We start from the raw sequence: 55,605 nt of genomic DNA on the forward strand, positions 1-55,605 counted from the left end.
TACTCTGAAGAACTTAGGAATGGAATAACCTATGCTGCTGGTTTACCTGCGCCCGCCTTGTTTTTGTACTCTGAAGAACTTAGTAATGGAATAACTTAATTTCTCATTTAGAATAGGTGTAGGTTTTTGAGTAATACTTATGTGTATGATAGTAATTAAGTAAATTGATATGCTATTCTATTTTATAGAGTATTAGAATTTAGGAGGAATTTGCATGAACAGCAAGATTAACGTGCCTGTTAGTATAGGTTTTGATATTGGAATTTCATCAGTTGGATTGGCGGTAATCGACGCAAAAAATGGAAGCGTTTTAGAGGCTGTATCTGACATTTTCTCTGAAGGATCTAGTGAGGATAATAAGGACAGAAGATCCGCTAGACATTCTAGACGATCAAGCGGTAGAAAAAATACACGGCTTAGAGATAGTCAACGCCTATTGCAAAATATCGGCTTTATTAAAGGTGACAATGTCAAGTTGGCTTTTCGAGAAATAGCTTATGCAAATCAAAAAGTCTATGAACTAAGGGTTAAGGGTCTGACTGAATGCCTGACAAAAGATGAAATTAGTGCAGTTATTCAGCACATGATTAAGAGAAGAGGTGTGAGTTACGATTTAAAAGATTATGAAGACGAAGAAGAAAGTAAGAAAACTTCCAACTATAAAGCAAGTGTTGCTATTAACCAACAGCTATTAAAGACATATACGCCAGGACAGATTCAATTAGATAGGTTACATAAATTCGGTAAAGTCCGAGGAATGGTAGAAAGTGATGGTAATGTAACATTACGTAACATCTTTACAACTACTGCTTATGCTTTGGAGTTAGAGAAAATTCTTCGTACACAACAAAAGTATCATCCAGAATTGACGGATGATATAATTGATAAATTTTTGAAAATACTGAAAAGGAAGAGAGATTACACCAAAGGACCAGGTTCAAAAAAATCACTAACAAACTACGGAATATATAAGACAGATGGTCGTGTATTAGATAACTTATATGAAGAGTTAATAGGGAAAGATAAGTATTTTCCAACTGAACAAAGAGCAGCCTCTAATACATACACAGCACAATACTTCAATATGCTAAATGACCTTAATAACTTAAGGATATTAAATAGTGAGGATGGAAAATTAACTTTCAATCAAAAGAAAAACATAGTAGATGAAATTTTAAACAGTGATGCTGCAAGATTAGATGCTTTCAAAGTGATAATGAAGGTTACTAAGGCAAATAAGAATGAAATAACGGGTTATCGAATTGATGCCAAGAGCAGACCACTGTTGCATAGCATGAAGATTTATCGTCGAGTAAAAAGGGAAATGGCATCACTAGGGATCTCCACAGATCAGTGGAGTGATAAAGTCAACATCAATGGGGAAGAACGTATCTTTTGGGACGATTTGGCTTACATTATCTCTCTTAACGATGAAAGTGGTGAATTAAGGAGAAGAATAATAAGGGAACTGAAATATAACTATGAGTTCGTAGATAATAAGCTAGTTGACGCAATCGTAGACAATAAAAAATTGTTTGCTGTGGATAGTGGAAATAAGTGGCATAATTTTTCATTAAAAACAATGAAGTTGTTAATCCCAGAATTAGAAAATACGTCTAAAGAGCAAATGACAATATTGACAGATTTACATCTTACTAAAAAAGATAAAATTGATTATCGATTAAAAAATAAAATAGATGTCGACCACATCCTTAAGGACATATATGATCCAGTTGTTAAGAGATCAGTTCGTCACGCTATTAAGATGTTTAATGTCATCGTAAAAAAATATACGAATATTGAATATGTAGTTATAGAATTACCACGTGATCGCAACTCAACCGAAAAGAAGAAGAGTATACAAAAGTTTCAAAAAGATAGCTTCAATGAGAAAGATTTAGCAATGAAAGCATTTGCTGATAAGTTAGGTAAGAGTACTAAGGAGTTAGATGTTTTCTTCCATAAAAACAGAAAATTAGCGACTAAAGTCAGGCTTTGGTATCAACAAGAGGGGAGATGCCTCTACAGTGGCGAAACAATTCCGGCAATTGAATTGTTAAATAATTCGGAAGCTTATGAAATTGACCATATTATTCCGATCTCAGTTTCCTTTGACGATAGCCTTAATAATAAAACTTTATGTCTTGGAGAAATGAATCAGAGAAAAGGAAACAGAATACCATGGGCAATGTTCAATGATGGATTTGGACAGGGATATACTCAAATGTGTCACATGTTAAAAAATAATAAACGCCTATCTAAACAAAAAAAGCATAACTTAGAAACGCGAATCGATATAAATGACCTGGAAACTAGAAAGAGATTTATTGCAAGAAATTTAGTGGATACCAGATGGGCTTCGCGGGTAGTATTTAATGAATTACAGGACTTTGTTAAAGCTAAGGGATTAGCTACAAAAGTAAGTGTAGTTCGGGGAAAATTTACTGCGAGATTACGTAGAGAATGGCAAATCTATAAAACTAGGGATACTTATTATCATCATGCTAAGGATGCAGCAATTATTGCTGTAACGCCATATTTGGATATTTGGAAAAAGAATAATTATAAGATGGTGCCTAAGCAAGTAGGGGAAGGAATGGTCGACATCGATACAGGTGAGATTATTTCTGAAAACAAGTTTAACAGTTATATGTATAGGGAACCATTTACTGGTTTTGTTAAAAATGTAAGAAGAATGGACCGGGTTATTAAAATTAAACATACGGCAGACATGAAAATGAATCGTAAACTGTCAGACGCAACTATTTATTCGGTTAGGGATGTAAAGTTATCTAGTGATAGAAAAAATGAACCTTACAGATTAGGTAAATTAAACATTTATAACTTAAAGGACTATAAAACATTAAAAAAATTGATAACTAAAACGCCTGATAAAATACTAATGTATCATCATGATCCGAAGACTTTTGCTATTCTACAAGAAATTATGGATATTTATCCAGATAAGATAGATAAAAAGGATGTTAGTCCCTTCGAATTATATCGGCGGGAGAATGGAAAAGTTAGGAAATACGCTAAGAAAAATAACGGTCCTGAAATAACTGAAATTAAGTATTATGATAAAAAAGTCAACAGTTGCATTGATATAACACCTGAAGATGCTAAAAATAAGCGTAGCGTATTATTGAGTTTAAAACCATGGCGGAGTGACGTATATTTCAATCATACGAAAAATAATTATGAAGTAATTGGATTGAAGTATAATGACATTTCTGAAGTGAATGATCTAAAGGGAATTAAAAGGGAACACTATAATCAATTATTGAGAAAGCAAGTTGGTAATGACAAAGTAGAATTTTGTTTTTCACTATATAGAAATTCAATAATTAAAGTTATTAATGATAGAGAAGATATTGAATTACGCTTTGGATCCAGTAAAACTCAAAGAAATAAGGTGATTTTAAAGCCAATTGATAGGGCACTGTTTAATAGCTACGAGGCAGTTAAGATTTATAGAAAGGCAAGCAACGCTGGGATTATAGAACGGAGTTTTAGCAAACCTGGATATGTAATATTGAAAGCTAATATTGATGAGTTGGGAAATAGACATTATTTAAGAAAAGAAGAGGGTCCTAAAGATATCTTGTAGTATTGAATAGTGATTATTGTAAAAATAAGTTAATAGAGATCACTTCCCTATCCATCGTGGATGGGGATTTTTTATAAACTAGTCTGTTTAAAGCAAAAATTACTCTTTAGAAGCAACCAAATAAGAACGTTCTGGTTTGTTAAATGACACACGACATATAAGTAGCTATGCGTCCGTCAAAAATTAAAACAGTGATTTGTTGCGGTTTATGAGTGGCACATATTTTTTATATATCGTGTCAGGGAGAAAGAAGAGTCCCAGGTGAAAATTTTAACGGCAAAAAATTGATTTTTATGAACGAAGTACAGAAAATTTCCCTGATTACTGCCATGTGATCAGGTACACTTAGTGCACTTTAAACTAAAGGAGCAAAGCTATGATTGTTTGGACTATCCAACCATACAGTGTCTATCAGCAGTTACAACAGCAGCAAATATTTTCTTGCGATCCGCGCCAGTCACAAAATCTGCAGGACGAAGAATTTAGGGTGGCTTATTCGTGGATGATTAAGCAAATGATAAAACAAATAGGTCTCCCACCAACAGGAGTGACACACCCGATCTGGGCGTGGTATCGGTGGGATTTTTAGCATAAGCATCCTGATTTTCGAACGATGCATGATTATGACGATCAAGTGTGCTTGGAGTTAGAGATGCCAGATGAGCAGGCCCTCTTGAGCGATTTTGATGACTGGCATACCGTGTTGAACGATTTTTATAATCCCTTTGTAACTAATGAAGAAGAGTTCGAAGCCGAATTTGCATGGTTCGAGAATCTTCCCTTAAAGAAACAAGAGCAGGTAAAGCGTAAATCATGGCAGCGCATCTTTGATGTGACCCCTCATAGAGGCGAGTGGACTCAAAATGGTGCCTTTGTTCAGGCTTGTTTTTGGCAACTTCATATGCGGCAAGTTCGGAAAGTTTGGCGGATGAAAAGAGGGAAAAAAGTGGCTTTGATGACGTCAAGTTCATTTTGAGCTTATCAAACTTATTCAACACAGTTGCTATAATTTCGTAAGTGAAAAGCATATAATGTAGGTGAAACACTTGTAATTGAAAGAGGGCAAGTCACTATGCTTTCGCGCAATAATCATTATTTACGGCAACAAAGACAGGCTCATACTAAACCACGGTACGGGCTACGCAAGCTTAGTTTTGGTGTGACATCAGTTTTGATAGGAGTGACGCTCTTTTAGGGAGTAGGCCATCCGGCCCACGCAGCGGAGATACCGACTGGGACAACTGCTAGTAGTACTAGCACTATGGCCCATACTCCAGTCACTCCCACGGCAACAAGTAGTTCGAATTCTAAGAACCTAGTAACATCTGGTGCTACTTCTTCTAGTTAGGCTACTACGAATGCAAGTAGTGGCAGCACTAGTAGGGTAGGGCGACAGCGACCACTAGTACGACTACGCAGAAAGCAACCGCATCTACTGAAAGCATGGCTGCTAATGACACGACAACTGGGACAACAGCTGTGGCAACCGCCACTCCTGACAACCAGCAAGAAGTTACGGTAACACCGCGGCAAGCATTCTGGATTGGACATGCTTCCACAGATCCAACAGCTTATGTAAGTAACTATGCGAACTTGCACAATGTTGCTAGCGTTACCTGGCAGGATCCTAGTGTTTTTACTAATCTCAAACCTGGGAATGCAAAGGCAACCTTAGTTATCACTTACCAGGATGGGACCACTACCACCAAAGATATTAGTTTTGCGGCTTATCAGGATAGTGTGATTTTGAAGTATGTTGATGCCAACACCGGTCAGGCGTTCAATGTTAACTATGGGGAAACTATCCAAGCAGGCTTTGACGAACTTGATTGGGGATATGTTCCAACTAACGGGGAATTTCATGTTGCTAATGTCTACCCATATTGGGGTGGAGTCGCTGCTTCGCCTGATAATTTTATCCCGATTCAACATGGTTATGGCTTGTTAAAGATCACCAAGGGGAGTATTGATGGTCCGGCTGTGTCTTATCAGGATATTAAATTTGCTGAAGAACCTGATACTTACTACATTCAGTATGCTCGTTTCAAGGACATAGTAGTCACCGGGGGGGACGAAAAAGGCAATGTTCTTTATCGGTATACTCTCCCGACAACTTATGCCTTGCCAGCCGGATTGAACCCGTATTACGAGTGGAAAGGAGACCAATATACTACCCAGGCACTAGATGTGCCCCACTATACCTTAGATACTACCAGTTGCCCACCAATGCTAGTGGTGACCTTAACGGGGCACCTGACAAGCTTCAAAATGGAACGGACACCACTACTAATGTGACTTACGTATACCATTTTGATGGAACTGCAACTGATTCAGGTGGTGATGATGAAAAGATCACGACACCTAAGGTTATTGCACATAATGTTAGTGCCAATGTTAACCTTAGTGGTGGTAGAACCAATGGTAGTTTTGACTTTACAGAGGTAATCAATGGAATCATTGCTGCTGCTAAGCAACGGGACTTAGTTTACTTGGGTAACGTTGGACGCGAGGCAGGGCACACACCATATACGAACAGAAGTATTGTAGTTGCTCGTGCTCACTATGGTAAGTACTTCATTACAGTGAAGATTGATGGCAAGGAAAGCAAAACTTATAGTGTAAATGGCGTTACGGGTCCTAGCTATGATTTGACCAATGTTATTACTCAGATTAAGGCAATGTATCCTGATTACACCTTTAGTGGAACACAGGGTGACATTAGCGACAATCAAACAATTTTTGACCACACGGTTGTTATGAATTTTGTCAGTCACCACACCGTGCCAATCCAGTATGTGGACGATGATAATAATGGAAAAACAGTCGGGGATGGAAATTCAATTAGTGGTGACACCGGACAAACAGTGATCCCAACGTACACTATCCCCGATGGATACGACTATGTCAGTGGTAGGCAGGATAATTACACCTTTGCAGCTACCAACAATCCAGCGATCATTATCCATCTCCGTCACCAACATAAAGAAGTAACAGAAAATAAAACTATTACGGAAACAATCCATTATGTTTATCCTAATGGTCAGACTGCTCAACCGGACCGGGTAACAACAGTGACCTTGAGTCGGAAAGACGATCAGGACATAGTGACAGAGACGATCACTTGGGCAGCATGGAGTACTGGGAAGTTTGATACTGTGGTTACGCCAACAATTACGGGCTACACTCCCGATTTAGCTGCGATTGACTCGATTGTGGTTGATGTAACAACTGGCGATATTATCAAGACGGTTACTTATACCGAGGATCCTGTGCCGACTCCGCAAGTTCCGGTTAAGTCCATTGATGAGTTACAAGATCCACCTGTGGCACCGTTTCCTTCCTTGTCTCCTGTTGCTGAGGCGAAGAAGCCTAATGTAAAAGTACAACACCGAGTGTTAGCTCCGATAACTGAAAAACAACGGTTGCCACAGACAGGGGATGAACAAGCATCGCTTGAATTTGGAATTGGTATAGCTCTGATTATGAGTGCTTTAGGTTTGAGTGGAATTGAAAAGAATCGTAATAAGCAAGAGTAATTGACTAATTAAGATATTAAAGTCGGATAACGGTATTATTTCTTGGGAAATAATGCCGCTATTTATTTTTAGAAGCTGGTAGGGATTAACCATGAATTAGAAAGAGCAAAAGAAAATATAATATAAAGCAAAACCAGGTGCCATGGTTCATGCCGTGGCACCTGGTTTATAGGTATTAGCATTAGTTAAAACTTGCGCGCCAATGATGACTCTTAATGGATTTGGTTTGGCGCTTACCACTGTGAGCCCAGTAGTCTAGAATAGCAGCAATACATAGGCAGAAAGGTTCATCTTCCTCATGGGTAATGGTAAATTCAAGGTCAGTCCCACTCGTACCAGCAACTTCTGTAATCTGCATGATGAGTTCACGGCCATGGAAAACACGGTAGTTGAAGGTCATTAAGTTACCAATTACCAACCAGTTAAGTTGTTTAACAAAAAGCATATCCCGTCCAACACCATAATGACGGCGTAAGGAACCAATTTGGCGGTTACCTTGATATAATTCAAATTTGGGAAAGACACCTAAAGAACGTTGCTTAATCTCTGCGGCGAGACGTCCGTCAATATGGTAGAGAGACAGCACTCCTTGACGTGAACCCCAGGCTCCCATCAAAGTATAGATGACGTTATTATTGCTGTCCTTCACCACGGTAGTTCCCTGTAATGAAAACTGTCTCCGGCGTGCATAAAGTTGGCGCATAGCGTCACCTCCTCTTCATCCGTGGCTATTAGTCGAGTGTCAGCGCTTTTTCAATGGCCTTGGCTACTCCGTCAGCAGTATTAATATCTGTAATGTAGTTAGCTAGTTTTTTAACTTCAGTTGAGCCATTCCCCATTGCAAAACTGACCCCGGCTACTTTGAGCATGGGAACATCATTGTTGTTGTCGCCAACTGCCATCACGTTATCCAACGGGATATTGAGACTATCGGCAAATGTAGCTAGGGCGTGCCCCTTATTGGCATCTTTGATATTGACCTCAATGTTGTTAGATGATGATGAGGTGATGGATAAAGGTCCAAATGTTAACATTTCTTGCTTGATTGGATCCAAAACTTGGGGGCCATCAGCACTGAAACCAACAATTTTGAGAATAGAGAGATGCGGGTCGGCCAAGAGATCAAAGTAGCTATCTGTGTACTGGATGTTCATGATTTCCATCCGTGCAGAAGCCAGGGAAACAGCTAGTTTGAAAGGCGTGTCTACGTTGACGTTAGCTAGCAGTTGAGCGAAGTTTTCGATCCGACTGGCTTTATTATCAGAATAGGTTCCCCTAGAGGTCACCACTTCGCAATAAAGATGGTTTTTCTTAAAACTCCGAATAACCCGGGCAGCTAGTTCTTTTGGAATCGGAGTAGCTGAGAGTTGCTTACCTGCTTCATCAAAAACCTGGGCCCCGTTGATGGTAATCATAGGACAAGTGATCCCAGCTTCCTGAAGGAGAGGCCAAGCTTCTTTACGCTCCCGCCCAGTTGCAACTACGAAGTGGACCCCTTGAGCTTGGGCTTTTTTGATAGCAGCCGCATTTTGGGGTGAAATGGTCATCTTATCATTTAATAAAGTTCCGTCCATATCCGATGCAATAATCTGAATCATACTAACGCCTCGCTTCTTTTCTCTGAATTAATGCTTACCTTCATTCTACCACAAATAATAGTTGGTCTTTTCTTTCCTGGATTGTATTGATGATAACAGTTTGGCGGTCCATACTAATGTGCTAAAATCATAGCACGGCATGTGGTAGAATGAGGAGCGAGGTGGTAGCTTGAAAGAATTAATCCATAACGACTGGCAGGAAGTTTTAGGGCCAGAATTTGCTAAAGCATATTATGCAAAATTACATGATTTTTTGAAGAGTGAGTACCAACATTATTTGATTCATCCTGACATGTATCATATTTTTGAAGCGTTTGAACTGACACCTTTTTCCCAGGTAAAAGTAGTTATTTTAGGTCAGGATCCGTACCATGAACCCCACCAGGCACATGGGCTAAGTTTTTCTGTTTTACCAGGGGTCAAGATCCCACCATCACTGGTCAATATCTATCAAGAACTGGAAAATGATCTGGGGATCAAACCGGTTAACCATGGCTACCTAGAAAAATGGGCTCGCCAAGGGGTCTTAATGCTCAATTCGGTCCTTACAGTGCGCAATGGTCAGGCTTTTTCGCATCGGGGGAAAGGTTGGGAGCAGTTGACTGACCGAGCAATCCAACTTTTATCCGAGCGTCCTGATCCCGTAGTTTTTATTCTGTGGGGACGGGCCGCCCGCAATAAGATTAGCTTGATTGATACCCAACGCAACGTTGTGATTGAATCAGCTCATCCGAGTCCCTTGTCGGCGTACCGCGGTTTCTTTGGCTCACGTCCATTTTCTAAAACTAACGCTGCGTTAGTGGCAATGGGGAAAGAACCAATTGACTGGCAGTTACCGGAGCATGTGGACTTGCCAGTGGGGTAATAAACATTAATGATATTTTTATTCAAGGAGATAAAACAATGAAACTTTTTGATACTTTAAAAGCGAAGATTAAACCAGTGCAGCCACGGATCGTATTTCCGGAAGGAACAGAACCCCGGGTGTTAGCGGCTGCTTTGCGCTTGGCAGACGACGGTTTGGTCCGTCCGATGTTGTTGGGCAACAAGGCTGCAATTACTGCTGCGGCAGAAAAATTGGCTCTACCAGGTTTAGAGCAAAGTGAGATTATTGATCCACAGACTTATCCAGAAGAAGCTTATCAAGCAATGGTAACGGCTTTTGTTGAGCGACGGAAGGGCAAGAATACGCCTGCTGAAGCAGAGAAAATTTTACGGGATGAAACCTACTTTGGGACGATGCTGGTGTACATGGGGCAAGCTGATGGCTTAGTTTCTGGTGCTGTTCATTCCACTGGTGATACTGTTCGTCCGGCTTTGCAGATCATCAAGACGCAGCCAGGGGCAAGTCGGATTAGCTCTTCGTTCTTGATGATGCGTAACGATGAACAAGAAAAATACATCATGGGGGATGCGGCGATTAACGTTGATCCCAATGCCCAGGAACTAGCTGAAATAGCCCTCCAAAGTGCTGCAACTGCAAAGTTGTTTGGAATGGAGCCCCGCGTGGCAATGCTGAGTTTTTCAACCAAAGGTTCAGCGCAAGCACCAATGGTAACCAAGGTTCAAGAAGCAACCAAATTAGCTCAAGAAATGGATCCTGAACTACAACTCGACGGTGAATTACAGTTTGATGCTGCCTTTGTTCCAAGTGTGGGCGAACGGAAGGCACCAGGTTCAACGGTTGCAGGACACGCTAATGTATTTATTTTCCCCGAATTACAGTCGGGTAACATTGGTTATAAGATTGCTCAGCGCTTAGGGGGATTTGAAGCCATTGGACCAATTTTGCAGGGGATGGCTAAACCAGTATCTGATCTTTCCCGAGGAGCAAGTACAGAGGATGTCTACAAGGTAGCAATTTTGACGGCTGCTCAGTCATTGATGTAGATATAAAGGGAGCGTGACGAATGGAATATACGACTACGGATGCAGCAAGTACCCAAGCAGTAGGAGCTGCGTTAGCCCCCTTACTTCAAGCTGGTGATGTGATCTTGCTGGATGGAGACTTAGGTGCGGGCAAGACGACTTTTACAAAGGGAGTAGCAGCTGGTTTAGGGATTCACCGCAATGTTAAGAGCCCAACGTTTAACTTGATCAAGGAATATCATCAAGGACGGTTACCGTTGTACCATATGGATGTCTACCGGCTTGAAGGGGTTGGCGGTGCTGATTTGGGATTGCAGGAATACTTTAACGGATCAGGGGTTTCTTTAGTTGAATGGTCACAGTTTGTTGCTGAAGATCTCCCCCAGGATTTTTTGATGATTCGTCTCCAAAAAGATGACGATGATTTTGACCGGCGCAAGATCATTTTTACTCCACATGGGGATAGGTATGCTACTCTGGTAGACCAGTTAGCACAACAATTGCATACGAATTAAAAAAGAGGTTGGAAAACTTTGTTTTTCCAACCTCTCAGTCGTTTATGTGTGGTGTAGCTACTAGGCAGGCTTGATAAAGTTTTGAATGATCTGAGGATCAAAGTGTTGGGCCTGATAGAGCAGGATGGCAGCACAAGCATGACAGTCGTCCAGGGCATTGTGGTGGTTAGTAAGCTCGATGCTTAATTGCTTTGTGATCGTAGGCAGTTTGTGGTTGGGTAAGTCAGGGAAAAAGAATTTACTAGTCTTGACGGTATCCAAGGTAAGAAAATGCGGTTCAGGAATATTGTAGAGGTTAGTCGTGGCTTTAAGGACACTGACATCAAAGGGAGCATTGTGGGCAACGATTAAATTATCTGGTGTAAATAGTCCCTGAATGTGGGGCCACAATTCTACAAATGATGGTGCCTTAGCAACATCAGTGGCAGTGATCCCGTGAACGCGGGTATTGCGCCAGAAAAAATCCCCCTGGGGTTTGATTAGTGAATAAAATTGATCGACAATTTGACTATTGCGGACAATTGTTAATGCAATAGAACAGGGGCTATTGCGCTTAGGGTTAGCAGTTTCAAAGTCTAAGGCAACAAAGTTCATGGCGTTCTTCCTTTCTGACAATATTGTTTATATAATAACATGGAAACAATAACTAAAGAACTGTAAAGATTTAAGCGCAAGCAGACATAGATGTGATAAGATAACGGTACTGTGCTAAAATTGATCATGCATAAGATCGATATGATGAGGAATTAAGTAATAATGAAGCAAGCTGAAGTAATTTACAATGAGTTAATTAAAACAATTGATATCAAACAAGACGAATTATTGTCGAAATATACTAATACTAAAACGGGTGGACCAGCTGATTACTTGGCTTTTCCTAAGAGTGTAGCAGAAGTTAAGCAACTATTAGCAATGGCGAACGAGGCGGATTTACCACTGACGATCCTGGGAAATGCCAGCAATTTAATCGTCCGTGATGGTGGGATTCGTGGTTTAGTTTTGATTTTGACGGAGATGAACCAGATTACGGTCCAAGGAGATATTGTTACTGCCCAAGCAGGAGCATCTCTAATTGCGACTACCGAACGAGCTTACCGTGCTGGACTGACCGGTTTGGAATTTGCGGCCGGTATTCCGGGGAGTGTCGGAGGTGCCGTCTTTATGAATGCTGGGGCTTACGGTGGTGAGATCAAAGAGGTGGCCGCAACTGTAACTGCCTTGACACCAGCAGGCAAAGTAGTAACTTATCGAAATGAAGAACTTGATTTTGGGTACCGGCATTCGCGGATTCAAGAAGAAAATGACATCGTTTTGGCAGCTACTTTTAAGTTAAGTCCTGGTTGTAAAGAAGATATTCGGGCGGAAATGGATCGGTTGAACTTCTTGCGGGCATCTAAACAACCGTTGGAATATCCTTCTTGCGGGAGCGTTTTTAAACGACCAGTGGGACATTATACCGGAAAATTGATCCATGATGCTGGGTTGCAGGGCTTTCAAATTGGCGGGGCCCAAGTGTCGACTAAGCATGCAGGCTTTATCGTGAATGTAGCTGGAGCTACGGGCCAAGACTATATTGACGTTATTCACCATATCCAAGCGGTGATCAAAGAAAAATTTGATGTTGATTTGGAAACCGAAGTTCGCATTATTGGGAGCGATAAATAATAAAAGGCGTGTTCTGAAGTGAGCACGCCTTTTATTATTAATTGAATTGTTGTAACGAATGCCGATAAATTTCCATACAAATCCAAACAGCCATTTGGATAATAAAGAAACTTACGATGAAAATTAATGCCTTTAGATCCCACATTTGCGCAATTTTTTGGAGAGCCCATTGTGGTTCAAAAATCAGATAAATAGAATGGAGGCGAAGAAAACGTCCGATGAAGACCCCGATGGCAGAGAAAAAATTAAAAATAGCTACCAAGCTGTAACAAAACAGACGACTAGGCTGGTGTAAACGGATGGCAACGAGATGGGCAACATAATCAAGGCTCCACATCCCCATTAGGGTACAGCCGAGGGCTGCTAAAACCAGGTCAGCAAAGTTTTTCCATAGATCAAAGTGGAACATCATCAAATTAGTCTGCGGGTCGTATGGATTGACTCGGGCAAGGTGGTAGAGATCAGTTAACAAGTACGGTGCATTAGGATAAAAGAGTGCCCATACCAAAAAGAACAGCCAGAATACCCAGCGGTTTTGTTTGCTATGCATGTGCATAGCTAACTCAATAGGAATATATGCCAGAAAAGTATTGAGCAATAAGAAGCTATAAAACGAGTTGACCCGATAAACAAAAAAGTAAATGTAAATCATATAAACAACAAAGATCGTTCTTACTAACCATTGACTAGTCTGCTTCATAAATACCACCTCATTAGCAAGACTTATTATGATCATTGTAGCAGAATTTTTAGATTAGTTACCATAATTAGCTTGGTCTTAGCGGGATTTTTAAGATTGTCATATAGGCTGTCATGTTCCGTGCTATAATGATGAAAGATAAAATTGGAGGGAAGGTCATGGCTATTGATTGGAACAGCATTTTAAATTGGCATACCCTAGTCAATTTAGTGGACATCATGGTCGTGTGGTACGTCATTTACAAACTGATGATGCTCCTACGCGGGACTAAAGCTGTCCAACTCTTTAAGGGTGTTGTGGTTATTTTAGTAATCAAATTGATTGCCTGGTATTTTAACTTAGAAACGGTTTCGTGGATTATGGACCAGATAATCAACTGGGGGATTATTGCAATCATCGTTATTTTCCAGCCTGAAATTCGGCGTGGGTTGGAACATCTCGGACGAGGCTCACTTTTTGTTAAATCCCGCCGGGGGAATGCCGTTGAAGTTCATATGGTTGACGCCTTGGACCAGGCAATTCAATATATGTCGAAGCGGCGGATCGGGGCTTTGATCACCATTCAAATTAATACGGGCTTAGATGAATATATCGAAACTGGAATTCGGTTAGATGCTGATATTTCAGGTGCGCTGTTGATTAATACTTTCATTCCGAATACACCATTACATGACGGGGCGGTTATTATCAAGGATAACAAGATTGCGGTTGCAGCTGCATACCTACCTTTATCCGAAAGTAACTTGATTCCCAAAGAATTGGGAACTAGGCACCGAGCAGCCGTCGGAATTAGTGAAGTGACGGATGCGTTGACAATTGTGGTTTCGGAAGAAACTGGGGGAGTTACGATTACCAAGAATAGCGAATTACTACGGGATTTGACCCGGAATGATTATCTTAAACTCCTCAAAAATGAGCTTATTCCTAAAGAGGATGAGCGGAATAGTAACGGTTTGACCCGCTTTATTGAAGGGGTATTCAAAGGAGGGCGCAGACGATGAAACACCGTATGAGTATTTTTAACACCCGGCTCTTTTATCGGATTGTTGCCTTGATTTTCGCGATCTTGCTATTTGTATATGTTAATTTCGGTCACTTGAGTTCGACCAGAGATGCTAACAATACCGGGACGGGAACCGATGGGATGCTGATGTCAACTAAATCAGTTACATTGACGACAGATCTCAAAGTCAATCTCGATAGCGACAAATATTTTGTTAGTGACTATCCAGAAAAAGTTAAGGTCAAGATTACTGGGCCAGCTGCTATGGTCAAGACAGTTCAAAACACCCGTAATTTTGATGTCTATGCTGACTTGAATGACTTAGGGATTGGGAGACATACGGTTAAGTTGAAGACTTCTGGTTTAAACCAGGAACTCAATGTTAAAGTGATTCCTGAAGAAGTAACTTTTAATATTCGTAAACGCAAGTCGGTTACTCTGCCAATCCAAGTTCGCTACGATGATGATCAGATCGCTAAGGGGTATGCAGTCAGCAAGGCATACGCTAATACGCAAGTAGCTCAGGTGACTGGGGCAGTTAGTGATGTGAACCGGATTGACAGCATTGTTGCCGATGTAGCCTTGCCAAGTGGGCTCAAAGATAACTACTCACGGAGCGTCATGCTGCGGGCCTTAGACGCGAATGGTAAGACCTTAAACGTCAACATTGCGCCTGAAACTGCACGAGTAACGGTACAGGTTTATCGCGCAACTAGCACCAAGGAAGTAAATATTAAACTGGTTACTAGTGGCCAGGGAATTGCTGGTAAACAATATGACTTAACTTCAGCGACGACAAAGGTTACACTACATGGAACCAAAGCGGCCCTGCAAAAGATTGATGTACTTGAGGTGCCTGTTTCAATCAATGGTATTAGTCATACAGTTACGCAGACAGTTCAGCTGGATCCAAGAAAAGATGGGATAACGACAGTTGAACCTGGGAGCATTTCTGTTAAAATTAGTGTCAGTGATAGTGGTAGCGATACCGTGGCAGCTACAACTTCTGCCGATAAAGCCAATAGTGGCACCAAAGATAGTGGCAGTAGTTCAGCAACAGAAGATACAACGAGTGGTACATCTGGTAGCACTAGTAATGATAATTGAATTTTAAGGAGTAAATGAGTTATGAAGTATTTTGGTACAGATGGTGTCAGAGGGATTGCCAATAAGACGTTAACACCGGAATTGGCCTTTCGTTTAGGTCGGTGTGGGGGTTATGTTTTGACTCAGCACGCTAAGGATGATAAGCGTGCACCTCGTGTTTTAGTAGCCCGTGATACCCGGATTTCTGGACAAATGTTAGAACAAGCACTAATTTCAGGCTTACTTTCTGTGGGGATTGAAGTCTTTTCATTAGGGGTGATTACGACTCCTAGTGTGGCTTATCTGGTTCGGTTGCAAGATGCTGATGCCGGAATTATGATTTCAGCTTCCCACAACCCTGCTGAAGACAACGGAATCAAGTTTTTCGGGGGCGATGGCTATAAGCTGTCAGATGACCAAGAAGAAGAAATTGAAGCCCTCTTGGAAAAGGAAACCGATGACTTACCACGGCCACAAGCTGAAGGTTTAGGGGTTCTCAATGATTATCGTGAAGGGGCTCTTAAATATACACAATTCTTAGAACAAACGATTCCTGATGATTTAGAAGGCATGCGGATCGCGGTTGATGGGGCCAACGGTTCTACGTCTGCCTTAGTTTCACGTTTGTTTGCTGACCTCAATGCTGACTTTGAAACAATGGCGGTTAACCCTGACGGTTTGAATATCAATAAAGGGGTTGGTTCAACCCACCCAGAAGCACTGGCTAAATTTGTCTTAGAAACTGAAGCCCAAGTTGGGGTGGCGTTTGATGGTGATGGTGACCGGTGCATTGCCGTGGATGAAAAGGGCAATATCATCGATGGTGACAAGATTATGTACATCTGTGGGAAGTACATGAGTGAACGTGGACGTCTGAAAAAGGATACAATTGTAACAACTGTGATGTCCAACCTAGGCTTGTACAAAGCCATGGAAGAGCATGGATTACACTCGGTTAAGACTAAAGTAGGTGACCGGTATGTTGTGGAAGAAATGCGTAAGAGTGGTTACAACGTTGGGGGCGAACAATCTGGTCACGTGGTCTTTTTAGACTTCAATACAACTGGAGATGGGATGCTGACAGCATTACAATTGCTCAATGTTATCAAGCAAACTGGCAAGCCACTTTCAGAACTAGCAGCTGAAGTGCCAACATATCCTCAGGAATTAATCAATGTTAAGGTGACCGACAAGAAGGCTGCTTTGGATAATCAAGCGATCAAAGATGTTATTGCTGATGTCGAAAAGCGGATGGCCGGTGAAGGTCGGGTCTTGGTACGTCCTAGTGGGACACAAGACTTGCTTCGGGTCATGGCGGAAGCTAAAACTCCAGAATTGGTTCATGATTATGTCAGTGAAATTGTAGCCGTTGTTGAACGCGAAATGGGCGTTAATTAAGTTCATTTAGAATGATTATTGGACTGGGTGAGAACAAAGTTTTCATCCAGTCTTTTTGTATACAATGAAAATAAAACTAGACCAATAATCTAGACCAATCTTTAAAAAGGTTGACACAGATATCTATAAATTGTATATTATTGGGGTCGCAAGCGGGTGATTATCGCTTGTATTGAACTAGACCAATTTTGGATATGGTTAATATATAGAAAAGGAAACGATAAGATATGTGTGGAATTGTAGGAGTTACAGGTAGAGAAGATACTGTGGAAATTTTACTCCATGGTTTAGAAAAGCTAGAATACCGGGGCTATGATTCAGCAGGAATCTATGTTAGTGATGAACAAGGCGCTGACTACTTAATTAAAGAAAAAGGTAAAATTGCCGATTTGCGGGCAGAAATTGGCCCTGAAGTGCACGGGTTAGCCGGGATCGGACACACGCGGTGGGCTACTCATGGGATTCCTAATAAGGATAATGCCCATCCTCATTTTTCAGCGGATAAGCGCTTCTATCTGGTTCACAACGGGGTAATCGGTAACTTCAAACAGTTGCGTGAAGAATACCTCCACGATGTTGACTTTAAGAGTGAAACAGATACTGAAGTCGTTGTTCAATTGATCGGTTACTTAGCTAAAAAGGACCATCTTGACGCCAAGGCTGCTTTCAAGAAAGCAATCAGCCTGCTTGATGATTCTTCATCATATGCTTTTGTCTTGATGGATCGGGAAGAACCAGGCAAAATCTTTGTGGCTAAAAAGAAGAGCCCACTCTTGATTGGGATTGGTGAAGGCTTTAATGTGGTCTGCAGTGATGCAATGGCAATGCTTAACGTAACCCATGACTTTATTGAACTAGAAGACGGGGATGTAGTTGAAATCACTGCTTCTAAAATCAAGATCGAAGACGAAAATGGTAAGTCAGTAGAACGTAACCAATTCCATGTGGATGAAGACGCTTCTGCTTCTGACAAGGGTGCTTATGAATTCTATATGTTGAAAGAAATTGATGAGCAACCAGCAGTAATGCATAAGTTACAGGCTGAATATTTTGATGAAGCAGGAAACGTGCAGATTGACGAAAAGTTACTGGCAGAAATGACCGCGGCTGATCGTTTATACATCGTAGCTGCTGGGACTAGTTATCATGCTGGGTTAGTTGGTAAGGAATTATTCGAAAAGATTACCCGGATCCCAACAGAAGTTCACGTTGCTTCAGAATTCGCTTATAATCCACCATTGCTGGCTCCTAAACCATTCTTTATCTTTTTAACGCAAAGTGGGGAAACAGCAGACAGCCGGGAAGTTTTAAAGCAAGTTAATAAGTGGGGCTACCCAAGTTTGACCATCACTAATGTGCCAAACTCCACTCTTTCACGCGAAGCTAGCCATACATTATTATTGTATGCTGGTCCAGAAATTGCCGTAGCTTCAACTAAGGCTTATACAGCACAGATTGCTGTGGAAGCAATCTTGACTAAGGCTTTAGCTGAATACCAGGAATTAGAAACGGCCACTAGTTTTGATGTTAAGAGCGAACTGACTAAAGTGGCTAATGCTATGCAAACAGCTGTTGACCAAAAGCATCAAGTGGAAAAGTTGGCTGCCGACTACTTAGCTACGACTAGAAATGCCTTCTATATTGGTCGGGCAATTGACTATGATGTGGCCATTGAAGCTGCTTTGAAGTTGAAGGAAGTTTCTTATGTGCAAACAGAAGGCTTTGCTTCAGGGGAATTAAAGCATGGGACAATTGCGTTGATTGAAGAAGGTACTCCGGTGATTGCAATTATCACAAATAAAGCAACTGCTGCTCATACTCGGAGTAATGTCCAAGAAGTGATTGCTCGGGGAGCTAATGTAATTACCATTGTAGCGGGTGAATTAGCCCAACCAGGTGATCAAATTGTTTTAGAAGATGTGCACCCATTGTTGACACCACTAGTTTCTATCGTTCCAGCACAGTTGCTGGCATACTATACAAGTAAGAACCGAGGCTATGATGTAGATAAGCCCCGTAACTTGGCCAAGAGTGTTACAGTTGAATAAGCAAAAAAGGAAGTTGAGTTATCAGCTTCCTTTTTTGCTTATTCAACTATTCGTAACGTTCACGTAAGATGTTAATCTCAAAGTTTAGGACCCGTAAACAGAGATAGCAGATGGAACTGTCTAAGAAAAAGATGACTAATAAATATACAGGAATAATATACCAGTAGCCAGTTTGGAGCATTAGGGTCATCAAAGGGCTGAAAACAGATTTATGTTTAAATAATAACTTGATTGCATAAATAATAGTGGCAAAGATCCCTACGCAGAGACTGAACTTGAATTGTTTTTTGTTAATCATAAAAACTGCTCCCTAGTGAATAATCATACATTTATTGTACCAGGAATTATTTCAGGAGAATAATATAAATTTATGTTTATTACATTGACAGCGCTTTCTTTAAGGGGTATAGTATAAAGCGTAGGAGGGATAGCCGTGATGGTTACTCTCTTTACGAATCAATTCTCTTTCTCTCTTATGCCAACCACTGTACTTGTACAGTGGTTTTCTTTTTGGGATGATTTTGGTTTGTTATCAAAATAGGTATAATAGATGCAGATAAATGCTGAGGAGAGGTTAGATAATGCAGAGTGAAAAGAAACTAAAGAGTCATGAAATTTTGACCCTAATTGAGGAAATAACCCTTAACGATGGAGAAAAGTACTATGAAGTTTCGAATATGGTTCAAAATGGGCGGGCTGAGCTAGCAGCTGCCCGCGGATACATCAAGCAAGTTCGGATCCTCCAGTTGAATATTCCCCGATCACAAAATGTGATAACATATGAGCGGTATATTAATGAAAACTTTTTCATGCCGGATGAAAATCTGGATCATTTTGAACGCTGGAAACGGACGTCGGAAATGGATGAAATCGTTGAAAAGATTCTTCGCGAAAATCATATTGCTTAATAAACCTGATAAAAGCGGATAAATTTAGTTGTTTGTAAGCATCTTTTGTAAATTATTCTCTATTTTCAAAATAATTGTGGTAGAATGAACATGTACTCATTAGAGTAAGTTTAGATGTGAATTTTTTTAGGAGGCTGTTTTATGTCAGTATTCGTAAACGGTAATGCTATTTACCAAGCTGCTCGTGAAGGTCACTACGCAGTTGGTGCATTCAACACTAACAACTTGGAATGGACTCAAGCTATTCTTCAAGCTGCCCAAGAAACTAACACACCTGTATTGATCCAAGTATCAATGGGTGCTGCTAAGTACATGGGTGACTACAAGTTTGTTAAGACTTTAGTTGAAGAACAAATCCGCATCATGGGGATCACTGTTCCAGTTATCATGCACTTAGACCACGGTAACTACGAAGCAGCTAAGGCATGTATCGAAGCAGGCTATTCTTCAGTTATGTTCGACGGCCACGACTTGCCATTCGAAGAAAACTTGGAAAAGACTGCAGAAATCGTTAAGTTAGCACATGCTAAGGGCATTTCTGTTGAAGCCGAAGTTGGTTCAATCGGTGGTGAAGAAGACGGTGTTGTTGGTGAAGGTGAATTAGCTAGCGTTGAAGAAGCTAAGCAAATCGCTGCTTTAGGCGTTGACTACTTGGCTTGCGGTATCGGTAACATCCACGGCCAATACCCAGAAAACTGGAAGGGTCTGCACTTTGACCGCTTACAAGAAATCGCTGAAGCAATCGACACTCCATTAGTATTGCACGGTGGTTCTGGTATTCCACAAGAACAAATCGAAAAGGCAATCAAGCTTGGTATTTCCAAGGTTAACATCAACACTGAAAACCAATTGGCATTTGCTGCAGCAACTCGTAAGTACATCGAAGCTGGCAAGGACCAAGAAGGCAAGGGGTACGATCCACGTAAGTTACTTGCACCAGGTAAGCAAGCAATCGTTGATACTGTCAAGGAAATTATTGGCTGGTTAGGTACACCATCAGTTAAATAATTATTGCTAGCAGTTGCTAAAAGAGTCGTTTTTAAACGACTCTTTTTTAATTTGCTCTTGTAATTATCAATGATTAATTTATAATTTGTAGTAGATTATATTTTTTATAAATTAAGGAGCGGGATGTATGGGCAAAGAGAAAAGCACTTTAGCAGAAAAAATTAATGTTCTTCGAGCTGCTGTGATGGGAGCCAATGATGGCATTATCTCTGTTGCCGGAATTGTTTTAGGGGTTGCCGGAGCCAGTATCAGTAAATGGGGAATCTTGATCTCTGGTCTTGCTGGCATGTTAGCTGGATCAATTTCGATGGCGATGGGAGAATATGTGTCGGTACACTCGCAACGTGATGCACAAATTGCAGCTGTTGCGCGAGAGCAACATGCACTAGATACAGATTTTTCCGGCCAAGAACAATTTTTAAAAGATAAATTGTTACAAACGGGGATCAGTTCTCATTTGGCGGAGGCGGCAGTGGCAGAGATGTTAGCCAAGACGCCTCTGAAAACAATTGTACGCGAGAAATATGGTTTTGACTTAGAAAAGAAAATCAGTGCTTATGCAGCTGCATTAGCATCAATGATCGCATTTCCAACTGGGGCGGCCCTGCCATTATTGGCCATTTTGATTATTCCAACTACATATCGGATTTTAGGAACGATGGTAGCAGTGGTTATTGCTCTAATTTTGACTGGTTATTTTGCCGCTGTTTTGAGCCATTCCAGTAAGTTACACGGGACGATCCGCAACGTGGTATCAGGAATGTTAACGATGTTTGTGACCTACTTTTTGGGTAGAATGTTCTAGCAGCTAGGAGGATTAACATGAAAAAAGATGCGGAAAAGACAATGGAAGAAGAGATGAACGCGCTTCGGGCGGGAGTGCTTGGCTCAAATGACGGAATCTTGTCCGTGGTGGGAGTGCTATTCTCAGTCGCAGCTGCAACAACTGATAGATTTACGATTCTGCTGGCAGGCTTATCTGCTTTGGTAGCGTGTGCCTTATCAATGGCAGCTGGGGAATATGCTTCGGTTAGTGTGCAGCGTGATACTGAAAAAGTGGCGGTGGCTGAAGAAAGACTCCGTTTGCAGAATGATCCTACTCAAGAACATAGGGAACTGGTTGAATATTATGTGGACAAAGGAGTTAGTCACCATACGGCAGTAGCAATTGCTGATGAGTTATTGGCAAGTGATCGCGCCTTAGCAGTAATGGTCAACGTTAGAAATGGGTTTGAGTTAGACCAGTATTTAAGCCCGTGGGCTGCTGCTTTCTCATCACTGTTCTCAGCAGCGCTGGGCGGAATTTTTCCCCTGGCAGCAATGCTTTATGCTCCGGCAAATTTACGGTGGCAAACAACTATCTTGGCTGTGGTAGTATCAGTAGCTTTGACCGGGTTAATCAGTGCTAAGTTGGGAAAAGCCAATATGTTCCGCGCTATGCTCAGAAATATTGTGATCGGGATTATCACGATGGCAATTCACTATTACGTTGGCCAATTAATATAGAAAAATATGAGTAGGAATAACTTTTGCTCGTATTTGTGGTTTGGACTTGCAGTTATTTTTCTGATATCTGTGAGCTATTTAATGAATAAAAACGAGGCTAGAAGAAAGTTTTGCTTTCTTCTAGCCTCGTTTTGCATATACGGCTATCCTTGGGGAAGGTCGCTGATAAGCTTCTCACCAATTTTTTTGTATAAAACAGCTTGGATCGCGAATTGTTCTACAACGGGAATGGAGTCCTTAGGAGAAATGTTGCTGATGTCATCATCGACAATAGTGATCGTTGAAAGGAGCTCATTAAAATAATTAGCAAAGTGATCATATGCAATTGCACTGCCGTACTTAGCCTTGGTAAATTGAAGACCTGTTCGGACCGTATCAAGAGCATATACTGTTTTGAGCAAACTGATCACTAGCAATTCCGCCATATGTTCAGCTTGGTATTTCTTTTTGAGGGGTTTAGACATAATCTTCTTTTTTACATAGCTATTAACCATCGAGGGGGTGATTTTATTTCCAGTCAAAGGCTCAATATAACGATTGCTGAGACTGACTAATTGATCCATATACAAATTAAAATCTGGGAATTCGTGCCACAATGGCAATTGATGTTTCTTAAGTTCAGTCAAGATAGTTGTAATATTGGTTTCAGGCATGATCTTTACCTCCGATATTCTTAGTTAATATTATACCACCTTAATTGAGAGTAAAAGTTTATTATATTAAAGTTCCCTTGAACTAGATTTAAAAACTAGATATAATAAACTTAAAAAATAAAGAGGGAGATAGGATGCTAACAAAACGCGAGCAAATTATCAATGAAGTTTGGAGTGCCATTACCCATGGAGTAGGAGTGGCATTGGCGATTGCTGCTTTAGTACTTTTGGAAATTAAAGCGGCTGGCAATCATGCGCCCCTGCAAGCAACTGTTTTTGCTGTTTATGGGGTAACGTTAATTTTATTGTTTTTATTTTCAACGCTATTTCACAGCTTGTACTTTACGCGGGCAGCACGATTTTTTCAGATCCTGGATCATTGTAGCATCTACTTATTAATTGTTGGAACCTATACACCGTATTGTTTGCTTGCTATCCCGGGGCTGAAAGGGATCGTCATTTTGATCATGATTTGGAGCTTGGGGATTGGTGGTGCTCTTTACCATATTATTGGTAACAACCGGTCACAAGCAATCGAAACATTAATTTATATTGGAATGGGGTGGCTGTGCCTATGTGGTGGACGCCAGTTGTTCCAATCTTTGGGAATGACTGGATTATTGTTACTAGTTAGTGGGGGTATCTTGTATACAGTTGGTGCTTGGATATATAGTCGCAAGTGGGGGCGGTATAGTCATGTGTTGTGGCACTTATTTGTACTAGCAGGGGCTACTAGCATGTTTTTTTCATTATACTTGTATATTTAGGGAATAATTCATTATATTTGATATTCATTGCTTTTAATGATACATTTCAGTTGGGGTGTAAGGATAATATTCGAAAGGAGTGTGTTACTATGCCTACAGTTAATGCCAGCATTACCAGGGATGAAGCATTGAATAACTTTGTTGATAACTTTGATATTATTAATGCTCTAGCTGACCGCAACCGCCAACGAATTATTATTCTGCTTTTCCACCATATGGATGATGGAATGACAGTGACAGAAATCACACGGCAAATGTCAATTACACAGCCGGCAGTGTCGCACCATTTAAAAATTCTTCGCGAAGCTAATTTGGTTTCGTTTAAGAAAAATGGACTGCAAAGTTTCTATTACCTGACTTTAGAGCAGCCATTATCGCGTTTAGAAAAAGTTATTCACGATCTACATCAGGAAGTAGCTGTAGAATGATTATCACTACTAGAGATACTAAAGTCCCCGCATTGGTTAGCGGGGATTTTTTTAGTATAATAAATTTAAAGAAATGAGGTGGAATGATGGCACGAAAATTCTATGCAGTTGCTCGTGGGCGGAAGCCAGGAATATATCTGACCTGGTCTGAATGCCAAGCGATGGTTAGTGGTTTTCCTAAAGCTAGCTATAAGAGTTTTAGCAGTAGAGCTGCAGCAGAAGCCTGGCTTAATGGCGCTTCGCCAGAGAGACCGACGCCATCTAAGAAGCAACCGGCAGTGCTAGCTAAGCGACCCGGAGAGGTGTTCGTATATACTGATGGTGGTTCACGGAACCATGGAAACGTAAAGGGGCAGCACGTCAAGGCAGATGATAAGGCTGCCTGGGCATACCTGATCATTCTCCCTGATGGTCAGCATGTTAGTGATACTGGGGGCGAATATGGGAGCACCAATAATCGGATGGAGATTATGGCACTGGTAGCTGCCCTGACTAGGTTATTAGAATTGGGGCAAAAAGATGCCCCGATCACCTTGGTGTTAGATTCACGCTATGTGCTAAACGCTATTGAAAAGGGCTGGCTACAAAGTTGGCAACGACGCGGTTGGCGCAAGAGCGATGGTACGCCAGTTCTAAACCAGCCTTTGTGGGAAATTGTCAGTCAGCTATTGCCACAATTTACCCACTTGCAGTGGTCATGGACTAAAGGACATGCAAATAATAGTGGAAATGTTTTTGTTGATCAGTTACTGAACAAGACGATGGACCAAATGGCATCTTATTGAGATAAGTGCCGATAAAAAGGAATGATTTTAGTATGAAGCGAACACATCGTAAACAGACACGGAGTAACATATGGGTATTACTGGTAGCATTAGTGATTATTGTTATCGGCATCGGGGGTTTTGTGATGAACCGCCACCAACGTACACATTTCAACCGTAGCGTCAAGATCAATGGGATCGACGTTGGGGGGCTGACTGCAGATGAGGCATTGGCACGTTTGAAAAAGGTACAGTGGAGTAATCAAGTCTACGTAGGTCAGACCCTCATAGTGACTGGGAAAACGACAAGTGCGCATATTTCACAGGCAGATTTACCAGCACTAGAGAAAATTATGCAGCAACAATATAGCTTCTTTCCCCATAAGGTAAACCATAATTACCACCTCCAACCACAACAAAAGAATAGTTACCGGGAGAATGTTTTACGCCAAGCTCTACAAACAAAATTGGAGCAACTAAATCAAAAACGAAATCCGGCCCAAGATGCATATGCTCAATTAGTAAATAATAAAGTGACGGTTGTTCCTGCGCGAAAGGGTAACCAGTATAACGTTGCTAAGATCATGCAGGAGTATGATCACCAACTATATCAAGCAACGATTAGACTTAAAAAGAAAATCGTGCAACCTGTAACGGCAACAAGTGCAACTGTTAAAAGGCAACAACGTAAGCTGGATAGATTGGTCGATCGCCAAGTTGAATATACAGTTGTGGATAAGAAGCATACTATCACAGTGGCGGATGCATTTAGCAAGGTTACTTATCATGATGGTAAGTATGATTATGATGATGCCCCGCTACGTAAGCTCATTACCAAGATTAATAATGAGCAGGGAACTCTGCATAAACGCTATGATTTCACTACTCCAGGTGGAAGCACTATAACCGTTCAAAATGAGTCCTATGGGTGGGAGTTGAGCACCACTAAGGCACGTAAGACCCTTTCTCAAGCACTACTAACCGGGAAAAAGCAAGTAGACGGTCGGCAAGATATTTATGGTTTAGGATATAATACTGGTGGCTTGGGCTATGGTTTAGATAATAATGGACTGGGTAAGACCTATGCAGTGATTTCGATTGCTGAACAACGTGCTTGGCTGTACCGGGATGGGCAGATGGTGCAGAGTTTCCGAGTAGTAACGGGAAATCAGGCAACGCATGAGGATACGCCAACAGGAGTGTACTACATTATGTATAAGCAATCGCCGTCAGTTCTGCGGGGTTATGCTGCTAACCGTGGAAAGTATGAGCAGAAAGTAAGTTACTGGGCACAGTTTACAGACAGTGGTTGCGGTTTTCATGATGCTGGTTGGCGGAAAGATTGGTCACCTAAAGCATATTTGAATTATGGTTCAGGTGGTTGTGCCAATACCCAACCAGCTGAGATGGCTAAGGCTTATGGAAATTTAGTTCAGAATGAACCAGTTATTGTATACTGAGTAAATTTTTTGGTGCTATTAATTATCTATGCTATAATTAGTAGTATTACGGGGATGTTATGGATTCGACAGGTATAGGTCGAGCCTAAATTGCGTTTGGTAGGTTGCGACTACCTTAAAACGCTCAGTTAAATATAACTGCAAAAAATAATAACTACTCTTACGCAGTAGCTGCCTAAAAACAGCTTAGCGTAAATCCACCCACGATCGTCCATATTGTGGTGCTGGGTTTTATACTAAGTGGACTACGTTTGCTTACTTCCACCTGCAGTAGCAAAAAGAGATCATCAGGATAGTTAGTAGTGTTAGCCGGGTTGTGTGGCGGAGCTGCTAGCGAAATTTAAATAACATGACTATGAACGTAGAGGTTTAGGTGGCGATATGCTTGGACGCGGGTTCGACTCCCGCCATCTCCATACAACTTCCTTATTTTATAGGCGTTTCAGCGGTATTATGCCACCAAAATGTCACCGAGGTACTGAATTACTTCTTTTTAGGGGTAGTTCAGTATCTTTTTTTGTATCTAATTCATCTAAGATTTGCTCGATATGACTATCAGACTTGGATTTTAATTCTTCAAGCATATAAGCATATTTTCTGGTTGTAGTTGTGATGTCAGAATGACCGAGGCGCTTAGAAATAGCATAAATATCAACGTTGTTATATAACAGCATTGCTACATGAGAGTGCCTGATGCTGTGAAAGTGATATGACTTTTTTTGGATATTGCATTCTTTTAAAAGCTCACGGAGTTTCTTATTGACAGCCTCTGAAGTAGGAACAGTGCCAAATTTGTTTTCAAAAACTAGTTCTTTATTGTTTGACTGCAACGATTTTAGGATATCTAGCAAACCTTGGTTAACTCTGATTATTCTCTTAGAGCTGGCATTTTTAGTGTCTTTAAAGGTACGAGTATGGTAATTCCAAGACTTATTTACAGTTATCGTTTTCCAGTTAAAATTAATGTCATTCCAGGTTAGTGCGGCTATCTCTGACAGCCTGAAACCAGTATAAAAAGCCGTTAAAATCATGTACCGACTTGTATAGCTAGGATCCATTTTTTCCTTGCATTTATCAATAACAGCGTTGATTTCATTCATATTTAAATAGTCAACAACCATGGTTCGGTCTGCATTCCATGAAAGTTCGATATTATGTGTAAAATCCCTGGGGATAAGATTGTCATACATAGCTGAGGAAACAACCGATTTAATAATTGAATGGACTTTCTTAACTGTCACTTTTGCATGCGTTTCTCCAAATTTATTTATAAATATCTGGTAGTCACGCCTGGTAACTTTATCGATTTTTTTGTTTCCAAAATATTCTTCTAGATTTTTGTAAATTGAGTCATAAAGCCTAGCGGTTACGACAGCTATTTTATTCTTCTTATATATTTCAAACCACTCTTTGAAGTATGCTGCGAAAGAGATGTTTTTTGCTGAGATCGTCCCGTTATCTTTCTGTTCTTCAATCGTCCTTGCCCACCGTTTGGCCTCAGGCTTAGTAGAGAAACCAGCTTTAGTTTTGTAGTGACGCTTGCCGTCATCGTCATACCATGAAATTCGCGCTTGCCATTTTCCATTCAATTTACGATAGCTTGCCATTTTATCATTTCCTTAGAATATACGTTCGATTCAATGCATTAATACAACCCCCGAAAAACGGGGGATGGACTAGTAAATATCTGATTTTTTATGACATCAGGACGTTGGTCATGGTTTCACTCCTCTGATAGATACTTACGACGGCTAGTAATTAATTGTTCCAAGTCGTTTAAATCATCTAGGGTAGCCTTGTTTCTGATGAAGCTCCTAGCAGTGCCCCTAGCTGATAAATAGGAGCGATGCGCTCTATTTTTTTCATTCCATTTCTTAGTCGCTTTTTTCTGAGATAAACTTTCAACCATTATAAAAATAACCACCTTAACAATTTAATTATGATAGCCAGTAAGATAGCTACACCAGCCCATGCATAGTATTTCTTTTCTTTTCTAGTCATAGTATAATGTATGGCAAAGAGGTAAGGCTTTACGTCTTACCTCAATTAAATTAATGCTTTAGAAGAATTTTGATAGCATCGTCGATTGCTTTTATCAGCTCTGTTGCAGGTACTGCCCAGGCACCTATCATTGCGTATTTAGCAATTTTTTCAGATGTTTCAGGATTCTTCTTTTTATTTTTCTTTGCCATACTTTTCATCTCCTTTCTATATTTATATTATAGTTCATGAACTAGTAAAAGTCAACATATTTAGAAAGCTTTTTAGAGAGTAGGGTGGATAGCTGAATATAGTTGTATGGTATAATAAAAAGCAGATGTTGGGTTGCTTGCTACCACATCTGCTTTAAGGTCTGAATTAATCATCGAAGATTAATGTTTTCGCTTATAGCGATTTTTAATCTCGTCTGAAATTAAGTCAGATATAACACTTGCTAGGATGGTTAAGCCTAGCGTTATTAAATTAGGTATCAAGGTTTCACCTCGATTCTGGTACAAGTTAATCTTTATGTACCAGAATTGATTGTACATGATAGCAAAAAAATATTCTATAGGCATCAATTGACAATATCGATGTGGTATATGTATAATTCAGTTGGTATCAAGGTTTATATCTCGATTGAAGATTGGTTATCTTCATAAGAATGCGGTTGGTTACCGTATTGATTGTCTATACCGTCCCTTTCTGTTCTCGTCGACAGAAAGGCTTTTTTATTTGTAACGATTCGATAATTCCGAACAGTTGACTATTGCATTTTATGCAACAGTCATAAAAAAACGCCTTCCATTCCACACTAGGTAGAACAAAAGGCGTTTTCCGCAACAGTCCCCGTAGGGATCCTGATGCTAGCTCCATACATAGTCTACCATAATATGGTAAGATAGATACATGACAATCCCTTCATAACCGAATTGACGGCGGGTAAGTCCCGAATGTGAAGGTTTTTATTTTATATTTGCTACTTGTGAAGGATTAACGCTGGGTTCCCGAATGGGAGTAGTGCAGTGCACTGCATTAGAATTCCTATGCGCCTGGGGTGGCAGATAGCTTATAAGCACTAAAAAGTTCTATGGGACGCCATAGAGCTTTTTTATTTTCTCTGGAAAATACACACCGCTACAAAACGTTGGTATAGTAGGGCTGGTTTATTTTCTCTGAAAATACACTAGATAACCACCACCCCGATGACCTTAAAACTGTCATCAGGCTTAACTATGATGTCAGTGTACTTCTTATTTAAAGAGATCAGACGGCAACTATCTCTGTCGCCATCGAAAGCAATCTTTTTTACATAAGCGTTCCCATTCAATTCAGCAATCACAATTTGGTTGTCCCGTACTTCTTCAGTACCCTCAACCCGTTTAACGTAGATAATCTGCTCATCAGCAAACATAGGCTCCATAGAGTCGCCGTTGACCCGAACAGCGAAATCATAGACAGGGGGCTGTTCAGAAACGGCTACATGGTTATGTTGTTCTTCGTCAAGCCATTCACCAGTCCCAGCAGAAACAGCGCCCAGAACGTCAACAGTATATGTACGTTGCATTTCATTAATAGAGTGGATGTTTTCCTCACGCCACTGATCTTTAAGCTGAGTATCGGCGTAATCAACGACCTTGCGTTTGCGGGGGAGTGTGAGGCGGGAGAATTTACTATCCAATCTAATCTTTAAGCCTTCATCGTTTTGTTCACTTATTTCTTTAAATCGTGGATCAACGTCAGATTTCAAAACGTTGAAAAAGTCAGCCAATTTTTGCACATTCCGAGGGGAAGGCAATGCTATACCGTTAAAATATCCAGTTAGAGTACTTGCTGGAATACCAGTTTGGCGAGTAATATCTACTTTCTTTTTCCCAGATAATTGCAATAATTCATTAAGAGTAGCAGCGATTATTTTTTTATATTCTTTATCTTGAGGCGTCAGTTCTGTTCGAGCCATTATAATTACCTCCTTATTTATATAACCAATATTATCATAATTCGGTTTAATTTGAAAAAAATATGGAAAAAGCATTGACTTTCGGTTTAATACGAAATATAATAATACATGTAAGGTTGATTGATACCTTGTAAATCTAAGAAAGGAGAATAGGAGCTTTGAAAAAAGGTCAAAAAAAAGACCAAGAAAAAAGTTCTAAGCGTGAAACGATAATCTTCTGGATTGCGGTCGGGAATTTTATCTTAACGCTAATAGATAAACTGATTTCTTGGTTTAACTAAAACTTAGGGGCTTAGGCCCCGGGTTTTAGTATACCTTGAATGGCTCGTGATAGACAATGAAAAAGATAGACAAACAAGACATAATCATTGCGTTGCTAGTGGCAACATTCTTATTGAATTTGATAGACATAGTATTTTTTAAGTAAGAGGGTGATGTGAAGTGCCAAAGATTTCTGTAAGAGCAGCGAGAGTCAATGCGGGTATGACATTGAGAGAAGCGGCAAAGTTGTTAGGTATTAGTTATCAAACCTTATCTGATTATGAAAATAACGAAGATTTAATCCGATTGGGTACAATCAAAAAAATGAGTGAAGTTTACGGGATCCCCGTAGACTACATTTTTTTGAAATAAAATTTCGGATTAAACTAAAATAAAAATAAGAAATTATTTTTTGAGTTTTTATTTCGGATTAAAAAGAAAAAGGAGGCTACATAATGAATAATTTGGTGATCATGCACGACCAACAAGCTGTAACAACTAGCTTGATTTTGGCGGAAGCATTTGGAAAACAACATAAACATGTTTTAGAGGCAATTAGTTCAAAAATTAACTCAGCCGAAAATTCGGCTCAGTACAAAAAGATGTTTGCAGAAGCAACATATACAGATAAAAGTGGTAAACAAAATAAAATGTACTATCTCAATCGTGATGGATTTACATTCATAGCAATGGGATTTACAGGACGTAAAGCAGATGAATTTAAACTCAAATACATTGACGCTTTTAATCGAATGGAAGGACAGATTAAACAACAGCCACAATACAAGTTACCACAGACATTCAGTGAAGCGCTAATTGAGTTGGCTAAGGAAGTCAAGAAAAACGAAGAACTACAACCAAAGGCAGATAAATATGACCGTTACCTCAGTTATAAAGGACTGATTACTATTACCGAGATTGCCAAGGAATACGGCATGAGTGGGAGAGAGTTAAACCAGTTTTTGCATGAAAAGGGGATCATCTTTAAAAAAGGTAGTCAGTGGTTTGTCTATCAGAAATATGCAGAGCTGGGATTAGCAAGTTACGAAATTTTTATGCCAGGAGATCGGGAAGTAAGACGTTCGTTGAAATGGACAACTAAGGGCGAACAGTTTATCAGAGATTTATTGGAAGCAGAAGGGATCATGCCAGTGCTTGAAAGACCAAGTCAGATGACATTCCAAGAAGCAGAAGTAGAGTATGACGGCGAGTATTACACCGCCAGCAACATTGCTTACTACCTGGGATTAGGTCAGGAGTGGATCCTAAAAATTGGCGAAATTGCCAATCGGTTGCACATCAAGCCAAGATTCACCGACAGCAATGCATATTGTCACAAGATGTTAGATGAAAATGGGTTTATCCGCTGGGAGTATACCATGCGGGGAGCTGCGATGATTGAACAAGAGATTAACAAAATTATGGCACTGAGTGAGGGGGCTACAAAGTGATGGATAAAGATAGAACTATTGAAGAATTTAAAGAGATGACCGACGAAATTAATGATCCGATGGATGAAGTGGCACGGATCATTATTGAGACAGATGAAAAGAACCCCAAGCTCTTAGCAGTAGTAACACAGGATGACTGCGAAACTGCGCCAGAGCTTAGGGTTCGGATGAAGCCGGTGTATGATCTGCAACCGACTATTGTAATTGCCAATAAAAAATATAGAGAAATCAATATTGTCAAAGAATCTGGCGAATTGATTGCATCTATATCACCCGAAGACATTATTGAAGCTAAAGGATATCGGGTTGAGATGGTGGATGATTAGCCAAGATTGTTATTGCGACTTTTATCAGGCTTGGAGACAGGAGTATTAATACCGTTCATTTTACGAACAGAGTAATTTTTATAGTTTCCGTTTCTTATTTCATTAACAAATTGGGCACGAGTCATGTCATGACCTTTGAAATTATCGTGAAATGTTAAGTTTCTCCCCGATTTAGATTCGCTAGTTACAGAAATACGTTTTGGCATTTAACCACTCCTTAGTTGAATTTGTGAATTTTTTGGAGGCTAAATTCACAACAGTTATTATACCACGATATATAGTAGTAAATTCCAAAAATAACACAATATTTAGTGGAGGTGAGTGATGTGTGGAGAAAGTTAGAGAAATTGCTAGAAGAAAGAAAAATGAGTAGGTATCGGTTAAGTAAACTGACTGGATTGAGGGAAAGTACGTTACAAAGTTATAAAGATGGTTCAGAGCCATCATTTAAGAATATGTGCAAGATTGCCGACGCCTTGGACGTCAGCTTGGACTACTTCAGAGAGGAGGAGAGAAAGTGACAGCGCTAGGAATCATCATTTTTTGCATCATCGTAGCGAGTGCGTACTCGTTGCAAGAGTGGTTACGTCATTAGGAATAGGGGGCGATGATATGCAAGCGTTAAAAGCTGAAGTAGTGATTGAAGTCCCTGAAAATATGGTTCTTGTCGATAAAGTCGAATATCTGAAGTTAAAAGAAAAAGACTATATCGGTAAAACTTGGACGATTGCGGACCTAAAAAGAGAACTCAATATCAAGAAAAATCAAGCATGGATTACGGAGTGTATTTTAAAACCGAATATCAAGGAGATCAAAGATTGGTGTTTCCTGAAAGAGGGAACGGGCGGAAGAAGTGCCACTGTCATTTTAGCCAGCAAAGCTAAAAAGTGGTTTGACGAAAACTGGGGCCGAATTGATTGGAGTGAGAAGTTATGAGAAGTGTACGTGCGTCGATGATTTAGACGATTTCAGAGAAAAATACAAAGACAGATTTTAGAAAAAGGCGAGTGAAGGCGCTATGGAAACAATTAAAATTACAGCTCATCAAGAAGAGCAATTGAAGTACGAGCTGGGAGATTTGCTGTACAACAACAGCAAAGATGGATCAACACCAGAAGAGATCGATTTGATGATGTGTAATTTCGAGAACACAGTCAATGTATGTGAAATCTTGTTTGGTGGCGGATTAGATATCAAAGAATTACTTAAGGAGTATGACCCAAACTATGAAAAAGAATGGTAGATACAGACGGCTACAAAACGCCTATGGGGTAGTTATAATTGCCCAATTCATAACAATACTGATTTTATCAACATGGTTTAGCAGAACGCTAGGCACCATTGCACTCATTCCTTTAGTAGTGACGGTGTTAGCAGGTATGTGGTCACTGGGACCTGACTTATTTGATTAGGAGGAAAAAGATGGATTTAACGGGATTTGAATTTATAAAGCCTTTAGGCATAAACAATGTTACCACTAAAAAAATGGTGACAATCTCTTCTACAACTATATCTTTAAATGCCAAGCTTACTAGAGATTTATGGCTACCTAATAAAGGCCGAGCAAAGGTAGGGATAAACCCTATAACAAAGGTGTTATGTATTTGCTTTGTTCCATACGATGAAAAAACTTGGACAAAGTATACATGGGTTAGTGAAATTGGTAACTCTGGCATCGTATTTAGGCCAACCGAAGCAATCAAAAAAATAGATATTCTTACATCACTAACGCTTAAAGATATGACTTATCGATTTGAACCCATTGTCCATGACGGAATGATATTTGTCGACTTGCTCAAACCAATTCAAATTAAACGAAGGGAAAAGTTCGGATGGCACAAAGTAGAGTAAACAAGAGCGTAAAAAAAGATCCCGTTGCAAACAACGAGATCAAAATCATAAACCAATTAAAGTATAACACAGAACTTAAATCGATAAACACCGAGGCGGAGAGATATGCCAAAAAGTACAAGGGCTTGCTTGTCACGAATGGTGTTGATGGTAGAAAGACTGCTAACGATGCCAAAAAAGAAGTTAATGATTTTATCAAGGAAAAGGAAGCCGACTTCAAACAGAAAAAGAAGCAAGTCACAGACGTTCTAAAAGCAATGAAAAAGCAGTTAGATGAAGCCTTGGCACCAGCCGTTGAAGTTCATGCCGAGTTGAAAGAGCTTATTGAAGAATCACAAGAAGCACAACACGAAGAACAGGACGCCGAAAACAGGCAGATTGCTCACGAGATGGCAAAGAACTTGGGGGTTGCCCCTGGGTTAGTCGATAAGATCATCGACTATAAAAATAAAGCTTTGTATCCATTAGGCACAGGCAAGCTAAAGCGTGAGCGGTATATCAATGGCAAGCTACGGTATGCCTTAGAACACGGCTTTATCCTAGAAAGCGATGATCATACGGAAATCACCACAAAGGATGCCCAAACAGGCGAAACAATCAGCAAGATTAAGACAGCCGTCCTTGAATTGACTGGCCCCCCGTTCGTTGTTGATTTGGCAGTAGACTCCTTGAAAGAAAAATGGCCGAAACTGGAGGTAAAACATGTCAGAAAAGAAAATCACTAAAAAAGAGATCTTTGATACGTTGTCCAAGATTGATGTATCGGGGTTTGTTAGAGAGATACGGAGTAAGAACCCTAACAAGCGACCACTTAAATATTTAAGTTGGCCTCACGCAGTCGGATTGCTTGCAAAGCATTATTCAAACATTGAGGGGCCTGTTTGGGAAGAATATCCAGAAATGATCCTGCTACAAGGGCAGTATCAACTCACCGGCCGGAATGTTCCTTATCTGACCACTCCAAAAGGAACGATGGTTACTTGTACCATGACCGTTGAAGGCAATGAGTACAGTGAATCCTTGTATGTAATGGACTATAGAAACAACGCAATAATCAATCCTGATATGGGTGAGATCAACAAGGCACAAAAACGGTGCTTAGCAAAGTGCATTGCTGAAATGGGGTTGGGTTTAAATATCTATGCCAACGAAGACTTACCTGTTGGCGACTTGTATGAAGAAAAAGAAACCAAACAGGAGCCGTCCAAGGTCAACAAAGGGAAATATACCAAGGAACGGGCTAACGGCTCTCAAAACGGCTCTAATGGTGCTATAAATCAAAACCTACGTAATGAGTTAAATGGAATGTTTCATAGTTTGCAAAGCGCTTTTCCCGAAGCAGGGAATGAGGCAATCATCAAGAACATTATGAAACGGGCATTTAACAACGAAGGTTACAAGATGCAGAACGATAACGACTATAAAAAAGCGATTGCGACAGCCAATGAAATGCTAGGGGAAGTAGGATACGTTGAAGAAGTCAGCCTTGATGGGCAAGGTCAACCAGCTTAAGCCCAACCAGATTGTAATAACTCCTAATGAGGATATTGATTTGGCCAGGATCAGCAAGCTAGCCAACGGCAGTGTTCCACAGGTCAGACTTGAGTTTGTGGATAACCGCAAGATTAGCCCTGACCAGAGAGGAAAAATATTTGCCCTGATAAATGACCTTTGCAATTTTACAGGTGACTTACCAGACGAATGGGAGAAACGGTTCAAATGGATGACGGCACGGACATTCAACTTACCTGACTACTCATTGAGTGATTGCTCAGTGACGGTTGGTAGCTACACGATCCTGACGATCCTAAACTTCATGTTTGAAGAGGGGATCCCGTTTAAAACACGGACGTGGGATAGCATACCTGACGACTATCCTAAGCAGCGAATGGCGATCATGCGGCGGTTATGCGTAATTTGCGGTAAACCAGGCGCTGATCTTGCTCACTATCAGGCGATAGGACGGCGAAGCAGAAGCAAAGTAGATCATCGCAAGTTTTGGTTTATGTCCCTATGCCGTAAGCACCATACCGAACAGCACACCATAGGGATTAGAGAGTTTATAGCAAAGTATCATATCAAACCAGTGAGGCTAGAGGGCGCTGATCTGATTAAGTTAGGCGTTATGACAGCAAGCAGGATTAAAGAATTAGACGAGGAGGAAAAATCATGATTAATCGAGTAGTACTGACAGGGCGTTTGACTAGAGACCCTGAACTAAAATTCACAAATAGTGGGGTAGCAGTAGCGACCTTTACCGTGGCGGTTGACCGGCAGTATCGAAACCAAGCCGGAGAACGGGAAGCAGATTTCATTAACTGCGTGATTTGGCGGAAGTCAGCAGAGAACCTTGTTAACTACACCCACAAGGGAAGATTGGTAGGGGTTGATGGGCGACTGCAAACCAGAAACTACGAGAATCAGCAGGGGCAACGGGTTTACGTGACTGAAGTAGTGGTTGATTCGTTCTCATTATTGGATTCCAGAAATGACAATCAAGGCAATGGTCAGCAGAACTACGGCAATCAAGGTTATCAAAAACAGGGTGGCCAACAGGGTGGTTACCAGAACCAGGGCAACCAGCAGTATAACAACGGTTATCAAGGTAATAATCAAGGTCAGTATCAGGGCAACCAGCAAGGTTACCAAGGTGGTCAACAGAACACTGGCTACATGGAACCTGATCCGCAACAAGGAAGACCAATCAATGAAGATGACCTACCGTTCTAGGAGGTTTAAGAATGGTAAAAATCGCTAAGAAGTATACCCGCAATTACACAGTTATTGACAACACTATTTGGAACGATAAAAAGATTTCTTGGAAAGCAAAAGGAATATTTGGCTTTTTATGGTCCCGACCTGATGACTGGAATTTCTATCAAAAAGAGATTGTGACACACGCAACCGATGGGGAAGCGAGTTTTAGAGAGGGAAAGAAGGAACTGATAAAACGTGGGTACTTGAGGATAGAAAGAGTAAGAGTTAATGGGCAATTTAAAGAAAGTAAGTGGACACTGATTGAACGACCTCAAGATATGAAGAATGGCGATAAATCAACAATTCCACCTAGATGCGATTTTCCAACGTGGGAAAATCCTACGCAGGAAAATCGAAGCCTACTAAGTACTGATGTACAAAATACTAACTTAACTAATACTACTACTGGCGCAGCAGCTTACACAGAAGATGATGCTATTGATGAGCTGGAAGGACTAGGGATCAAGAATAAAAGAAGGGGATTAGTGGTAGCGGAATACTATGCCAAACTTGGACCTGACGTACTGAAGTATGTAATTCAAAAAGTTAAGTATGCTAATAAACCTGATTTGAAGTATATGATCCCGATCCTGGAAGATTATGAGAAAAAAGGCATTAATACGTTGGAGAAAGCTAAGCAGGATGATGAAAGACACAGGCAGAGAAGCAGAAAGCAGTATAGCGGATATAGGCGAAATCCTAAACCACGGATTGATCTTACTGATCCGCACCGCTTTGATGATATGTGACGAGAGGAGGGTAAAGCATGGAATTAGCACTATCACCGGTTATTTTAAAGTTAATTGCTGAAGCGAAGCGCAGGGGGATTAGTGTAGATAACATGAAAGAAACCCCTGAGCAACGGGCGCGGAGAGAAAAGGAATTCGAGGACAAGCAGCGAAAGGCTTGGCGTAAGGGCATGAAGAAAAAATTCTGGGAAGAATTTAGTGTGTGGCCTGATGGCAATCCTGAGGAATTTACCTTTCGCGATTGGCGCCCCAATATCCAAGAAAATGTTGAAGCGACTAAGTATGTTGCACGGCAAACATTGAATATCACTAAGGAACTGGTAGAGCAAGGAAAGAGTTACAACGTGGTATTCCTGGGCACGCCTGGGGTTGGTAAAACCTCGCTAGCACTGGCGATGGCTAACGAGTTTCGCAAAGTCGGCAAGTTCGTGATGTTTGTTTCGACTACTGAGCTAAAACGGATGTATGACAACATGTACGACAAAGAGGACCTCATACCTAAGGTAGATAACATTGTTAACTGGATGAAGAAAACGGAAGTGCTGATCCTGGATGACTTTGGTACTGAGGGCATGGGTCGGGATAAAGGAGTCCGAGTAGACATGCAGAACGGCATGTATGAGGTGGTCAATGCTAGAAAAGGCAAGACGACGCTGATTACTACTAACAACCGAATCGAGGAGTTACAAGCGATGTATGATCCTAAGATCATTAGTCGCCTGATCCCAAAGAACAAAGATCATCAAGTTGTATTTAAGGGAATGGAGGATGTGAGAGAAGTATGACATGTAAAGAGATAGCTACTGAAGTGGAGTATATGGAAAATCCGGGCACACCATCTCGTCGTGAATTATTTATCCAGCGCTATATCAGCGAAGGAATGACTGAGGAAGAAGCTGAAGGCTGGGCTGAAAAAGCCTTAACCATGTCGTACAACGGTTGTACTGACGACCAAATTTTTGAAGGACTGGCATTCAAGGAGCGAGTAAGAGAAGTTGCAATTTAAGTTGGTGTTCGATATAGAGCCTGTTGAGCAAGCACGACCAAGGGCACGAAAGCTTAGGCAGGGCATTATGATGTATGATCCGGCAAAAGTGAAGAGCTTCAAGCGAAGGCTACATAACATGGCCAAGTATCAGTACCATGGCGAACCATTGACGGGGGAACTGGGCGTGAAGATTTGTTTTTATCGGGCAGTGCAGAACTCTATCAGCAAGATAGAACGGCACAGAAGGCTTACAGGCGTTCATGGACCAACGGTAAAGCCTGACCTGGACAATTACATTAAAAGTTGCCTAGACGCTCTCAATGGCGTTCTATGGAAGGATGACAACTTAATCACAACGATTACGGCACATAAGAAGTATGCAGAACAGCCGAGGATAGAAATTGAGGTAGAGGAAAAATGACAGAAAAAATTACCCTAGTGGACGACTTTTTTGAAGTAGGTGGTAGAAAGTGCGGTCTATATAAGCATTCTATGATCGATTATAAAAATGAAAAAGTTATTACCTGGCATACGCTCCTAATCGAAATTAAATCACGGGAGAGCTACTGGACACTATATAACATGAAAAAAGAAGTATTAGACCCGTTTTTTGTATTTGGGTGGTGGATAGGATCAGACGATAAAGATGGATTGCTAAACGAATATCCAGGTGCAGTAGAAGTTTTTAATCACAAAAAAATTGTAAGACTACCAAGTGCTTTCTATGCTAGACACGACTATTTAAGCGACACAGAGGCGCAAGGCTTAGCATTACGAGTTGCATATTTAGCAGGCAAAACTTTAGCAGACGACTTGGAGCGGAGATTAGCAGAATGAGAAAAGAGGTGGAAAATGAAAGATGAGAGAGATTAGGACAAAAGTTGAACTATACAACGATAACTTTGAAAACTTCAAACGGTATGACATTCCCAAGGCACAGCTAATTATTGCGGACATTCCCTACAATATCGGCAATAACTTTTATGCAAGCCGTGTTGATTGGTACGTAGGGGGAAATAACAAGAACGGCGAAAGTGAGAATGCAAACAGCCTAGCGTTTAACCGTGACGAGAACTTCAATGTGATTAATTTCATGAAGTTTGCGAGAAAGTTATTGCGCAAAGAGCCAAAGGAAAAGGGCAAAGCACCAGCGATGATTGTCTTTTGCGCCTGGCAACAGATTAATATGCTGGCAGAGCAAGCCAAAAAAGAGGGTTTTAAAAATGCTTATCCATTGGTATTTACCAAGAAAACAAGTTCACAGGTATTGAAAGCAAACATGAAAATTGTTGGAGCTACTGAGTACGCCCTGGTTCTATACCGTGACAAGTTGCCGAAGTTCAATAATGATGGGCGAATGATTGTTGACCACTTCCCATGGGTTGTGGATAACTCATATCCAAAAATTCATAAGACGCAAAAGCCAATTCCAGTATTAAAGCGCCTGATTGAAATTTTCACTGATCCAGGGGACGTAGTAATTGACCCATGCGCAGGTAGTGGGAGCACGTTAAGAGCGGCAGCCGAATTGAACCGCAGTGCTTATGGATTTGAAGTTGAACGTAAAATGTGTGAAACAGCCTGTAAAGAAATGTTAGGACATGCGGACGTACTACTGATTTAACGGAGGTTGAACATGGATATTGAACAAGCAAAGAAAGTAATGCAAGAAGTATCGGCAAAAGTTTTTGAATATGATGTCAAGATTAGCAACATGCGAACGCCCGAGGGCAAGGCATACTATGAAGCCTGGGTGTTTGCTTTAGAAGCAGGTAACAAGGCGCTAGCAAAAGAGATTGAGACGCTAAACAAAGGTGAGTATGGATTTTAGGAAGATGAAACAATAAAAAGAGGAATAATTATGAACGAACAATATTACGTAGTAACCACAGCAAATAATGATTTCTTCGTCAACAGTGCAGTCGATGATAGGCTCATTCTGGTTGAAGGGTTTCCACAAGCACACTTATATAACGACTTTGAAGACGCAAAGATTTTAGCAGATCTATACGGCTTGAATGTACATGATGTTAATTTATCACAGAGATTCGATTGTGGGGTGTGGAAGAAGTGAAAGGAATTAGACCAGATTATTATCACAGGAACGGATTGGACTTATTCGACTTTTTCGAGTTGATGATGCCGAAACCTTGGGTGATCGGATTTTACGTACTTAATATCATCAAATACGTGGTGCGGTTTCCTAAAAAGAATGGAAAAGAAGACTTGATAAAGGCACGGACATACTTGGATAGGCTGATTGAATTCATCAGCAAGAAAGGAAATGGGAAAGATGAGCTACACACTGATTGAGATAGTACGGAACTTGGAAGCCAGTTACGGAAGACGATGGTGGGAGAATCCTAATCATAATAAAGGCTTATGGAACAAACGGCGACTTAAATGGCTAGAAGAACATAAAGACGACAACAGGAAATATTGGGTGGGAAGACTGCCAGGATCTTGTTATGAGGTTACCAACAAGAGAAGTGGTGAGAAAGCACAATTTAACACATTCAGGGAACTAAAAAAACATTACTTAGGGAAAGACGGGGAATTGCATGGTGTTATCTCGGGAGCGGAAAGTGCAGGGTTGACAATAGATCAAGCGAAGCCATTTTTTAGTAAATATGGTTATGACCTAGAAACAATAATTCCAAAATAAAAAAAGACATTGCTAAGGAGCAACGCCTCTCAATGTAATCAATCAAAATTAATTTTATCATACGTGAGGGGCGTTATAGTGGGAATTTTAGGATTTAGGCAGGTAGACCAGAAAGCGACTGCCAAGAAGGTAAGAAAATTCTTTGATGATGATTTTATGCTTTGCGTGCGTAAGATGAATCGGCGCCCGCAAGATTTAAAGTCACCACAGTATGATCCGCAGCCGAAAGGAAGTACAATCGGCAACAGTAGCGAAGAAGCAATCATTGAGCATATCGACATAGAGGAAGTATATCGAGCGGTTGCGGTAGCCATCAGAAATTGCAGTCGCAGGTCCAACCTGATTCTGGTCGGAAGGTACTTGGATGGGATACCAGATAGCATTATGCAAGAGCGGTTAGGGCTGGAGCATACTCACTATGGCGAATCTAAGAATTGGGCGTTGAATGAGTTTGCCGACAGAGTACAAGCACAACTACCAAGCCTTGACTTACATGTATATAAATGACAAGGAAGCCTGATTTATCGGGCTTTTTTGTTACTTCTGTTTTAAGTGTATACAAGTATATACAATAGTGTTATAATTATGTTGTTGATATAAGTATCAACTAAAGGAGGTTGTTTGCCATGTTTAAGGAAGTAGGAACTCTTTCACTAGCTAAGTGGGGAAATAGTTTATCTGTTAGATTTCCTAAAAAGTTACTGAGCGAGTTAGATTTAAAGGACAAAGATGAATTGGTGTATAAGATTCAAGATGGTAAAATAATTTTAGAGCCAAAACGAGAAAAAAAGTTAATAGAACAACTTTTTGAAGATTATGACTTAAGTAAAGAATATCCATTTGAAATTGTTGATAAGGGTGGAGCAATCGGCGAAGAATTATATTAAAAATATTCGTGCGAGCGAATTAAGTAGCGTTTTAACACGAAAATTTTTAATATAGGAGGTCATTATATGACCAATAAAATTTTGGGAAAGGGAGATATTATTCTTGTATCAAACGATCCTAAGCCAAGTGATAATCGGGAGCAGAAAGGCAAGCGACCATGGTTAGTTATTAGCGAGCCACTGGTTAATGCCACAAGCCCGTTTGTGATTGCAATTCCATTTACTACCTCAAACAGGACTTATCCACTTGTCTATAATTGGAGCAAGAACAATCCTACTTCAAAAACTGAAGGCGTGTTGTTATGTAATCAATTAACTACTTTGGATGTTAAACATAGAGAGTGGAAGTTCCTGGAACATGTTGAAGTACCAATAGAGGTAGATGACATTATCCAAGCAATTCTTGGATATAAATAAAAAACTCCTGATAGGATAGATCAGGAGCAGGCATTATACTGGAAAAACTGTCAGTTTCAGTATAATGTCTTTTTTATTTTTTGTAAATCGAACACACGTTTAAAATGAGGTGAGGTAGTGATAAAAGACATTCACGATTTTATCATCGAAGAAGCGTTAAAAAGTGCATTAAAAGATGAAGCCGTAGTGGGAGCATTAAAGATGTTGACCGAGGACGAAAAAACGGAAAAAGACCGGAATTTTACCGGAAAACAACCGGAGTAGTTGGGGTTATAATAGTATCGTTGAATGATGGCACAGAGATTCAACGAGTGGCCTGGCATGATCCAGGATAGTGAGACCTCCTTTAAATGGAAAAATGTGCGACGTTGTCTGGAGACTCAGTGGGGTTCGATCCCCCGGCGTCGCGTTATCCGCTATTATAACGAGAGCTGGCATATGCCGGCTTTTTTTGTGCAGTTAAAAAGGTGACGATATGAAAAACACAAGGCGATTCGGTAAAGTAAGGACACAAGAAGAGTATCTGATCTATTGCAGGTTAGAGGAAGCAATCAAGCATGATAAGCGCAAAAAACAAGAGTGCAATCGTGGAAAAGGAAGCAAACGTAAATAATGGTGTTTCAGATTCATTGCAGAAAAAAACCACCAAAAACGGTGGTTTGAAGTTAAACGTGCAATTTTTCCTTTAAAGCGTTAGTCATTAATTCACTAAAATTAATACCTGTTTCTTTTCCTAACTCGTTCAAATAATTAGGAATGGTAATAGTTTTTTTGATTACTTTGGTATCATTTTTTCTTTTGTATTCAGAAACATTAACACGAACTAGTGTTACAGTTTCACCATTGTTAGCCTTTGGCAAAGTATAGTTTGATTTGGGTAATTGTTCTTCAAGGCTATAGGTACCAATATAATCCTCAGCCATTGCTATTGCGTCAGCTACATCTTTGCCTTGTGTCATACCGTCAATATCAGGAATGGTTACAAGATAAGGATAATCGGTAGTGTCTGGCTCGTATTTAATAATTATAGGGTAAACAACAATAGTATCGATTTTGTTCATAGGTAATACCTCACTGATTCATATTTGCGATAGCGTGCAACAAATAGGGACTGTTTCCAACCCCTAAGAAAGACTATTTCAATTGGTGTTTATCAATAAAATGGCGTGCAAGGCGTTCGTTGATTTCTGGATGTCTAGGTATTTGCTCTTTGTTAGTACCGTTAGTCCAAATATCATGGTTGCTACCATGTCTCAATAAGTACCAGCCTTTTTTCTTAAATAGTCTTTCTAGTTTAAATCGTTGCACGTTATCACTTCCTTTCAACAATTATATTATATACATATTTTATACGTATGTCAATAAAGATGAGTGTTTTATACGTATGTTTTTTTAAAAAAACGGAGGTGGGTGGTATGTTGTGAAGAAACGAAAACTAACACCTAAACAACAATTGTTTGCTGATGAATATATCAAGTCTGGAAATGCTTATCAATCAGCGATTAGAGCGGGATATTCAGAGCAATATGCAAGATCACATATTGATAAATTGTCGGAAAATGTCGGAGTAAAATCCTATATTGACGCTAAACTAGCTGAAATCGAATCACATAAAATTGCGGACGCTAAGGAAATTCTGGAATACTTTACAGCGGTTTTACGTGGGGAAACTCGTGAAGTGGTGGTAGTGGCAACGCCAACCGGAGCACAAGAAGTTGAAAAGGCTCCTGATGAAAAGACAAAGCTTGCAGCGGCTAGGGAGTTATTGAAGCGATACCCAATGTCTGATGAAATTGCTAAGGAACAGTTACGCAAGATCAAAGCAGAGGCGGATATGGCTGAATCTAAAGCCAGATTAACAGGATGGCAAGCCGATGAATTGACGGGGAAACACAGAGACAAAGATAGCACAGTTTTAATAGATAATATTGAAGGGAACGAAGAATGAGCAAAAAGATTTTACTTTCCAGAATGGTTAATCCACATTTTTATAAAGCTTGGACTTCAGATAAGCCTTATATTGTTTTAAAAGGTGGTCGTGGCTCATTCAAGTCGTCGGTGATCAGCATGCGCCTGGTTACTATGGTTAAGCACTGGAACCAATTAAATAAGCGAGTGAGTGTTATCTGTATTCGGGAGAACGCCAGTTATTTACATGATTCGGTTTACAGTCAAATTAAATGGGCGCTTACAATATTGCATATGGATGATGAGTATCGCTTTTTTAAATCACCATTGCGAATCACACACAAACGGACTGGCAGCACATTTTATTTCTATGGTGCTGATGATCCAATGAAACTTAAATCTAATATTGTTGATAATGTAATTGCTGTCTGGTACGAAGAAGCAGCTAACTTTAAAGGATATGAAGTGTTTGACCAGGCTAATCCAACGTTTATTCGCCAAAAGCCAAGTTATGTAGATCACGTAACTGTTTATTACTCGTATAACCCTCCTAAAAATCCGTATGCCTGGATTAATGAATGGGTAGTAGATCGTGAGCATGATCCCAACTATCTTATTGACACATCAACTTACCTTGACGATAAGTGGGGATTTACTACAAAGCAACAATTGGATTTAATCGAACAGTATAAAAAGACTGACTATGATTATTACCGTTGGCTTTATCTGGGTGAAGTCGTTGGACTGGGGACGAATGTATATAACATGGATAACTTTCAGCCTATCAAGGAGTTGCCAGAAAATGATTACCTGGTTACTTGGTTTGGCGCTATTGACGCTGGACATGAAGTATCCGCAACGACTTTCACAGCGTACGGGGTTACTAGATTAGACAAGGTTATATTGCTTGACACGTATTATTACAGCCCGATGGGGAAAACACATAAGAAGCCTCCGAGCGAGTTGGCCAAGGACTTAAAAGCATTCATTGACAAGATTGTTAACAAGTACGACATGTTACCTGAGAAGCTAACGATTGATTCAGCCGAAGGGGCTTTAGATAACCAGTTCTATAATGATTATGCTATTAAGTTACACAAAGTGAAAAAACTGAAAAAAGTAGACATGATTGACCGCGTGCAAAATATCGTTGCGCAAGGTCGTTTTTATTATCTCGATATTCCAGATAATGAAATTTTTATCAAGGAGCATAGAAACTACCGCTGGGATGAAAAAACATTAGAGAGTGATGATCCCAAGGTTATCAAAGAAGGTGACCATACATGCGATAGTTTTATGTATTTTGTGCGTGATAATGAACGCTTACTAGGGCTCAAGTACTAGCTGGGAGGTGAGAACTTGGGACTGATTAGCAGACTGAAAAACATATTACGGAAAGGGGGCGCAAGTTTAGGCATGGTTAAGAGTTTAACGAATATCACTGACGATGAACGGATTGCAATGCCAGCTAGTGAGTATGAGCGGATTGCAGTGGCCAGAAGATATTACAAGGATGACCTAGGCAAAGTTAAATATAAGAATTCGTACAGCGAGGAACAAAGCCGGGAGCTATCCAGCGTCAATGTGACCAAGATGGCAGCAAGGCGCTTAGCGAGTGTGATCTTTAATGAGCGGTGCACGATTACCGCCAATGACAAGACGGCCAATGACTTGCTAGAAGAAGTATTTGCTGATAATGACTTTTACAATCAATACGAGGACAAGCTAGAAGAAGCACTAGCCTTAGGTGGTGGCGCTATTCGCCCTTATGTGGTGGATGACAAGATCAAACTTGCCTGGATCAACGCCAGCCAGTTTTATCCGTTACATACCAACACTAATGAAATTAAAGAAGCGGCAGTAGCGTCAACGACAACCAGAGTAGAAAATCATCAAACAGTTTACTATACCTTGTTGGAGTTTCATCAATGGACAGCCAACGGGGATTACCAGATCACTAATGAGCTATACCGCTCGGAGAGTGCTAGTTCAATCGGTTTACAAGTGCCATTAGACACTTTGGACGATTACAGGGGTCTTTCACCTAAGACAACATTGAACGGTCTCACAGCCCCGCTATTTGCCTATTTTAAGACGCCAGGGGCAAACAACAAGAATTTGGAAAGCCCGCTTGGTTTAGGGTTAGTAGATAATACTCGCAAGTTGATCGACGCCATCAACACGACACACGATCAGTTTGTATGGGAAGTCAAGATGGGTCAACGCCGGGTAGCAGTACCAGCCGAGATGTTGCGTCCTAATCCAAACTACGGTAGAAAACAGATTCCAGACTTGCGCCCGGCGGTATTTGACGCTGACGAAAATGTATTTGTTGGGATGTATGGTGCTGATGATATGAAGATTACAGATCTAACCAGCCCAATCCGAACAGATCAGTATCAGGCGACAATGAACTTTTTCTTAGAAGAGTTTGAAAATGCCATCGGGTTAAGTCAAGGAACGTTCACAAGTACACCATCAGGGGTACAGACAGCAACCGAAGTTGTAACCAATAATTCCATGACCTACCAGACAAGATCTAGTTATCTGACACAAGTACAAAAGCAAATGGAAAGCTTGGTATTAGCAATCCTGGAAGTGGCAGGATGTGGAGAACTGTTTAGCGATGGTAAACCCCGTTACACTGGTAACTTTGATGATGTTCAAATCAATATTGACTTTGCAGACGGAGTATTCACTGACAAGACCACCCAATTTACGCAGGATAGCCAAGCAGTGGCGCTAGGTGTTTTATCTAAGAAACGGTTCCTAATGCGCAACTACTCGCTTGATGAAACAACAGCAGAGAAATGGCTAGAAGAAAGTATGACTGAACAGCCAGAAATGCCAATGGCTGATTACCAAGAACCAGGACCAAAGGACGAACCAGACAACCAGCAAGAATAGGGGGCTAGCTGATGGATGCCAATCAAAGGATTCACAATGATGCTGATCAGTTAGCCGATATGTATGCCAATCTGGAAAGTAGAATTTTTACGGAGATTATCCAAGTTTTACAGCAAGGCAAACGGCAGGATGTGACCGCTGAGAATGTTATTGAGTGGCAGGCACAGCAATTAGCCCGGTCGGGATTGTTAGTTAAGAAAGTAATCCAGATTATGGCAGAATATGACCAACTTGATCCTGCTTACATTGAGCAAGTCTTACAACAAGATGGGTATCAGATTGTTGATGAAACGACAGCCGAGCTCGAGAAGCTGGGTAAGAAAGCCCCTGAAGTGAGTTCGAATGCTAACAACTTGCTTGATTCGCTAGTTAATCAAACTAGGCAAACACTGGATAATACAGTTAACCAAAGACTGTTGACACGTAATATCAATCGGAACGCAGCCGTTCGGACTTATCAATCAATTCTTAAAAAGTCAACGATTGAGACCGTGACAGGGCTTAAGAAACACGAACAAGCAATCAAGGACGCTATTTACAAGCAAATTGATGAAGGTATTCCGGTATTAAAAGACCGGGCAGGGCGAACCTGGTCGTTGGAGGCATACACCCGAATGGTGCTAACTACCACCGCTAATCGGGCTTATAACGACGCCCGAACCAAGCGAATGCAAGAGATGGGTCAAAACCTATGTGTAATGACTTCACACCCGAATAGCCGACCTGCTTGCGCCTATATCCAAGGCAAGGTAGTTAATATCGTTCCTGATGACAGCCCTGATTTCAACCCTAAGTATGACACCATCTATAACCATGGATACGGGACACCAGCAGGAACGCTCGGAATTAATTGCCGTCATGTCCTGTTCCCGTTTGAAGAAGGAGTCAATGTCAACCATCAACCTCAATATGATCCCCAAGAAGCCATTAAGAATGGGAACTTGCAGCAAAGGCAACGGGCTTATGAGCGGTCAATTCGAGAAGCAAAGAAAAGACTGAAAGCAGCGGAGGACATGGGGGATGAAGAAGCAATCAGCCGATACAAAACGCTAGTACGAGCACGGCAGAACCGACTGAGAGAGTTCATCAAGGAAACCAATGCCGGTAAGCACAATATCTTAGTTCGGGATTATAGTCGTGAGCAAATCTCGAAAAACATTCTTAGCAAGAAGTACACAAGTTTACCAATGAATTTGCAATTTTTTGGTAGAAGAGATGATGAAATAAGGTTTAGAGAACGACTTAATAACGGCGAAATCAATTACAGCAAATATAAATCTAAAGAAAAGAAGTTTAACCGAGCCTTTGACAAAGGTGTTGATTCGCCAATTGGAATCATCCATAATAGTAAACGGAAAGATAGATTTAAACACATTACAGCACGTCATTTGGAAGATTTTAACAATGATGAGTTGGAACGGACAAAAAAGATCTTAAATAATCCGCAAGAAATTTACAGAACAAAAGACAAAAACGGTGTTGAGTCTATTATGTTTGTTGAAAACAAGGATGACCCAAGAAGCCATGTTGTTTTTGTTCGGGATAAACGGATACTTACCTCTTTTAAGCCGTCGCCTGGGTATTTAAAGAAAATGAAGAAGGGGGAACAAATCGATGACAAATAATAAAGTAAGAATTTGGCTAACTACTAGTGAGATTCATCCGGAGATTCCGGCGCTATGTATCGACTTTGGAATGTATCCGAAAGCACATTACGTAGGAGAAGTGGCTTTTCCTGATGATTTACCTATTCAAATTTACACTCAAGAAGATGATGATGGAAACATTGGCAACATTTTAGTAGACTATCCTGATAAGTTCTTAAAATATGATGAAGTTAATGATCTTGAAATTAATGGATATAACATTAAGCAATTAGTGGCAAAAGGTGTTGAGAAGTACGCTAAAGATCTAGCTGAATGGGATTACGAATGGGATGGATAACGGAGACGCCGGCATTTGCTAACATGAATTTAGTAGAGAAGCTAGCACGTAAAGTGAATGAGATTAAATTATAATATTTTGACCTGAGCATGTCGTTAAACTGCTTATTTTTTATGCAGTCAAACCCGTGGCGCGTGCCACGAAAAATAAATACGATAGGAGCGATTTTGCATGAAACGAGAGTTTTTGAAGAAACAGGGACTAAGTGACGAACAGGTCAAAGCAGTTATGACTGAGTACGGCAAGGACATGGATAAGGCTATGGAACAGGTTAATACCCTTACGACTGAAAAAGATAACCTGACTAGCCAAATTGCCGACCGTGACACTCAACTCACTAAGCTCAAAGAAGGCATTCAAGATAATGCTGACCTGAAAGATCAAATCACCAAGTTGCAACAAGCCAATAAGCAGGCCAAGAAAGACTATGAAGCAAAAATGGCTAGCCAAAAGAAAGCTTTCTTGGTGGATAAGGCAATCAATGGCGCTGGAGCACGCAATAGCAAGGCAGTAAGCGCCTTGTTGGACTTGGATAAGGTATCTTTAGGTGACAACGGCTTAGAAGGCTTAGATGACCAGTTAACGGCGCTTAAAGAGAGTGATAGTTACCTGTTTAATATCAAAGACGAACCACAACCAACTAAAAGTCCGGTTAATGTTGTTTCTGGACAGCCGAAGGGCGAAGGAACACCAACGATTAACCTTGCGACCGCCTCTTATCAAGAGATTAAGCAGTTCAAGGATAATCATCCGGACGAGTACCAAGCACTAACTAAAGATTAGGAGGAGTTAGCATGGCAAATTTACAAACACAATTAGCACAAATGATTGATCCAGAAGTAATGGCAACTATGTTAGATGCTCAATTACCAAAACAAATTCGTTTTAGTTCCATTGCCCCTGTTGATACTACTTTGCAAGGGCAAGCAGGTGACACGGTTACTATTCCACGTTACAAGTACATTGGCGACGCTGAAGACGTTGCCGAAGGTGGAGCAATCAGTTACCACCAACTCTCAACAACTACCCAAAAAGTAACTTTGAAGAAAATCGGGGTCGGGGTTGAATTAACTGATGAAGCCGTATTATCTGGTTACGGTGACCCAGCCGGTCAAAGTACTAAGCAAATCGGGATGTCGATTGCCTCTAAGGTGGATAACGATATTTTAGACGTTGCTAAGACAGCCAAGTTACAAGTCAAAGCACCAATGAACTTGGACTTGATCGACCAAATTAGCGCTCAACTCGTTGATAACGATTCTGATTTCAACTACGAACAAGACGATACCCAAACTGGTGTGTTGTTCTTGCACCCTAAGGACGCTAACGCTTTACGCAAGTTGGCGGCTGATAACTGGACACGTACCAGCGAATTAGGCGATAACATCTTGGTTAACGGGGCATTTGGCGAATTATTTGGCTGGACAATCGTTCGTACTCGTAAGGTGGCAACTGGCTAAGGTTTAGCAGTCTTACCAGGCGCAATGAAGACATACATCAAGCGTGACACCAACGTAGAAACATTCCGTGACATTGATCACAAGACTACTAAGATCAATGCTGACAAGATTTACGGGGTGGCAATTGTTAACGACGCTAAGATTGTTCGGATCACCCCTGCTACTGATGCTGGTGGTGTTGGCAAATAAAATTAAGGGGGTGGCATAATGAGCTACCTAACTTATAACGATTACCAGGCATTAGGCTTTAAACTTGAAGAACAGCAGTTCAATCAGTATTTAAAACGTGCTGAGAGCCAAATAGACAGCGTGACACGTGCTTTTTACCGTTCCATTGATATTGACACTGACCAAGTGGAAGATCGCGTCACAGCCTTTAAAACGGCTATTTGCGAGCAGGTCGATTTCCTAGCTTATGCTGGCAGTGAAACCAGTTATCAGTTAGCACAGAACGATTACAATAGTGTTTCCATTGGGCGCTTGTCACTGAGCCCCAAGAACGGTTTAGCTGATACTGTTGTTGGTGGGGTATGCATGGAAGCACGGGACTTACTTGGTCGCTATGGCTTGCTATTTACGGGGGTGTAAGCATGCTACCAAGAATTGATAGACGTTTATGCAATCAGCAAATCACTTTGAAGATTCCTAATGGCGAGCGTGACCGGTATGGGCACACCAAAGCAGTCACTAAGACGATTGACCACGTCCTTGTACAACCGCAAACAATCTATTCAGGCGACAGCAACAGCCGAAAAGTAACGGCAAATGCAGTCGTTTTTTTGTTTGCTCAAATTACAGAACCAATGCCAAATCTAGATAAGGATTCGGTGGGGTGGAAACTTGAATTTGAAGGTAATGAGTACACCATCACTAACTTGGTAGATAACCGAGAACCTTTTAGCAATAAGGTGTATTCGTATGAGTTGGAGGTGTTGTGATGAAAGTCAATATTAGCTTTGACGGGAGCAACATGTTAAACCGTTTCAGCTCAGCCACATTAGATCGGGTAGAGTACAACCTGGTTAACCAAGTCATGCAAGACATGGACCAATTTGTTCCTAAGCGTCAAGGATATTTGCGCGGATCAGTAACACCATTAGGGCATACACTCACATATAACAAGCCGTACGCACGGGCACAGTTTTATGGAGTAGTAAATGGTCATCCGATCACAAATTACACCACACCAGGAACAGGACCGCGTTGGGACTTGAAAGCTAAGGGGATCTATATGGACGATTGGAAAAACGTTGTTATAAAGGGGCTTGATAAGCATGGATCTAGCTGACCAGATTCAAGATAAAATTAATGCTTTAGACCTTGGAATTACGATTGACCAAGGATATTTGACTGGCAAACAGGCAACAGAAATTGTCCTGTACTCATTACCAGGGGGGACGGTTGTCGAAGAGGACTTTGCTGGCAACAAGACGGAGCGCTACATGTTTGAAGTGACAATGCGCTCACAAGATCAAGGATTGATCAACCAAACACTTTTTAAAATTGCAGAGCTGATTAACGACCCTAGTTTCACATTAACCAGTAATAACAACAGTTTTCACTTTACCGATGTTGAAATGATGGGATTCCCTCACGTTGTTTCTATTGACGTAGAAGGGTTTGCGGTTTACAGCTTAGACTTTGCAATCACAATAGATGTAATGACAAATCAGAAAGGATGATATAGATGGCAGAACCAGAAGCACCAAAGAAGATTGGTAAATTCACTTTGAACCACGAAGCGACGTTTGAAATTGATACCGCAGGTAATAAGTCTTTAGATGATATTTCCAAGGCAACTTGGGCAAAAGTTGCCGCTGGGATTAATAACTTTACACCTAACACCAACGAAACCACTACTAACGATGAATACTACGACGGAGAAGGGTTCGGTACTTCCGACGTTACTTCTAAGCGCTTAGCACTTACTTTGGCGGGACACCGATTAGAGGGTGACCCTGCGCAAGATTATATTGCTAAGCACTTACTTGATACTGGGGATCAACTTAAGACCTTATTCCGCTGGACGCAAGTTGATGGGACAGTTATTCAGGGTGTTGTTACTATGGGTAACCTAGTAACTTCTGGTGGGGCACCAGGCGCTAAGCAAACATTTTCTTGTGTTTTAACCTTCAATGGTAAGCCAACCGTAACAACTGCAGACGCAGTAAAACCTGGAGTCGGAGCATAACATTTAACTAGTCGCCAACGAAAGAAAACAGTAGCGTAAGCGGCGGCTATTAGGAGGTATTTTTAATGGCAATTAATCTGGATGATCGACTTAATAAGGCACTGACATTTACGATTGGTGAAAAAGATTATGAAGTGGCATACAGCGATGACTTGGTAAAAGAAACTAGCAATGTCATGTTGAATTTAGCTGATATGCAAAAACAGGCTGAAAAGATTAGTGAAAAAGATACTGACGAAATGAGTATCGAAGAGCAAGTAAAGTATGTGAATAACTCAATTGATAAAATCCATACGGCTTATGTGACAGCTTTAGATAACATTTTAGGAGCTGGCGAGGGTAAACGCCTATATGACTACTATGATCATTCAACAAACCGATTAGCGACAATTTTAGACCTATTAAACGAAGAATTACAACACGCCCAAAAGAAGCAACACGCAAACCGCAAGCAACGTCGCCAAGCCAAATACAAGTCTAATCAACGTGATTAACCATGCTCAGTCTTACGAAAGAGCTAGAAAATAAAATTAGATACCAGGGCAAAGAGTACAAGCTAGACCTTGCTTTTGATGTGGTGTTGCGCTGGTATGAGCTTTTAGAAGATCCTGAAATGAGTTCAGCAGAAAAACTGATGACTGCTTTTAGAATGTTTTTGCCTGGTGTCGAAACTACTGACGGGAACTTTATCGTTGAAGCAGTAGAGTATATATCTAAGTATGTGGCAGAAACACCCTATGGTAACTACGATGATGAAATAGCCGACAATACGAGCAATGAAGACCCTATCAAGTATTATTCTTATCAGCAGGACGCAGGGATCATCTATGCCTCTTTTTTGCAAGATTATGGCATTGACTTGATCGACCAACAAGGAAAATTACACTGGGATAAGTTTCGAGCGTTGCTAGACGGATTATCGGACGAAACACCCTTTCAAAAAGTGGTTCGAATTCGGATGACGGACACTAGCAAACTTGAAGGCGAAGAATTAAATCACATGATCGAGTTACAGGACTATTACCAGCTAGACAGTATGCGGAGCGTTAAAAATCAAAACCAAGGTATGAATGACTTCTTTAATGCCTTGGTACAAACATCAAAGTAGAAAGGAGGTAATAAAGTGGCTGATGGAACAATTAAAATCGATGTTTTACTGAATAAACAGCAAGCAAAGAGTGACGCTGAAGTTATTAATTCCATTTTTAGCAACCTCGGTAAGGGAGCTGGGGACAGTCTTAAAAATGACCTTAAAAGCAACCTTGATCAAGCTAAGGCAAAAGCCAAAGAAACAGGCGAAAGTATAAAAAAGGACTTGACCGTTAAAGGTAAAACAGAGATTGACACTAAGGGTGCAGAGAGCGACCTTAATAAGGTCAAAGAAAAAATCAAGGAAGTTCCTGATAATCATAAGACTAAGATTAAAGTCGATGGTGACAACGCCAAGCAAGAAGCCGAGAACATCAAAAAACGGTTAAAGGCGATTCCTGATAAAGTTAAAACTCAGCTAGTGGCAGATGCCAAGGAAGCAGGCATTGCTAACTTTGAAAGAGCGTTAAAGAAATTGCCACCCAAAAAGCAAGTTGAGATCCTGAGTAAAGTTCAAAAGGGCGAAGTGATCGATTATGAAGAGCTATTACGGAAGTTACCAGTCAAAATAGTGACACAGCTCAAATTGAACGACCAGGCAAGCCCTGGTATGCGAGCGATCCAGGAAGAAGCCAAGAATACCAGCAAACGCTTTGGTAGTTTGCGAGATATTATCATGGGGACCTTTGCTGGTGGTTTGATCCAAGCGGGAGTTCAAAGCTTGATCAGTGGCTTAAGAAGTGCTGCTCAAGCAGGGATGGAGTACAACAAGCAACAGGATACAATGCGGACCGTTTGGAAAGCATTAACCACCGAAGCCCCACAAGATGGGCAAAAATTAGTTGGGTTCATCAATAGCTTGTCACAGCACTCTATTTATGCGTCTGAAACAGTCGATAGAATGGCTCAATCTTTCTACCACGTACACTCAAATGTTGGCGAAACGGAGAGATGGACGAAAGCCTTTATAAACTTGGGCTCGACGCTACACATGTCTAATGACGCCTTGGCTGAAGCCGGGGAACAATTCGCTAAGATTGTCGCTGGTGGTAAGGCGAGTGCTGAAGACATGAACGTTATGATTAATCGATTCCCGATGTTTGGGGAAGCCTTACAGCAAGCAACCGGTAAATCAATGAAGCAACTTTATGATCTATCAGCTCGTGGCAAGTTGACAGCTAATGATTTTGTTGGTGCTTTGGAGTTTCTGGGCAAAAAATACAAGTCTGGGACTGAAGAAGCGATGACATCCACTATGGGGATGGGAATGTATCTCAAATCTCGTTGGTCAG

At 40.8% G+C, this 55,605-nt stretch carries 73 protein-coding genes, 1 other RNA gene and 1 pseudogene (1 of these 75 running past the window's edge); 63 read left to right on the plus strand and 12 right to left on the minus strand.

All coding sequences use genetic code 11. The features are described from left to right. Positions 1-214 precede the first annotated feature (214 nt). The 5 genes and pseudogenes from cas9 (at position 215) to G541_RS0108255 (ending at position 7,146) form a co-directional block, all read left to right on the plus strand. Entirely contained in the window at positions 215-3,610 is a 3,396-nt protein-coding gene (gene cas9 / locus G541_RS0108240; protein ID WP_027827117.1) for a type II CRISPR RNA-guided endonuclease Cas9, read from the plus strand. A 376-nt stretch (positions 3,611-3,986) separates the two neighbouring features. Further along, positions 3,987-4,586: pseudogene (locus tag G541_RS09790) on the plus strand (DUF3841 domain-containing protein). A 96-nt stretch (positions 4,587-4,682) separates the two neighbouring features. Next, complete coding sequence (locus tag G541_RS10825) at positions 4,683-4,805, plus strand: YSIRK-type signal peptide-containing protein (protein ID WP_081654812.1); 123 nt, start codon at positions 4,683-4,685, stop codon at positions 4,803-4,805. Between the two features lie 248 nt (positions 4,806-5,053). Then, positions 5,054-5,905, plus strand: a complete 852-nt coding sequence (locus G541_RS0108250; RefSeq protein WP_027827118.1) for a hypothetical protein — start codon at positions 5,054-5,056, stop codon at positions 5,903-5,905. Then, positions 5,827-7,146, plus strand: coding sequence for a mucin-binding protein (locus G541_RS0108255; RefSeq protein WP_155824570.1), 1,320 nt, complete (start codon positions 5,827-5,829; stop codon positions 7,144-7,146). The genes G541_RS0108250 and G541_RS0108255 overlap by 79 nt, the downstream gene beginning before the upstream one ends. Positions 7,147-7,327: 181 nt before the next feature. On the opposite strand, the gene G541_RS0108260 is transcribed toward G541_RS0108255, so the two are convergent. Both G541_RS0108260 and G541_RS0108265 read right to left on the minus strand, forming a co-directional pair. After that, positions 7,328-7,849 (minus strand): LURP-one-related/scramblase family protein, encoded by a 522-nt coding sequence (locus tag G541_RS0108260; protein WP_027827120.1) that lies wholly within the window; start codon positions 7,847-7,849, stop codon positions 7,328-7,330. A 28-nt stretch (positions 7,850-7,877) separates the two neighbouring features. Then, positions 7,878-8,744 (minus strand): Cof-type HAD-IIB family hydrolase, encoded by an 867-nt coding sequence (locus G541_RS0108265; RefSeq protein WP_027827121.1) that lies wholly within the window; start codon positions 8,742-8,744, stop codon positions 7,878-7,880. Positions 8,745-8,913: 169 nt separating this feature from the next. Here G541_RS0108265 and G541_RS0108270 point away from each other — a divergent pair, with 169 nt between their 5' ends. From G541_RS0108270 to tsaE, 3 genes are read left to right on the plus strand one after another with little or no spacing between them, the layout of a single operon-like run. After that, positions 8,914-9,609 (plus strand): uracil-DNA glycosylase, encoded by a 696-nt coding sequence (locus tag G541_RS0108270; RefSeq protein WP_027827122.1) that lies wholly within the window; start codon positions 8,914-8,916, stop codon positions 9,607-9,609. 38 nt (positions 9,610-9,647) lie between these two features. Beyond that, positions 9,648-10,634: a phosphate acetyltransferase gene (gene pta / locus G541_RS0108275; protein ID WP_027827123.1), complete on the plus strand. Its 987-nt coding sequence runs from the start codon at positions 9,648-9,650 to the stop codon at positions 10,632-10,634. A 20-nt stretch (positions 10,635-10,654) separates the two neighbouring features. Next, positions 10,655-11,128, plus strand: coding sequence for a tRNA (adenosine(37)-N6)-threonylcarbamoyltransferase complex ATPase subunit type 1 TsaE (gene tsaE, locus G541_RS0108280; protein WP_009550744.1), 474 nt, complete (start codon positions 10,655-10,657; stop codon positions 11,126-11,128). Positions 11,129-11,188: 60 nt separating this feature from the next. Here the strand turns inward: tsaE and G541_RS0108285 are convergent, their stop codons facing one another. After that, the gene (locus tag G541_RS0108285; protein ID WP_027827124.1) at positions 11,189-11,722 is read right to left on the minus strand and encodes a 3'-5' exonuclease; all 534 of its coding nucleotides are present in this window, start codon (positions 11,720-11,722) and stop codon (positions 11,189-11,191) included. Positions 11,723-11,884: 162 nt separating this feature from the next. Between G541_RS0108285 and murB the strand changes: the two genes are divergently transcribed. Next, positions 11,885-12,793 carry a UDP-N-acetylmuramate dehydrogenase gene (murB, locus tag G541_RS0108290; RefSeq protein ID WP_035163285.1) on the plus strand — a complete coding sequence of 303 codons (909 nt, stop codon included), beginning with the start codon at positions 11,885-11,887 and terminating at the stop codon, positions 12,791-12,793. Positions 12,794-12,830: 37 nt separating this feature from the next. Here the strand turns inward: murB and G541_RS0108295 are convergent, their stop codons facing one another. Further along, positions 12,831-13,493 carry a DUF1361 domain-containing protein gene (locus G541_RS0108295; protein WP_009550738.1) on the minus strand — a complete coding sequence of 221 codons (663 nt, stop codon included), beginning with the start codon at positions 13,491-13,493 and terminating at the stop codon, positions 12,831-12,833. Between the two features lie 158 nt (positions 13,494-13,651). On the opposite strand from G541_RS0108295, the gene cdaA reads away from it, so the two are divergent. The 4 genes from cdaA to glmS all read left to right on the plus strand — a co-directional run bounded on the left by cdaA (position 13,652) and on the right by glmS (position 19,028). Next, positions 13,652-14,494 carry a diadenylate cyclase CdaA gene (cdaA, locus tag G541_RS0108300; RefSeq protein WP_009550736.1) on the plus strand — a complete coding sequence of 281 codons (843 nt, stop codon included), beginning with the start codon at positions 13,652-13,654 and terminating at the stop codon, positions 14,492-14,494. After that, positions 14,491-15,603, plus strand: coding sequence for a CdaR family protein (locus tag G541_RS0108305; RefSeq protein ID WP_009550734.1), 1,113 nt, complete (start codon positions 14,491-14,493; stop codon positions 15,601-15,603). The genes cdaA and G541_RS0108305 overlap by 4 nt, the downstream gene beginning before the upstream one ends. 21 nt (positions 15,604-15,624) lie before the next feature. Next, positions 15,625-16,980, plus strand: a complete 1,356-nt coding sequence (gene glmM / locus G541_RS0108310) for a phosphoglucosamine mutase (RefSeq protein WP_009550732.1) — start codon at positions 15,625-15,627, stop codon at positions 16,978-16,980. Positions 16,981-17,207: 227 nt separating this feature from the next. After that, positions 17,208-19,028, plus strand: coding sequence for a glutamine--fructose-6-phosphate transaminase (isomerizing) (gene glmS / locus G541_RS0108315; RefSeq protein WP_027827126.1), 1,821 nt, complete (start codon positions 17,208-17,210; stop codon positions 19,026-19,028). A gap of 46 nt (positions 19,029-19,074) precedes the next feature. Here glmS and G541_RS0108320 read toward each other — a convergent pair whose 3' ends face one another. Continuing rightward, on the minus strand, positions 19,075-19,326 hold the full coding sequence (locus G541_RS0108320; RefSeq protein ID WP_027827127.1) for a hypothetical protein: 252 nt from the start codon (positions 19,324-19,326) through the stop codon (positions 19,075-19,077). Between the two features lie 283 nt (positions 19,327-19,609). Between G541_RS0108320 and G541_RS0108330 the strand changes: the two genes are divergently transcribed. The 4 genes from G541_RS0108330 to G541_RS0108345 all read left to right on the plus strand — a co-directional run bounded on the left by G541_RS0108330 (position 19,610) and on the right by G541_RS0108345 (position 22,450). Continuing rightward, positions 19,610-19,936 carry a hypothetical protein gene (locus tag G541_RS0108330; RefSeq protein ID WP_009550726.1) on the plus strand — a complete coding sequence of 109 codons (327 nt, stop codon included), beginning with the start codon at positions 19,610-19,612 and terminating at the stop codon, positions 19,934-19,936. 141 nt (positions 19,937-20,077) lie between these two features. Continuing rightward, complete coding sequence (gene fba, locus G541_RS0108335) at positions 20,078-20,944, plus strand: class II fructose-1,6-bisphosphate aldolase (RefSeq protein WP_009550724.1); 867 nt, start codon at positions 20,078-20,080, stop codon at positions 20,942-20,944. Positions 20,945-21,071: 127 nt separating this feature from the next. Next, complete coding sequence (locus G541_RS0108340; protein WP_009550722.1) at positions 21,072-21,749, plus strand: VIT1/CCC1 transporter family protein; 678 nt, start codon at positions 21,072-21,074, stop codon at positions 21,747-21,749. A gap of 17 nt (positions 21,750-21,766) precedes the next feature. Next, positions 21,767-22,450: a VIT1/CCC1 transporter family protein gene (locus G541_RS0108345; protein ID WP_027827128.1), complete on the plus strand. Its 684-nt coding sequence runs from the start codon at positions 21,767-21,769 to the stop codon at positions 22,448-22,450. Between the two features lie 143 nt (positions 22,451-22,593). Here G541_RS0108345 and G541_RS0108350 read toward each other — a convergent pair whose 3' ends face one another. Beyond that, a complete protein-coding gene (locus G541_RS0108350) occupies positions 22,594-23,103 on the minus strand; it encodes a DUF1836 domain-containing protein (protein WP_027827129.1) in 510 nt (169 codons plus the stop codon). Between the two features lie 134 nt (positions 23,104-23,237). On the opposite strand from G541_RS0108350, the gene trhA reads away from it, so the two are divergent. The 5 genes from trhA to ssrA all read left to right on the plus strand — a co-directional run bounded on the left by trhA (position 23,238) and on the right by ssrA (position 26,941). Further along, positions 23,238-23,870: a PAQR family membrane homeostasis protein TrhA gene (trhA, locus tag G541_RS0108355; RefSeq protein ID WP_009550717.1), complete on the plus strand. Its 633-nt coding sequence runs from the start codon at positions 23,238-23,240 to the stop codon at positions 23,868-23,870. Positions 23,871-23,959: 89 nt separating this feature from the next. Next, positions 23,960-24,298 (plus strand): ArsR/SmtB family transcription factor, encoded by a 339-nt coding sequence (locus G541_RS0108360; RefSeq protein WP_009550715.1) that lies wholly within the window; start codon positions 23,960-23,962, stop codon positions 24,296-24,298. Between the two features lie 86 nt (positions 24,299-24,384). Continuing rightward, positions 24,385-25,083, plus strand: coding sequence for a ribonuclease H family protein (locus G541_RS0108370; protein WP_027827130.1), 699 nt, complete (start codon positions 24,385-24,387; stop codon positions 25,081-25,083). Positions 25,084-25,115: 32 nt separating this feature from the next. Beyond that, a complete protein-coding gene (locus G541_RS0108375; RefSeq protein WP_027827131.1) occupies positions 25,116-26,522 on the plus strand; it encodes a L,D-transpeptidase family protein in 1,407 nt (468 codons plus the stop codon). 50 nt (positions 26,523-26,572) lie between these two features. After that, positions 26,573-26,941, plus strand: a transfer-messenger RNA (tmRNA) gene (ssrA, locus tag G541_RS10300). A gap of 48 nt (positions 26,942-26,989) precedes the next feature. On the opposite strand, the gene G541_RS0108380 is transcribed toward ssrA, so the two are convergent. From G541_RS0108380 to G541_RS0108395, 3 genes are all read right to left on the minus strand, one after another. Next, positions 26,990-28,129: a site-specific integrase gene (locus tag G541_RS0108380; protein WP_027827132.1), complete on the minus strand. Its 1,140-nt coding sequence runs from the start codon at positions 28,127-28,129 to the stop codon at positions 26,990-26,992. A gap of 444 nt (positions 28,130-28,573) precedes the next feature. Next, on the minus strand, positions 28,574-28,714 hold the full coding sequence (locus G541_RS10555) for a hypothetical protein (protein WP_155824572.1): 141 nt from the start codon (positions 28,712-28,714) through the stop codon (positions 28,574-28,576). A gap of 974 nt (positions 28,715-29,688) precedes the next feature. Further along, on the minus strand, positions 29,689-30,462 hold the full coding sequence (locus G541_RS0108395; protein WP_027827134.1) for a LexA family transcriptional regulator: 774 nt from the start codon (positions 30,460-30,462) through the stop codon (positions 29,689-29,691). Positions 30,463-30,903: 441 nt separating this feature from the next. On the opposite strand from G541_RS0108395, the gene G541_RS0108405 reads away from it, so the two are divergent. From G541_RS0108405 to G541_RS09800, 3 genes are all read left to right on the plus strand, one after another. Further along, entirely contained in the window at positions 30,904-31,095 is a 192-nt protein-coding gene (locus G541_RS0108405; RefSeq protein WP_027827135.1) for a helix-turn-helix domain-containing protein, read from the plus strand. Between the two features lie 83 nt (positions 31,096-31,178). Further along, positions 31,179-32,174: a phage regulatory protein/antirepressor Ant gene (locus G541_RS10505; protein ID WP_081654813.1), complete on the plus strand. Its 996-nt coding sequence runs from the start codon at positions 31,179-31,181 to the stop codon at positions 32,172-32,174. Next, positions 32,174-32,500, plus strand: coding sequence for a hypothetical protein (locus G541_RS09800; protein WP_035163290.1), 327 nt, complete (start codon positions 32,174-32,176; stop codon positions 32,498-32,500). The genes G541_RS10505 and G541_RS09800 overlap by 1 nt, the downstream gene beginning before the upstream one ends. On the opposite strand, the gene G541_RS0108420 is transcribed toward G541_RS09800, so the two are convergent. After that, complete coding sequence (locus G541_RS0108420) at positions 32,497-32,706, minus strand: hypothetical protein (protein ID WP_027827136.1); 210 nt, start codon at positions 32,704-32,706, stop codon at positions 32,497-32,499. The two genes, G541_RS09800 and G541_RS0108420, sit on opposite strands and share 4 nt — an antisense overlap. Before the next feature lie 120 nt (positions 32,707-32,826). Here G541_RS0108420 and G541_RS0108425 point away from each other — a divergent pair, with 120 nt between their 5' ends. The 22 genes from G541_RS0108425 (at position 32,827) to G541_RS10465 (ending at position 43,078) form a co-directional block, all read left to right on the plus strand. Further along, positions 32,827-33,021: a helix-turn-helix domain-containing protein gene (locus tag G541_RS0108425; RefSeq protein ID WP_027827137.1), complete on the plus strand. Its 195-nt coding sequence runs from the start codon at positions 32,827-32,829 to the stop codon at positions 33,019-33,021. A gap of 91 nt (positions 33,022-33,112) precedes the next feature. Next, entirely contained in the window at positions 33,113-33,436 is a 324-nt protein-coding gene (locus G541_RS0108430; protein WP_027827138.1) for a DUF771 domain-containing protein, read from the plus strand. A gap of 82 nt (positions 33,437-33,518) precedes the next feature. Continuing rightward, positions 33,519-33,743 (plus strand): hypothetical protein, encoded by a 225-nt coding sequence (locus G541_RS0108435; protein ID WP_027827139.1) that lies wholly within the window; start codon positions 33,519-33,521, stop codon positions 33,741-33,743. Positions 33,744-33,922: 179 nt separating this feature from the next. Further along, the gene (locus G541_RS0108445; protein ID WP_027827141.1) at positions 33,923-34,351 is read left to right on the plus strand and encodes a hypothetical protein; all 429 of its coding nucleotides are present in this window, start codon (positions 33,923-33,925) and stop codon (positions 34,349-34,351) included. Continuing rightward, entirely contained in the window at positions 34,333-35,076 is a 744-nt protein-coding gene (locus tag G541_RS10050; protein WP_027827142.1) for a hypothetical protein, read from the plus strand. Before G541_RS0108445 ends, G541_RS10050 begins: the two co-directional genes overlap by 19 nt. Next, complete coding sequence (locus tag G541_RS10055; protein ID WP_051174631.1) at positions 35,054-35,863, plus strand: Sak single strand annealing protein; 810 nt, start codon at positions 35,054-35,056, stop codon at positions 35,861-35,863. The genes G541_RS10050 and G541_RS10055 overlap by 23 nt, the downstream gene beginning before the upstream one ends. Further along, positions 35,823-36,524, plus strand: coding sequence for a putative HNHc nuclease (locus tag G541_RS0108460; protein WP_235806333.1), 702 nt, complete (start codon positions 35,823-35,825; stop codon positions 36,522-36,524). The genes G541_RS10055 and G541_RS0108460 overlap by 41 nt, the downstream gene beginning before the upstream one ends. Beyond that, positions 36,521-37,081: a single-stranded DNA-binding protein gene (gene ssb / locus G541_RS09810; protein ID WP_035163295.1), complete on the plus strand. Its 561-nt coding sequence runs from the start codon at positions 36,521-36,523 to the stop codon at positions 37,079-37,081. The genes G541_RS0108460 and ssb overlap by 4 nt, the downstream gene beginning before the upstream one ends. Before the next feature lie 11 nt (positions 37,082-37,092). After that, entirely contained in the window at positions 37,093-37,857 is a 765-nt protein-coding gene (locus G541_RS10060; RefSeq protein ID WP_051174634.1) for a DnaD domain protein, read from the plus strand. A 17-nt stretch (positions 37,858-37,874) separates the two neighbouring features. Then, on the plus strand, positions 37,875-38,642 hold the full coding sequence (locus G541_RS09820) for an ATP-binding protein (RefSeq protein ID WP_051174636.1): 768 nt from the start codon (positions 37,875-37,877) through the stop codon (positions 38,640-38,642). Continuing rightward, positions 38,639-38,863: a hypothetical protein gene (locus tag G541_RS0108480; protein ID WP_027827144.1), complete on the plus strand. Its 225-nt coding sequence runs from the start codon at positions 38,639-38,641 to the stop codon at positions 38,861-38,863. Before G541_RS09820 ends, G541_RS0108480 begins: the two co-directional genes overlap by 4 nt. Before the next feature lie 4 nt (positions 38,864-38,867). Beyond that, on the plus strand, positions 38,868-39,266 hold the full coding sequence (locus tag G541_RS0108485) for a RusA family crossover junction endodeoxyribonuclease (RefSeq protein ID WP_338086469.1): 399 nt from the start codon (positions 38,868-38,870) through the stop codon (positions 39,264-39,266). Further along, on the plus strand, positions 39,263-39,682 hold the full coding sequence (locus G541_RS0108490; protein ID WP_027827146.1) for a hypothetical protein: 420 nt from the start codon (positions 39,263-39,265) through the stop codon (positions 39,680-39,682). Before G541_RS0108485 ends, G541_RS0108490 begins: the two co-directional genes overlap by 4 nt. 22 nt (positions 39,683-39,704) lie before the next feature. Beyond that, on the plus strand, positions 39,705-40,469 hold the full coding sequence (locus G541_RS0108495) for a DNA-methyltransferase (RefSeq protein ID WP_027827147.1): 765 nt from the start codon (positions 39,705-39,707) through the stop codon (positions 40,467-40,469). A 12-nt stretch (positions 40,470-40,481) separates the two neighbouring features. Next, positions 40,482-40,676 carry a hypothetical protein gene (locus tag G541_RS0108500; RefSeq protein ID WP_027827148.1) on the plus strand — a complete coding sequence of 65 codons (195 nt, stop codon included), beginning with the start codon at positions 40,482-40,484 and terminating at the stop codon, positions 40,674-40,676. 30 nt (positions 40,677-40,706) lie between these two features. Next, positions 40,707-40,919: a hypothetical protein gene (locus G541_RS0108505; RefSeq protein ID WP_027827149.1), complete on the plus strand. Its 213-nt coding sequence runs from the start codon at positions 40,707-40,709 to the stop codon at positions 40,917-40,919. Further along, entirely contained in the window at positions 40,916-41,158 is a 243-nt protein-coding gene (locus G541_RS0108510) for a DUF3310 domain-containing protein (RefSeq protein WP_035163298.1), read from the plus strand. The genes G541_RS0108505 and G541_RS0108510 overlap by 4 nt, the downstream gene beginning before the upstream one ends. Next, the gene (locus G541_RS0108515) at positions 41,139-41,510 is read left to right on the plus strand and encodes a hypothetical protein (protein WP_027827151.1); all 372 of its coding nucleotides are present in this window, start codon (positions 41,139-41,141) and stop codon (positions 41,508-41,510) included. Before G541_RS0108510 ends, G541_RS0108515 begins: the two co-directional genes overlap by 20 nt. 78 nt (positions 41,511-41,588) lie before the next feature. After that, positions 41,589-42,017 (plus strand): ArpU family phage packaging/lysis transcriptional regulator, encoded by a 429-nt coding sequence (locus tag G541_RS10065; protein WP_027827152.1) that lies wholly within the window; start codon positions 41,589-41,591, stop codon positions 42,015-42,017. A gap of 119 nt (positions 42,018-42,136) precedes the next feature. After that, positions 42,137-42,397, plus strand: coding sequence for an AbrB/MazE/SpoVT family DNA-binding domain-containing protein (locus tag G541_RS09830; protein WP_051174638.1), 261 nt, complete (start codon positions 42,137-42,139; stop codon positions 42,395-42,397). Between the two features lie 66 nt (positions 42,398-42,463). Further along, positions 42,464-42,814, plus strand: coding sequence for a type II toxin-antitoxin system PemK/MazF family toxin (locus tag G541_RS0108530; protein WP_027827153.1), 351 nt, complete (start codon positions 42,464-42,466; stop codon positions 42,812-42,814). A gap of 117 nt (positions 42,815-42,931) precedes the next feature. Continuing rightward, positions 42,932-43,078 (plus strand): hypothetical protein, encoded by a 147-nt coding sequence (locus G541_RS10465; RefSeq protein ID WP_155824574.1) that lies wholly within the window; start codon positions 42,932-42,934, stop codon positions 43,076-43,078. 401 nt (positions 43,079-43,479) lie between these two features. Here the strand turns inward: G541_RS10465 and G541_RS0108545 are convergent, their stop codons facing one another. Further along, positions 43,480-43,875, minus strand: a complete 396-nt coding sequence (locus G541_RS0108545) for a type II toxin-antitoxin system HicB family antitoxin (protein ID WP_035163301.1) — start codon at positions 43,873-43,875, stop codon at positions 43,480-43,482. A gap of 73 nt (positions 43,876-43,948) precedes the next feature. Further along, positions 43,949-44,122 (minus strand): type II toxin-antitoxin system HicA family toxin, encoded by a 174-nt coding sequence (locus G541_RS10470; RefSeq protein WP_155824576.1) that lies wholly within the window; start codon positions 44,120-44,122, stop codon positions 43,949-43,951. A 112-nt stretch (positions 44,123-44,234) separates the two neighbouring features. Between G541_RS10470 and G541_RS09835 the strand changes: the two genes are divergently transcribed. From G541_RS09835 to G541_RS0108625, 16 genes are all read left to right on the plus strand, one after another. Beyond that, positions 44,235-44,762, plus strand: coding sequence for a terminase small subunit (locus G541_RS09835; protein WP_035163304.1), 528 nt, complete (start codon positions 44,235-44,237; stop codon positions 44,760-44,762). Then, the gene (locus G541_RS0108560) at positions 44,759-46,066 is read left to right on the plus strand and encodes a PBSX family phage terminase large subunit (protein ID WP_027827155.1); all 1,308 of its coding nucleotides are present in this window, start codon (positions 44,759-44,761) and stop codon (positions 46,064-46,066) included. The genes G541_RS09835 and G541_RS0108560 overlap by 4 nt, the downstream gene beginning before the upstream one ends. 72 nt (positions 46,067-46,138) lie before the next feature. After that, a complete protein-coding gene (locus tag G541_RS09840; RefSeq protein ID WP_235806334.1) occupies positions 46,139-47,629 on the plus strand; it encodes a phage portal protein in 1,491 nt (496 codons plus the stop codon). An 11-nt stretch (positions 47,630-47,640) separates the two neighbouring features. Then, positions 47,641-49,254 (plus strand): phage minor capsid protein, encoded by a 1,614-nt coding sequence (locus G541_RS09845; protein WP_051174640.1) that lies wholly within the window; start codon positions 47,641-47,643, stop codon positions 49,252-49,254. Further along, positions 49,244-49,573: a hypothetical protein gene (locus tag G541_RS0108575; RefSeq protein WP_027827156.1), complete on the plus strand. Its 330-nt coding sequence runs from the start codon at positions 49,244-49,246 to the stop codon at positions 49,571-49,573. The genes G541_RS09845 and G541_RS0108575 overlap by 11 nt, the downstream gene beginning before the upstream one ends. 171 nt (positions 49,574-49,744) lie before the next feature. Then, positions 49,745-50,356 carry a phage scaffolding protein gene (locus G541_RS0108580; protein WP_027827157.1) on the plus strand — a complete coding sequence of 204 codons (612 nt, stop codon included), beginning with the start codon at positions 49,745-49,747 and terminating at the stop codon, positions 50,354-50,356. 11 nt (positions 50,357-50,367) lie between these two features. Next, positions 50,368-51,033: a N4-gp56 family major capsid protein gene (locus G541_RS09850; RefSeq protein WP_235806335.1), complete on the plus strand. Its 666-nt coding sequence runs from the start codon at positions 50,368-50,370 to the stop codon at positions 51,031-51,033. A 24-nt stretch (positions 51,034-51,057) separates the two neighbouring features. After that, positions 51,058-51,222: a hypothetical protein gene (locus G541_RS10710; protein WP_235806336.1), complete on the plus strand. Its 165-nt coding sequence runs from the start codon at positions 51,058-51,060 to the stop codon at positions 51,220-51,222. 18 nt (positions 51,223-51,240) lie between these two features. Continuing rightward, complete coding sequence (locus G541_RS09855) at positions 51,241-51,621, plus strand: head-tail connector protein (protein WP_051174642.1); 381 nt, start codon at positions 51,241-51,243, stop codon at positions 51,619-51,621. Between the two features lie 2 nt (positions 51,622-51,623). Further along, entirely contained in the window at positions 51,624-51,971 is a 348-nt protein-coding gene (locus G541_RS0108595) for a putative minor capsid protein (protein ID WP_027827158.1), read from the plus strand. Continuing rightward, the gene (locus tag G541_RS0108600; protein WP_027827159.1) at positions 51,971-52,321 is read left to right on the plus strand and encodes a minor capsid protein; all 351 of its coding nucleotides are present in this window, start codon (positions 51,971-51,973) and stop codon (positions 52,319-52,321) included. The genes G541_RS0108595 and G541_RS0108600 overlap by 1 nt, the downstream gene beginning before the upstream one ends. Beyond that, positions 52,308-52,715, plus strand: a complete 408-nt coding sequence (locus G541_RS0108605; RefSeq protein WP_027827160.1) for a hypothetical protein — start codon at positions 52,308-52,310, stop codon at positions 52,713-52,715. The genes G541_RS0108600 and G541_RS0108605 overlap by 14 nt, the downstream gene beginning before the upstream one ends. A 5-nt stretch (positions 52,716-52,720) precedes the next feature. Then, positions 52,721-53,224, plus strand: coding sequence for a phage tail tube protein (locus G541_RS0108610; protein ID WP_027827161.1), 504 nt, complete (start codon positions 52,721-52,723; stop codon positions 53,222-53,224). Between the two features lie 65 nt (positions 53,225-53,289). Next, positions 53,290-53,718 (plus strand): hypothetical protein, encoded by a 429-nt coding sequence (locus G541_RS0108615; RefSeq protein ID WP_027827162.1) that lies wholly within the window; start codon positions 53,290-53,292, stop codon positions 53,716-53,718. A gap of 2 nt (positions 53,719-53,720) precedes the next feature. Further along, the gene (locus G541_RS0108620; protein ID WP_027827163.1) at positions 53,721-54,332 is read left to right on the plus strand and encodes a Gp15 family bacteriophage protein; all 612 of its coding nucleotides are present in this window, start codon (positions 53,721-53,723) and stop codon (positions 54,330-54,332) included. 15 nt (positions 54,333-54,347) lie between these two features. Then, positions 54,348-55,605, plus strand: the 5' portion of a protein-coding gene (locus G541_RS0108625) for a tape measure protein (protein WP_027827164.1). 3,266 nt of this gene lie beyond the right edge of the window; 1,258 of the gene's 4,524 nt are visible here — the first part of the coding sequence; the start codon lies at positions 54,348-54,350; the stop codon falls past the right edge of the window.

Source organism: Ligilactobacillus saerimneri DSM 16049, assembly GCF_000423265.1.
In the GTDB taxonomy this organism is placed as follows: Bacteria; Bacillota; Bacilli; order Lactobacillales; family Lactobacillaceae; genus Ligilactobacillus; species Ligilactobacillus saerimneri.

Coding starts and splice junctions, on each gene's coding strand:
- cas9 (WP_027827117.1), top strand. CDS start 215: ATGAACAGCAAGATTAACGTGCCTGTTAGTATAGGTTTTGATATTGGA.
- G541_RS10825 (WP_081654812.1), top strand. CDS start 4,683: ATGCTTTCGCGCAATAATCATTATTTACGGCAACAAAGACAGGCTCAT.
- G541_RS0108250 (WP_027827118.1), top strand. CDS start 5,054: ATGGCTGCTAATGACACGACAACTGGGACAACAGCTGTGGCAACCGCC.
- G541_RS0108260 (WP_027827120.1), bottom strand. CDS start 7,849: ATGCGCCAACTTTATGCACGCCGGAGACAGTTTTCATTACAGGGAACT.
- G541_RS0108265 (WP_027827121.1), bottom strand. CDS start 8,744: ATGATTCAGATTATTGCATCGGATATGGACGGAACTTTATTAAATGAT.
- pta (WP_027827123.1), top strand. CDS start 9,648: ATGAAACTTTTTGATACTTTAAAAGCGAAGATTAAACCAGTGCAGCCA.
- tsaE (WP_009550744.1), top strand. CDS start 10,655: ATGGAATATACGACTACGGATGCAGCAAGTACCCAAGCAGTAGGAGCT.
- G541_RS0108285 (WP_027827124.1), bottom strand. CDS start 11,722: ATGAACTTTGTTGCCTTAGACTTTGAAACTGCTAACCCTAAGCGCAAT.
- murB (WP_035163285.1), top strand. CDS start 11,885: ATGAAGCAAGCTGAAGTAATTTACAATGAGTTAATTAAAACAATTGAT.
- G541_RS0108295 (WP_009550738.1), bottom strand. CDS start 13,493: ATGAAGCAGACTAGTCAATGGTTAGTAAGAACGATCTTTGTTGTTTAT.
- cdaA (WP_009550736.1), top strand. CDS start 13,652: ATGGCTATTGATTGGAACAGCATTTTAAATTGGCATACCCTAGTCAAT.
- G541_RS0108305 (WP_009550734.1), top strand. CDS start 14,491: ATGAAACACCGTATGAGTATTTTTAACACCCGGCTCTTTTATCGGATT.
- glmM (WP_009550732.1), top strand. CDS start 15,625: ATGAAGTATTTTGGTACAGATGGTGTCAGAGGGATTGCCAATAAGACG.
- glmS (WP_027827126.1), top strand. CDS start 17,208: ATGTGTGGAATTGTAGGAGTTACAGGTAGAGAAGATACTGTGGAAATT.
- G541_RS0108320 (WP_027827127.1), bottom strand. CDS start 19,326: ATGATTAACAAAAAACAATTCAAGTTCAGTCTCTGCGTAGGGATCTTT.
- G541_RS0108330 (WP_009550726.1), top strand. CDS start 19,610: ATGCAGAGTGAAAAGAAACTAAAGAGTCATGAAATTTTGACCCTAATT.
- fba (WP_009550724.1), top strand. CDS start 20,078: ATGTCAGTATTCGTAAACGGTAATGCTATTTACCAAGCTGCTCGTGAA.
- G541_RS0108340 (WP_009550722.1), top strand. CDS start 21,072: ATGGGCAAAGAGAAAAGCACTTTAGCAGAAAAAATTAATGTTCTTCGA.
- G541_RS0108345 (WP_027827128.1), top strand. CDS start 21,767: ATGAAAAAAGATGCGGAAAAGACAATGGAAGAAGAGATGAACGCGCTT.
- G541_RS0108350 (WP_027827129.1), bottom strand. CDS start 23,103: ATGCCTGAAACCAATATTACAACTATCTTGACTGAACTTAAGAAACAT.
- trhA (WP_009550717.1), top strand. CDS start 23,238: ATGCTAACAAAACGCGAGCAAATTATCAATGAAGTTTGGAGTGCCATT.
- G541_RS0108360 (WP_009550715.1), top strand. CDS start 23,960: ATGCCTACAGTTAATGCCAGCATTACCAGGGATGAAGCATTGAATAAC.
- G541_RS0108370 (WP_027827130.1), top strand. CDS start 24,385: ATGGCACGAAAATTCTATGCAGTTGCTCGTGGGCGGAAGCCAGGAATA.
- G541_RS0108375 (WP_027827131.1), top strand. CDS start 25,116: ATGAAGCGAACACATCGTAAACAGACACGGAGTAACATATGGGTATTA.
- G541_RS0108380 (WP_027827132.1), bottom strand. CDS start 28,129: ATGGCAAGCTATCGTAAATTGAATGGAAAATGGCAAGCGCGAATTTCA.
- G541_RS10555 (WP_155824572.1), bottom strand. CDS start 28,714: ATGGCAAAGAAAAATAAAAAGAAGAATCCTGAAACATCTGAAAAAATT.
- G541_RS0108395 (WP_027827134.1), bottom strand. CDS start 30,462: ATGGCTCGAACAGAACTGACGCCTCAAGATAAAGAATATAAAAAAATA.
- G541_RS10505 (WP_081654813.1), top strand. CDS start 31,179: ATGAATAATTTGGTGATCATGCACGACCAACAAGCTGTAACAACTAGC.
- G541_RS09800 (WP_035163290.1), top strand. CDS start 32,174: ATGGATAAAGATAGAACTATTGAAGAATTTAAAGAGATGACCGACGAA.
- G541_RS0108420 (WP_027827136.1), bottom strand. CDS start 32,706: ATGCCAAAACGTATTTCTGTAACTAGCGAATCTAAATCGGGGAGAAAC.
- G541_RS0108430 (WP_027827138.1), top strand. CDS start 33,113: ATGCAAGCGTTAAAAGCTGAAGTAGTGATTGAAGTCCCTGAAAATATG.
- G541_RS0108435 (WP_027827139.1), top strand. CDS start 33,519: ATGGAAACAATTAAAATTACAGCTCATCAAGAAGAGCAATTGAAGTAC.
- G541_RS0108445 (WP_027827141.1), top strand. CDS start 33,923: ATGGATTTAACGGGATTTGAATTTATAAAGCCTTTAGGCATAAACAAT.
- G541_RS10050 (WP_027827142.1), top strand. CDS start 34,333: ATGGCACAAAGTAGAGTAAACAAGAGCGTAAAAAAAGATCCCGTTGCA.
- G541_RS10055 (WP_051174631.1), top strand. CDS start 35,054: ATGTCAGAAAAGAAAATCACTAAAAAAGAGATCTTTGATACGTTGTCC.
- ssb (WP_035163295.1), top strand. CDS start 36,521: ATGATTAATCGAGTAGTACTGACAGGGCGTTTGACTAGAGACCCTGAA.
- G541_RS10060 (WP_051174634.1), top strand. CDS start 37,093: ATGGTAAAAATCGCTAAGAAGTATACCCGCAATTACACAGTTATTGAC.
- G541_RS09820 (WP_051174636.1), top strand. CDS start 37,875: ATGGAATTAGCACTATCACCGGTTATTTTAAAGTTAATTGCTGAAGCG.
- G541_RS0108480 (WP_027827144.1), top strand. CDS start 38,639: ATGACATGTAAAGAGATAGCTACTGAAGTGGAGTATATGGAAAATCCG.
- G541_RS0108490 (WP_027827146.1), top strand. CDS start 39,263: ATGACAGAAAAAATTACCCTAGTGGACGACTTTTTTGAAGTAGGTGGT.
- G541_RS0108495 (WP_027827147.1), top strand. CDS start 39,705: ATGAGAGAGATTAGGACAAAAGTTGAACTATACAACGATAACTTTGAA.
- G541_RS0108500 (WP_027827148.1), top strand. CDS start 40,482: ATGGATATTGAACAAGCAAAGAAAGTAATGCAAGAAGTATCGGCAAAA.
- G541_RS0108505 (WP_027827149.1), top strand. CDS start 40,707: ATGAACGAACAATATTACGTAGTAACCACAGCAAATAATGATTTCTTC.
- G541_RS0108515 (WP_027827151.1), top strand. CDS start 41,139: ATGAGCTACACACTGATTGAGATAGTACGGAACTTGGAAGCCAGTTAC.
- G541_RS09830 (WP_051174638.1), top strand. CDS start 42,137: ATGTTTAAGGAAGTAGGAACTCTTTCACTAGCTAAGTGGGGAAATAGT.
- G541_RS0108530 (WP_027827153.1), top strand. CDS start 42,464: ATGACCAATAAAATTTTGGGAAAGGGAGATATTATTCTTGTATCAAAC.
- G541_RS0108545 (WP_035163301.1), bottom strand. CDS start 43,875: ATGAACAAAATCGATACTATTGTTGTTTACCCTATAATTATTAAATAC.
- G541_RS0108560 (WP_027827155.1), top strand. CDS start 44,759: ATGAGCAAAAAGATTTTACTTTCCAGAATGGTTAATCCACATTTTTAT.
- G541_RS09840 (WP_235806334.1), top strand. CDS start 46,139: ATGGTTAAGAGTTTAACGAATATCACTGACGATGAACGGATTGCAATG.
- G541_RS09845 (WP_051174640.1), top strand. CDS start 47,641: ATGGATGCCAATCAAAGGATTCACAATGATGCTGATCAGTTAGCCGAT.
- G541_RS0108575 (WP_027827156.1), top strand. CDS start 49,244: ATGACAAATAATAAAGTAAGAATTTGGCTAACTACTAGTGAGATTCAT.
- G541_RS0108580 (WP_027827157.1), top strand. CDS start 49,745: ATGAAACGAGAGTTTTTGAAGAAACAGGGACTAAGTGACGAACAGGTC.
- G541_RS09850 (WP_235806335.1), top strand. CDS start 50,368: ATGGCAAATTTACAAACACAATTAGCACAAATGATTGATCCAGAAGTA.
- G541_RS10710 (WP_235806336.1), top strand. CDS start 51,058: ATGAAGACATACATCAAGCGTGACACCAACGTAGAAACATTCCGTGAC.
- G541_RS09855 (WP_051174642.1), top strand. CDS start 51,241: ATGAGCTACCTAACTTATAACGATTACCAGGCATTAGGCTTTAAACTT.
- G541_RS0108595 (WP_027827158.1), top strand. CDS start 51,624: ATGCTACCAAGAATTGATAGACGTTTATGCAATCAGCAAATCACTTTG.
- G541_RS0108600 (WP_027827159.1), top strand. CDS start 51,971: ATGAAAGTCAATATTAGCTTTGACGGGAGCAACATGTTAAACCGTTTC.
- G541_RS0108605 (WP_027827160.1), top strand. CDS start 52,308: ATGGATCTAGCTGACCAGATTCAAGATAAAATTAATGCTTTAGACCTT.
- G541_RS0108610 (WP_027827161.1), top strand. CDS start 52,721: ATGGCAGAACCAGAAGCACCAAAGAAGATTGGTAAATTCACTTTGAAC.
- G541_RS0108615 (WP_027827162.1), top strand. CDS start 53,290: ATGGCAATTAATCTGGATGATCGACTTAATAAGGCACTGACATTTACG.
- G541_RS0108620 (WP_027827163.1), top strand. CDS start 53,721: ATGCTCAGTCTTACGAAAGAGCTAGAAAATAAAATTAGATACCAGGGC.